Source organism: Ochrobactrum sp. XJ1, from assembly GCF_024701725.1.
Classification (GTDB): Bacteria; Pseudomonadota; Alphaproteobacteria; order Rhizobiales; family Rhizobiaceae; genus Brucella; species Brucella anthropi.
Genome location: NZ_VDGD01000001.1, coordinates 459,283 through 516,953, shown reverse-complemented (window position 1 = coordinate 516,953; position 57,671 = coordinate 459,283). Strand labels below are relative to the sequence as shown.

The window sequence follows — 57,671 nt, the reverse complement described above, 5'->3', positions numbered from 1 at the left end:
CGCACCCGAAAATTTTTTCGTGCTTTTCGGGATGCGCTCAACAGGACCACTCAATGCAGACTGTGCTCAGCATTGCCGTTGATGCCCTCGCCTATGGCATGGTGCTTTTCGTCATTTCCATCGGCCTTTCGGTCACCATGGGCTTGATGCGCGTCGTCAATCTCGCTCACGGCGCATTTGCAATGATCGGCGGCTATTTTGCATCCTATGCTGCCCAGCAGCTTGGCCTCAATTACGGCTTTGCGATCATCATCGCCGTCGTCGGCACGATGTTAATCGCCGTTCCCGTGGAGAGATTGCTCTATCGGCGCATTTATGGAGCGCCTGAACTGACACAGGTGCTGATGACCATCGGCATCACCTTCTGCATCATCGGTCTCACCAACTATATATTCGGACCAACACTGAAGACCATTCCTTTGCCTGAAATGTTGCGTGGATCGGTCGATCTCGGCTTTCGGGCAATTGCCAAGCATCGCATCTTTGCAATCGGGTGCGGCTTCGCGGTGGCCCTTGGTCTTTGGTACATCATCGAACGCACTGCATTCGGCGTGAAACTGCGCGCTGCTGTCGACAATGCCAACATGGCGGCTGCGCTCGGTGTCAGAACCGAAATCGTTTACGCCATCAGCTTTGCGCTTGCCATTGGGCTCGCAGCTTTCGGCGGTGTTGTCGGCGCCGAACTTCTACCTGTCGAACCCTACTATGCACTCCGCTACATGGTGACATTTCTGGTCGTCGTCTCTGTCGGTGGCGCAGGCTCCATACCCGGAGCGCTGATTGCCTGCCTCCTGCTCGGAGCAATCGATACAACCGGGCGTTATCTGGCACCGGAATATGGCGAGTTCTTCTTCTATCTGGCAGTGATCGTCATTGTGACGCTGTTCCCGCGTGGTCTTGCAGGAAGGCTGGCCAAAAAATGACCGATATGACGCAAGCTCTCTCTCAACACCGTCACTCCTATGCGGGTCTTGTCGGCGTAGCAGCAATTATCGCTGCCAGTATTTGCGGCTGGTTTTTGTTCCCCGATAATCTGGCACTGCTGACACGCATCATTGCCATTGCCTTGCTCGTATTGTCACTCGATCTGGTGATGGGCTATTGCGGTATAGCAACGCTCGGCCATGCTGCTTTGTTTGGCGCTGGTGCCTATGGTGCCGGCATCGCCGCTGCCCATTTCGGTATTACCGACCCGATCCTGATGACACTTATCGGTCTTGTTGCAGGAGCTATCACCGGGCTTGTTTCCGGAGCCGTTATTCTGCGCGCGCACGGGCTCGCTCAACTCGTTCTATCGATTGCCGTTGTCCATCTGTTCCACGAAGTTGCAAACAAGGCATCAAGCTGGACCGGCGGCAGTGACGGACTAAGCGGCATTTCACCCGATCCGATCTTTGGCATGTTCGAGTTCGATCTCTACGGACACACGGTCTATGTCTATGCCGTATTCCTGCTGCTCGTTTCCTTCATCGTCCTACGTTATGTTGTTCGTTCACCCTTCGGTATGCTTTGCCGAGGTGTGAAAGAAGACCCGATCCGCATTCATGCCATGGGTGCTTCGGTGCAGTCAGCACAGCTTCGCATGTATGTCATTTCAGGTGCTGTTGCGGGCATCGGTGGCGCGCTGAATGCCATTTCAACGCAGGTCGTCGGGCTCGACAGTCTCAGTTTTACCATGTCGGCGGAAGCTTTGGTAATGCTGGTTCTCGGTGGCACGGGATCGCTGTTCGGCGGACTAGTTGGTACGGTTGTCTTCATGTGGTTCGAAGACCTCGTCTCTGCTGCGAACCCCTTCCACTGGCTTACAATGGTTGGGGCTCTGCTGATCGCCGTCGTGCTATTCGCGCCGCGTGGCCTCTATGGAACCGTCGCCTATTACTTTGAAAAGAAGGCGCGCCGCAAATGAGCACCGTGTTTGAAGTAACGAAACTGCGCAAGAATTTCGGCGGTCTGGCAGTGACAAACGATGTTTCGCTCAACATGGTGAAAGGCGACCGCGTCGCTCTCATTGGTCCCAACGGAGCAGGCAAGACCACTTTCGTCAATCTGGTTACAGGCAACCTCGCGGCAACTTCTGGCACCGTGGCATTGGATGGAGAGAACGTCTCCCGGCTCAACGCCATGCAGCGCGTCAGGCGCGGACTGGTGCGTTCATTTCAGGTGACCCGTCTCTTCTTCGACATGACACCCGAAGAACACGTGGCTCTTGCTGTTTTGCAACGCGAAGGCAAGACAGGACGTATTCTCGGAAACTATCGCAAAATGCCTGAAGTCATGGATGAAGTGCGCGATATTCTCGATGCGCTCGGACTTCTGCATCTCGGGCAGTTGCGGGTGAGCGAGATCGCATATGGCCAACAGCGGCTTCTGGAGATTGCCCTTGCATTGGCGCTTCGACCCAAAGTTCTGCTGCTTGATGAACCAGCTGCAGGTGTTCCACAGAGCGACACAGGCCGCATCGAGGAAGCGCTCGACCGACTACCGGCCGATCTGGCAGTACTCATGATCGAGCACGATATGGACCTCGTTTTTCGCTTCGCAAAACGCGTAGTCGTGCTGGCTGCAGGAACTGTAATTTTTGACGGATTGCCGGAAGATGTCGTGCAGGATACCCGCGTCCGCGAAGCCTATCTCGGGAGCTATGCGCAATGAGTGCCGCCTCGCTTGAAATTCGCAATCTCTCCTCCGGTTACGGCCCCACGCGCATCATCGAGAATGTATCGTTCAAAGCAGAACCGGGATCGCGACTTGCCATTCTGGGCCGCAATGGTGTCGGCAAGACCAGCCTCTTTGCTACTATCGCAGGGCAAACCCGCCGTTATGGCGGTGAAATTCTGCTGAATGGGAAGAATATCGCCACGCTTCCATCAGCCGCGCGCGCAATTGCCGGTCTCGGTTATGTGCCGCAAACTCGTGATGTTTTTCCGACCCTCACCGTCGAAGAAAATCTCTTCGTTGGCCTCAAAAACCGACCAAAGAATGCGCTTGAAGAAGCCTATGCGATGTTTCCGCGTCTTAAGGAACGACGCAGCAATCTTGGGTCGCAGCTTTCCGGGGGAGAACAACAGATGCTTTCCACCGCGCGCAGCATTCTCGGGCGACCGACAGTGCTGCTGCTCGATGAGCCGCTGGAAGGGCTTGCTCCTGTCATCTGTGAAGAGCTGATGGCTGCTTTCTCGACACTTGCACAGAAGGGAGACATGACGATTCTGCTTGTCGAACAGCGCATCCAGAGTGCGCTCGATTTTGCCGATCACATCATCATACTGGAACGTGGGCGCATTGCATGGTCTGGCACGTCAGCAGAACTCGCCGAAAACCAGCAGACTGTCGAAGAACTACTCGGTGTCGGTGGCTTGCATTGATCAGTTCCCGACAAATGCAAACTTGTCGACGTCCACAAGGCCGCGGTCAGTGATCTTGAGATGCGGGATCACAGGCAAGGCGATGAAGGCCAGTTGCAAGAATGGCTCCTCCAGAACGGAACCCAGTTCTTCCGCTGCGTGACGCAGCACACGAAGCTGGTCGCGGACAGTTTCATATGGTTCGGCGCTCATCAATCCGGCAATGGGCAAAGGCATTTCAGCCAACACCTTGCCATCTCGCACGACAACGAAACCACCTTCAATTTCGCCCAATCGGTTGGCAGCTGCAGCAATATCTTCGTCTGACGTGCCAACCACACAGATATTATGGCTGTCATGACTGACGGTTGACGCGATTGCACCTGATTTCAAGCCGAAACCGTGCACAAAGCCGGTCGCAATATTTCCATTTTTGCCGTGACGTTCGACAACGGCGATCTTGACTACATCTTTTTCGAAATCGGGCTCAACGCCGTTCGGGCCAACCTTCAGATCGAATTCGAGGCTTTCCGTTATGATCTTGCCCGGAATTATACCGATTGCACGCGTCTTGCCGCTGTTGGAATGAGAGCGGAAACTGGACGCGCTGACTTTCGATGCCTTGACGCTATTGCGCCCGACAGGAGCAACGATCTTACGAGAGGCAAACAAATCCTCTGAAATCACTCTGCCCGCCGACAACACGATTTCAGCGTGACAACCTTCGAGGCTATCCACCACAACGAGGTCGGCGCGCTGACCCGGCGCAACCAGACCCCGGTCGAAAAGACCGAAAGCACGTGCTGCGGAAATGCTCGCGGCCCGGTAGATTGCAATCGGCTCCACGCCGCCTGCAATCGCCGTGCGGATAAGGTAGTCGAGGTGGCCCTGATCGGCGATATCAAGCGGATTGCGATCATCAGTGCATAACGCCAGGAACTGCGCATGACGTTCGGTAATGATCGGCATAAGCGCTTTCAGATCCTTGGAAACAGACCCTTCACGCACCAATACATGCATACCTTTACGCATCTTCTCCAGCGCTTCTTCCGCACTTGTCGCCTCGTGTTCGGTGCGAATACCTGCGGAAATATAGCCGTTCAGGTCGAGCCCGCGCAGAAGCGGCGCATGACCATCAATATGGCGTCCCTGAAACGCCTTGAGCTTCGCTATGCATTCGGGGTCTTTCGCCAGAACACCTGGAAAGTTCATGAACTCCGCAAGACCAATCACCTTGGGGTGGTCAGCAAAAGGCAACAGATCATCGATCAGAAGCTCGGCGCCAGACGTTTCCATATGGGTCGCGGGCACACAGCTCGAAAGCTGCACGCGGATATCCATGACGGTTTCCAACGCGCTATCGAGGAAAAACTTTATGCCTTCAGCACCCAGCACATTCGCAATCTCGTGCGGGTCGCAAATGACCGTGGTAACGCCCTGTGGCAATACACACCGGTCGAACTCATGCGGCGTTACGTGGGAGGATTCTATGTGAAGATGCGTATCGATAAATCCCGGCACGACGATCCGTCCGGAAATGTCGATTTCATGCTTGCCCCGATAGTTGCCGAATGTTCCAACAACCCGATCACCGCAGATTGCGATGTCACTTTCAACAAGTTCACCGGTTACGAGATCGAAGAAACGGCCACCCTTCAGCACGATGTCGGCAGGTTCCCGACCTGCGCCCTGATCGATCATCCGTTCCAGCATCACGTCACCTCACATTCGGAATCAATTGTCGAAAGTTACCACAATGCAAGACGCGGCGGTAAGGTCACCCTTCCGCCGCGTCCATAACCCACGAATGTCCAGATTACCGGACGTATTCGATCATTCTGGCTCGGCTGAGAACGAGCTCGACCCGATTGTCATCAAGCTTATGCAGACAGACGCGCTTGGTCCAAGGGCCATCATGCAACGTAAACAGCGCGCGCCCCTGACCGAGGTCTTCCAACGGCATGGCTCGGCGTGCCGGGCCTATACCCATGATGAGGTGACCATCCTTGATATCGAAACTGGCGCCATAGGGCGATGCCTGCCAGTGGCCGTCGAGTTCCCGGTACACAGGTTTCGGTGTCACCGGCTTCAACCGGCGAGATACGTAACCAATCTCACCTTCCAGTTCCGTACCCGTCCAGCGGAGTTCAACCGGCGAAGACGGCGACAGGGATGAGAACCAGCCATCGCCGATATCGTAAAGCGTGTCTTCGGAATCAAGCCAGTTGGCTATACCGTTGCGCATTTCCAGCCAGAACGGTCCACTCTCCGTCACATAAAGCCCGTCGGGGATCGTGCAATTGGTTTCTGGCAACGACAATCCGTTGAGAGCGGCCATGCAATCTCGCGCCATCTTATAGGTGTTGGCGTCTTCACGATTTGAAACAACAATCATGCCGGTTTTCGCGGCTGGATCGAGCAGAAAATAGCTCTTGTAGCCGGGATGCGAACCACCGTGCCCGACAAACCGCTTGCCATCCACTTCATTCCACCGCAGTCCGAGGCCGTAAGCGGTTACGCGCCCGTCAGAGAGACGACGGTCAGCTGACAGTTTATCGAGCAAACCTTTGAACACGCCCTCGCCATTAACAAGTGCTTGTGCCCATTTGGTAAGCGCCATGCCACTGCCAGTCAGGCTGCCAGAAGCCGAAATGTGCAGGCCAGCAGAGCTGAGCTGCCATTTTTCGTCAGACTTCCAGTAACCGGGAACCAAGCCCGCGACCGGATCATTCCAGACGTCCGGCGCCTCCATGAAAATATCGAGAAGCTGCGCAATATCCGATTTAACGAAATCATTGAAGCGAAACCCTTTTCGCTCCAGTGCAGCTTCCACCAGACGATAACCGGTGTTGGAATACGAAATTTCCGAACCCGCTTCGAAATTGAGCCGATTGAGAGAAGCAAGGTAGTCCAGAAGCTGACCCGCTTCCGTTTCTGTATAAACAGACAGCCCCAGAAGTGTGAGGCATTCTCGCGTATCGGGCAGACCACCAGTCATGTCGAGTGCACGCCCCACGGTGACATCGGCCAGTGGACTTTGCAACTCCGGCAGATGGTCGCCGAGCCGATCCTCGAGGTCGATGATATCGCTGTGCTTGAGAACCATCGCACAAAACGCATGTTTCGTGACTGATGCGTAGCGAACAACTGTATTCGCCGTGAACGGCACCCCCGTAGACAGGTTTTCAAGCCCGCTCGCATAGGCAAATTTCACTCCATCTGGGCCGAAACCGATGATGACGCCACCCGGCTCATCCTTGGCCCAGGTTCTCGACAAGACTTTCGCGGCAAGCGAAGCCGCATTCCAGTCAGCATGCGTTGACATGAAAACTCCGTCAGGCAGGTTCTTCCAGATTGACGCTTAGCGCGCGCAATTCTGTGGTATGCGGATGTGTCGTTCGCCCGGCGCGCAAATCATCGGCGCTAAGCTGTTCCACCATCTCGCCGTGTTGCATCACCCCCACCTGCGGGCAGAGATGCGCGATCACAGCGAGATTGTGGCTCACCAGCACATAAGTGAGATTCTTTTCAGCGCGCAAGTCCGCGAGAAGATTGAGAATTTCAGCCTGTACCGAGACATCAAGCGCCGATGTCGGTTCGTCCAGTAGCAAAACTTCCGGTTCGGCGATCAGGGCTCGCGCGATTGCCACGCGCTGGCGTTGTCCGCCCGAAAGCTGGTGCGGAAAACGGAACCGCGCAGCTTTGGGCAACGCGACTTCGTCAAGAACCTTTTCAATACGCTTGTCGATATCGCCGATACCGTGAACCAGCAGAAGCTCGCTCAGGATACGGTCGATGGTCTGGCGTGGATGCAGTGAGCCAAAGGGATCCTGAAACACCATCTGCACCTGACGGAAGAAGGCGGGTGCGCGCTTTGGGGCAACGTCCTTCCCGTCGAAAGCGATGCGGCCACTCCATTGTTCGTTGAGACCCGCCATTGCGCGCAGAATAGTGGATTTACCCGAGCCGCTTTCACCAACAATTCCAAAGCTCCCGCCCTTCTCGACATTGAAGGACACACCCTTGACGACTTCATGCTCGTTGAAGCTGATACGAAGTTGATCAATGACTATCATGAGTTCAGCCAGCTTTCTTCGCGATTAAGAACCGGCAATCGATCACGAGGATGCATGAGCGATGGAATGCAATTGAGAAGCCCCTTCGTATAAGGATGCTCAGCACTCACAAGTTCGGCAGCTTTCAATTCTTCCATGACACGCCCCATATACATGACCATGACACGGTCGCAGAAATGCGACACGAGTGGAAGATCGTGGCTAATGAGGAGAAGTCCCATTCCGCGCTTGGAAACCAGATCGTCGATCAGGCGAAGAATTTCCGCCTGAACAGTAGCGTCGAGCGCGGATGTCGGCTCGTCAGCAATGAGCAGTTCGGGATCGGGCGCCAGCATCATGGCGATCATGACACGCTGGCCCATACCGCCCGAAACTTCATGCGGGTAGAGCTTTGCCACGTCACGCGGATTGCGGATCATAACCTGATCGAGAAGATCAACCGCAGCATCCATTGCCTGACGTTTGCTACCGCCTTTGTGGGTACGCCACGCTTCAGCTACCTGCACGCCAATGGTCTTGACCGGGTTAAGCGAATATTTGGGATCCTGAAGAATAAAGCCCGCTCGCTTGCCGCGTATCTGACGCATGCCACGTTCAGTGGCTGACAGAATGTCGATGCCATCGAATGAAAGCCTATCCGCTTTCACCTCAGCGATTGGCGGCAACAGTTTCATGAGGGCCCGCGCGGTCAAGGACTTGCCCGAGCCGCTTTCGCCGACAATGCCCAGTTTTTCACGACCGAGCTGAAGCGAAATCCCGCGAACAGCGTCAAAACGGCTGGTACGCGTTTCAAAGCTGATCTGCAGATTTTTGATATCAACCAGCATCTGTTCTCTCAATTCTGCTTCGGATCGAGCACGTCACGCAGACCATCGCCGAGGAAATTGAAGGCGAGCGATACAAGGAAGATCGCGATGCCGGGGATGGTGGCAACCCACCATTGTTCGAAAATGAAGCGCTTAGCAGTGGCGATCATCGCACCCCATTCGGGCGATGGCGGCTGTGCACCCATTCCGAGGAAGCCAAGGCTTGCTGCGGTGATGATGATCGAGCTCATGTCGAGCGTAATGCGCACAATGACGCTCGGCACACAAAGCGGCATGATGTGACGCAAAATGATGCGGAATGGCGATGCACCGGTCAGCTTGGCGGCTGCAATGAAATCGCTCTTGCGCAAAGTCATGGTTTCCGCGCGCGCCAGACGCGCATAGGGTGGCCACGCAGTCAATGCGATTGCAAGCACGGCACTTTCAACACCTGGCTTCAGCGCAGCCACGAAGGCCAGCGCCAGGATCAGCCGAGGAAACGCAAGAAAGACATCAGTGACGCGCATCAACGCAGTGTCAACAATCCCGCCGAAATAGCCGGCAATACAACCGATAAAGAGCCCGATCGGCGCAACGAGAACGACAACAGCGATAACCATTCCAAGGGTTACGCGGCCACCGTAAAGAATGCGCGACAGGATATCGCGGCCTAGCTCATCAGTCCCGAACAAATGCGCGGCAGTGGGAGCAGATAGACGGTTGCCTAGATCTTGAACACTCGGATCATATGGCGTCAGCAATGGTGCGGCCAACGACAGAACGACGAAAGCGACAATGATAAAGAGACCAATCATCGCGAGCGGATTGGCCCGAAGGTTCACCCAAATGCGGTAGCGCCTGCCCCAGTTAGCCTGAGAACGAGAAGCAGGCGAGTCATCTAGCGCCCAGTTATGAAAATTGGCAAAAATCATCGGACACGCGGATCCAGAACTTTATAGAGAATATCGGCGAGCAGATTGAGTCCGACATAGATGATACCGATGAGCAACGTAGCGCCCACCACCGGATTCATATCGGCATTCATCAGCGACACGGTCAGATACTGCCCCAAACCCGGCCAGCTGAAGACCGTCTCGGTCACGACAGCACCTTCCAGCAGACCTGCATAGGTGAGCGCTAGAACTGTCACGAGCTGCACGGCAACGGTCGGGAAAGCATGTTTCCAGATGACCGAGGTCAGCGACAAGCCTTTCGCACGTGCCGTAATCACGAACTCACCCTTGAGCGCGTCAAGCATGAAAGCGCGGGTCATACGCGTGATATACGCCATGCTGAAGTAGGCGAGGATCAGAACCGGCTGAATCATGTGATAGACGGCATCCCGGAACGCGTCCCAGTCGCCCTCAATAAGAGTATCGATCGTGAGCAAGCCGGTAACATGCGGGATCATGCCCTCATAAATGATGTCCTGTCGTCCCGGACCGGGCGCTATATCGAGCGTTGCATAGAAGACGAGAAGCGATATCAGAGCCAGCATGAAAACGGGAACAGAGTGCCCTGCAAGACAGATCACGCGGATCGTCTGGTCGACGATGGAACCCTGCCGGACAGCAGCCCACACCCCCAGCGGAATACCGATAAGAGCAGCAACAAGAAGCGCAGCCGTTGCCAGTTCCAATGTCGCGGGAAAATAACGGGCGATATCCTGTGTCACCGGATTACGGGTCAGAATAGAGTTGCCGAAATCGCCGTGCAGGACCTGCCCGACATAATGCACGAACTGGATTACAAGTGGCTGATCGAGCCCCATCTCCGCGCGGACGCGCTGGATAACAGCCTCTGGCGCATTGTCGCCCACCGCAGCAATAACAGGATCAACCGGCATGACGCGGCCGATCATGAAGGTAATGACCATAAGCCCGAACAGCGTGATTAACACGCTGCTCAGGATACCGGTCAGGTTCTTGAGGCTTTTCTTCACGCCTTGGCGATCCCTGCATAGGAATGAGAATCGGACAAGACGCCGAGACGCATTCCGGTAACATCCTTGCGGCAGGCGGCTGTGGTAACAGTCTGAAGCATCACGATAAACGGACTATCGTTCATGAATTCGCGCTGCAGATTCTCATAGAGTTCGATGCGCTTTGCTGAATCGCGTTCATCGCGGGCTGCAATCGACTTCTTCGCGAAATCCTCGTTCTGATAGGACGAGCGCCAAGCGAAAGGCTTGGTAGCCGCATTATCCGAATTATCCGGATTGTTACAGAAGACGTCGGCATTGGTGTTCGGATCGAAGTAGTCTGAGCCCCAAGCGGTCAGCGCAATTTCGTGCTCGCGAGCACGCATTTTGGTGAGAACCTGACGGTTCTCGGCGGCCAGAAGTTCGACCTTGATTCCAATTTCGGCGAGGTTCGCCTGAATGGCCTGTGCGATATCCGGCCAAGGCTGAGCAGAATAATGATCCATCTTGATGGTAAAACCATCGGCAAGACCAGCTTCCTGCATCAGGCCCTTCGCCTTTTCCAAATCCTTCTGGAACGGTGTTTCGTTAACTGCACCGGGGAAACCTTCCGGGATGATGGTCTGGTGCACCTTGTGCGTCAGCGGAACGATATTCTTCTGGATGCCCTGATAGTCGACGGCCCACTTGATCGCTTGCCAGAGCTTCGGATTAGTGAGCTTTTCAATCTTCTGATTGAGAGACATCAGGCCAATGCCCGCGATTGCCTTGGTGACGAGCTCGAAATCACCATTGCCCTGAAGAACACGCAACTGCTCGGACGTCAGATTGCGGGCAATATCGACATCACCCTTCTGAAGCATCAAGAGCTGCGAAGACGGGTCCGCGACGTGACGCAGAAGGATGCGCTTCACATTGCCCTTGTATGCGCCATGTGGATTAACGTTCAGGATGATGCTTTCGCTCGGCTTCCAGGAAACGAGAACCCATTCGCCCGAACCGGCGCTGTTCTTCTGAAGCCAGCCGTTACCGAGATCGTCACCGGATGCATTTTCCAGAACGGTCTTCTTTTCCACAATGCTGGCAACGCTTGCCGACAGGCAATACAGCAGGAACGGCAGCGATGTCGACTGCTCGACCGTCAGAGACAATGTCGACGGATCGGTCGCTACGATGTTCTTTTCTGCATTCTCTGGCGTGAAACCGAACTGGCCAATGATGAAAGCCGGGCCCTTGTTCATCTTGATCGCACGCTGCAGCGAGAAAGCAGCATCTTCAGCCGTGATCTGCGCGCCGCTTGCAAATTTTGCATTCGGATCGATCTTGAAGATGAAGACCTTCCCATCAGCGTCGGCTTCCCAGGAAACAGCAACGCCGCCTTCCACCTGGTCCGGATTGGAAAGGCTTGGATGTACCAGACGCTGGTACATGTTGTTGCAGACTTCGCTGCCGACAGCTTCGAAGCTCTCATGCGGATCAAGACTGGTCATATTGTCGAGCTGCTGGGCCACAACCAGAATATCCTGACGCCCGGCTCCAATGGCAGGCAAAATGCTCGCATAGGACAGGAAAGGAACGGCAGCCGCACCTGCCAGAAAACCGCGTCTTGAAATCATTGAGAGCTCCTCTTGCAACGCTTTCTGAATGGCTCCCTGACATCGGGCGCTTATCGACAGCGTTCTATCTCTGGATATATTTTTCCAGCTTCCCGCTATCACGTCAGCGGAGGCAGGGGCCAATGCAGAATTTTGCATTCCCTATGCAGAGTTTGCATGAGGGCAAACTAAAGAAGAGCTTCTGCAAGAAAGAATCGCCCTTCATGCAGGGCCGTCATATCAAGTGACCGAAATCGCATTTGCAATTCTTCTCGCTTGGGTCCATCACCCCTCTCAAATACCAAACTTGATTTTGAAAAGGCTTCCCCATGGCGACAGAACAGAAGATACCCGTTTTCGATGGTCACAACGATGTGCTGTTGCGCCTGTGGTCATCGCATGCTTCCTCGCCTGAAAAGCGTTTTCTTGAAGGAGAAAATGTCGGCCATATCGACCTTCCACGTGCGCAGAAGGGTGGGCTCGGCGGCGGCTTGTGCGCAGTATATGTGCCCTCGCCTTCACGAGAACTCGACACTAATGGCAATCTGGCGACGCCGAGCCAGACCGATGCGATGAAGGCAACGCTCGCCATGTCGGCAATTCTTCTGAAAATCGAACGGGCGTCAGAAGGCAAGGTCCGTATTTGCAAAACTGCAGCCGATATTCGTGATGCCTTTGCCAACGGCATTTTTGCTTCTGTCTATCATATCGAAGGTGTGGAGGCTTTCAGCGAAGACCTTGATGCCCTTTATGTATTGCATGAGGCAGGCCTCAGAACGCTTGGGCCTGTCTGGAGCCGTCCGAATATTTTTGCCCATGGCATCCCGTTCCGGTTTCCGGCGTCACCTGACATCGGCCCGGGCCTCACTGATCATGGCAAAGCGCTCATTCGCGCCTGCAATGAACTCAAAGTCATGGTCGACCTTTCCCACATGAACGAGAAAGGCTTCTGGGACATAGCGGCAATTTCCGCTGCGCCGCTCGTGGCTTCGCATTCAAATGCGCACGCGCTTTGCCAGCAAAGCCGCAACCTGACCGACAAGCAGCTGGATGCCGTTCGCGATACTGGCGGTCTCGTCGGGCTTAACTTTGGCGTTTCATTCCTGCGTGAAGATGGAAAACGCGATCCGAATACGGATCTGAGCGAACTCGTTCGCCATGCTGATTACATTGTCAATCGCATCGGGATCGACCATCTGGCGCTGGGTTCCGATTTTGACGGCACCACGATTTCTTCCACGCTTCGCGATGTCGGTGATCTCCAGCTCGTCATAGACGCCTTCCGCAAGCACGGTTATGACGATGCTTCCATCGTCAAACTGGCTCATGGAAACTGGATCAATGTGCTTGAGCGGACATGGGGTGCTTAAGGGAAAAATAGAAACGATCTCACCCTCGTAGGGTGAGATCGAAAACATGATGGTGGATATGCCCGTCGAACATTTCCAGAAGCCCCTTCGTTGCCTCTCGGCTTTCATATCGCACACGTGAAGCAAGCGCTTTGGCCAATGCTTCCCTACTGTCATACTTGGTCCACAGCACCATCGGATAGGCTGGCGCACCTTCGTCGCGTTCGACAGCATAAAGAACTCGGACTTCCCTGATGCCCGGAAATTCAAGCCACATCGGCATAAGAATATCCGCGACATAAGCTTTGAACGCATCCTCGCGCCCAGCATGGATAGCGCCTTCAAAAAAGGCCTGCCTGACAATCATGGGAATAACTCAGTTTACTTTGGTGGGTGGGACATCGCCGGAAAAATAAGCGGCAAGATTGGCGAGTACGAGCTCACCCATTCCGACACGTGTTTCAACCGTTGCGCTGCCTTGATGCGGCATCAGCACGGTGTTTGGTGCGGACAGAAAATCCTCCCTGATCGTCGGTTCGTTGACGAAAACATCAAGACCGGCGCCGGCTATAGTTCCGTTATTCAAAGCAGCCAGAAGCGCATCTTCGTCGACGACGCTGCCGCGGGCCACATTGACCAAATACCCCCTGCTTCCAAGCGCTGCTAGCACATCCGCGTTCACAATATTCGCCGTCGACGGATTAGCCGCGACGCACACTGCGAGTACGTCGCTCTGCTGCGCTAGTTCCACGGGCGTCGCATGGGCAATCCAGTTTGTGCCCGCGACAGGAGAGCGGTTCCAATAGTGCACTTCCATGCCGAATGCTTCTGCACGTCGTGCAAACGACTTTCCTATCTGGCCAAGGCCCAGGACGCCAACCCGCTTCCCCTTGGGACTAACGCCAAGAGGAAATGCTTCACGGCGCTCCCATTTGCCTTCCCGCACGAATTGGTCACCCTGAACAACATGGCGCATAACCGCCAGCATGAGAGCAATGCCTGTGTCGGCAACATCATCGGTCAAAACGCCAGGCGTGGTGCTGACATGCACATCGCGATCCCGCGCAAAAGCAAGATCGACCTTGTCCGTCCCAACACCGTTGATGGCGATGAGGCCAAGCGATGGCAGACGCTCCATCCAATCATTGGAAAGCCCCGTTCCGCCACCAGTAACAACAGCACGAATGGTGCCAAGTGCCGCGTCAATCGCCGTCGTGTCTTCCGGCTTGTATAGACGAAGAACCTTGTAAGCTGCGTCCAATCGCTCTTCGATCAACGGCATCATCGGCTCGATAAGCAGAACTTCGTTCGTCACTTCAAACTCCATTACTAAACTACTAGAGGCGCTCAGGAAATCTGACCGATAAATGCCTTCGTGCGCTCATGCTTCGGATTGCCGAAAAATTCCTCCGGCTCCGCCATTTCAAGAATTTGTCCTTGATCCATGAAGATAACGCGATCTGCCACCTGCCGCGCGAAACCCATTTCATGGGTAACGCAGAGCATGGTCATGCCTTCCTTGGCGAGATCGATCATGGTGTCCAGAACTTCCTTGACCATTTCAGGATCGAGTGCAGAAGTCGGCTCATCAAAAAGCATGATCTTGGGATTCATGCATAGCGCACGGGCAATCGCCACACGCTGTTGCTGGCCACCCGACAGCTGGGCCGGATATTTATCCGCCTGTTCAGGAATGCGGACACGCTCGAGGTATTTGCGCGCTGTCTTCTCAGCTTCAGTTTTCGAAACACCGCGCACTTTCATCGGAGCCAGAGTACAGTTCTCAAGAACCGTCATATGCGGAAACAAGTTGAACTGCTGGAAAACCATGCCGGTTTCCTGCCGGACGATATCCACATTCTTTCCACCTGCCGTCAGATCGTGGCCGTCTACAATGATGCGGCCTTTCTGAATGGTCTCCAGCTGATTGATACAACGGATGAGGGTCGACTTCCCCGAGCCAGACGGGCCGCAAATAACAATGCGTTCACCGCGAGCGACATTCAGATCAATATCTCTGAGAGCATGATAAGTGCCGTACCACTTGTTTACTCCCTGCATGAGCACTGCAGGATCTGAAGCATCCTGCGGCAACCGGTTCGCTTTTCCCTGAGCCATCTGGTTCATGTCGAGAAACTCACTTTCGTGGACTGGATCGTCATGCCCGTCGGATGGACGGGCATGACGGAATTCGAGAGCTTACTTTGCCTGAGAGACAAAATCCGGTAGTGGCGCACCGAGCCACTTTTCATGAATCTTGTTCAGTTCACCGTCGCTCTTCGCCTTTTCGATGAACTTGTTGACGAATTCGAGCATTTCCGTCGCCCCCTTGCGAACAGCGATACCCTGTACTTGCTGGCTGAGCTGGATTTTCTGATCGTAGCGGCCCGGAGCAGCTTTTTCGATTTCGGCAGCCACTACATTGGAGAGCCCGATCAACTCAACCTGTCCCGAAAGCAGGGCTTGCACTGCGCTCGCATCATCATCGAAACGACGGATGTTGGCGTCCTGCGGCGCTACCTTGGTTACTGCCGTGTCCTGTGTCGAAGCACGAGCGACACCGATCGATTTGCCAGAAAGATCCTCCGGCTTTGTAACAACGGTGTCCTTCGGTCCGAATACGCCAATCGAAATACCAGCATAAGGCTGCGAGAAATCAACGCTCTTTGCCCGTTCCTCGGTGATGCCCAGCGAGGCAACCAGAACGTCCACCTGTCCGCTCTGCAGATAAGGAATACGGTTTGGACCGGTGACTGGCACGATCTGTGCGTCGACGCCCAGCTCCTTCGCCAGCAACTTTGCGACATCGGCGTCATACCCGTCCGGTTCATTGCTGGTGTTCATGATGCCAAATGGCGGAAAGTCGACCAGCATACCGATCTTGATTTTTCCAGCGGACTTGATGTCGTCAACGGTCTGAGCGAATGCAGCAGGTGCCAACGCCGTTGCAAGGGCACCCGCACCAATCAGGGCCATTGCCAAACGTCTGGTAATAGTCATGTTTATCCCTTCCCTATTAAGTACCAGTCTCCTCACCGGCACCGTTTCGTTATTTTCAACGCATTTCCTGACGCCATGTCGGTTTACATTCGGTCGAAAATGCTGATCGTTCCCCCTAAGCCCCCAATTACCGAGCTGTAGCGCGAGAAAACCTCGTTTCCATGCGGCGTGCCAAAATCGATAGCGGCCAGCATAGGACAAAATAGACAGCCGCTACCGTGCCAAACACCATGAACGGGCTGAACGTCGCGTTGTTGATGATCTGTCCCTGTCGCGTCAGTTCTGTAAATCCGATGATCGCGGCAAGCGAAGTGCCTTTGATGAGCTGCACGAGAAAGCCCACTGTCGGCGCAACCGAAATGCGTGCGGCTTGTGGCAGGATCACATAGCGCATGCGATTGTAGTAGCGCAGCCCCAATGCCGTCGCCGCTTCACGTTGGCCGGGGGGCACTGCATCAATACAGCCGCGCCAAATCTCCCCGAGAAAAGCGCTTGCATGCAATGTCAGCGCAATCGTCGCAGCAATCCAGGGGTTGATACCCAGACCGAAAATATTAAGGCCGAAGAACACCAGGAAGAGCTGCATCAGAAGCGGTGTACCCTGAAACAGTCTGATAAAGCCGAGTGCGATGTAACGTGGGGCGCGAGCGTCCGAAACACGCATCAGCGCGACAAGCAGCCCTCCGATGCCACCGCCGACAAAGGCAATAGCCGAAAGAGCAATGGTCCACTGCGCTGCATAGACGATAATGAGAAATTCGTTCCAGCCGAAAGGTCTGATCATGGCCCGCTCCTATCGGCTCAACGGGTATTTAAAAGCCACCTTCTCGATCACTGAAAAAATGGCCGAGAAACCGATGGACATGACGAGATACATGAGCGTGATAACAATATAGACCTCAAAACTCGCGAAGGTCGCCGACTGTAGATCGTTACCCGCCGCTGCAAGTTCGTTTGCGGAAATTACGGAGACCACACTCGAAGTCAGCATCAGATAGATAAATTGGCTGGTGAGTGACGGATAAACCGTCCGCAAAGCTGGTTTCATGATCACATAACGGAACACTTGCAGCTTTGAGAGACCGAGTGCGGTTCCTGCTTCCACCTGACCTTTATGAATGGATTCAATGCCGGCACGAATAATCTCGGTACCGTAAGCGCCGAAGTTCACCACCAGCGCAAGAAGCGCTGCACTGTTGGGCGACAATCGCAAACCAGCAGAAGGCAATCCAAAGAAGATGAAGAAAATCTGCACCAGAAACGGCGTGTTGCGGATAATTTCGATATAGGCATCAATGATTAAGCGTACTGGCTTTGGTCCAGACGTCTTCCCAAGCGCGCAGACTATCGAAACAATCAGGCCGAGCACCATCGCCGCGCAAGACAATTCAATTGTCTGCCACGCGCCGACAAGCAACTTATCCATCGCCGCGAAAACAGGCGCGAAGTTGAAATTATACAATGCTGAACCTCCCGGTACGCAATTGTGCCGATTTCTCCTCCCGGCATCAATAATTTAGATCGATCTAAATGCGTTTTGCCTCATACGTCAATCATTAATTGGGATTAGATAGCAGAGGCTCTCACCGGTCCACAGGACTGTCGAACTCGCAAATATGTTTCACTGATGATCCGCTGCGCCTGTTTTTCCGGGTTTGCCAAACGGGAAAGAAGCAATCCAGCGGCATTCTCACCAACTGTAACAGGTCGGGTTGACACGGAACTCAACCGGGGGCGGGTCGCTTCAGCATCGCTTACATCGTCGAAGCCGATCAACGAAAAATCCCCACCAACCATTCTCCCGCAATCATAAAGCCCTGCCGAAAGGCCTAGCGCAATCACGTCATTGAAGCAGATTGCAGCTGTCGGCTCCCGGCCGTCCTGAAAGAGAAGCGGAGCCGCTTTAGCGATATCCGGCATCGTCTGCGGAAAGCGGACAATCATCTCAGGATCGAGCCCTTGTTGTTGCATTGCCTCGCGAAAACCTTCGACACGTTCGCGGTAAGCGGAATGAATCGGCCCGTGCACAGCGAATGCGATTGTCCTGTGCCCAAGTGTAGCCAGATGATTGACCGCCTGCCGCATACCACCCGCGTAATCAACGCCTGCGTAATCGACACGATCGGTGACATGACGCAACACCTGCACAATAGGCAAGCCCCAGTCGGCAAGCTGCTCGACGAACTCCGGTGCTGTTTCCGCTGTTGGCGAAACGATCACGCCATCAACACCATGCTCACGCATACGCTGCATAAGGGTACTCTGATTGGTGAAGTTCTCGTGACTATTGGCGAGAAGAACGACCAGCCCTGCTTCACCCACAACACTGTCTATTCCTGAAAGCAATTCGCCGTAAAACGGGTTGCCAAGGGTGGGCACGATGACGCCAACCGTATTAGATCTCTCTACCCGGAGGCTAGCAGCCCCCATATTGTAGACATAGCCCAACTCCTGAAGGGCTTTTTCTACTTTTTCGCGCGTTACTGTTCCCACCAACGGGCTTTTGCGGATGACAAGGGAAGCCGTCGCGCGCGATACGTTGGCATGGCGTGCCACATCCAGCAGCGTAACGCGGCTTTTCCTGCGATCGTCACTCGGCATAACTTCACCTGTCAGCAAGTTGGGCAATGTCCGATCCGGTTGAAGACAAAACTCAATAAAACCGCCGGTCAGATTCGAAAGGCATATATCAGTTCAGTCTTGCACATTGGTCAATCCGTTGAACGGTGAACCAGCAGTCATCATGCGGAAATGGCATTACGTGGCGTTCCCAACCCATTAATTATACACATGTTCTCCCCACGATTATCACTTGCCTTTCGTTTTTTTTCATTTGGATCGCTATCGTTTTCGGATTTATTCTGCCATTGGAAGAATCGAAGGTTGATCCTTTGGCAAAAATTGCATTCATATAGGTGCAATGAAAATATTGCAGATGTCGGAACTTTGAGACCATCACCAAGGAACTCAAATGTTCACGCAATCTCACACTCGAGGAGGAAACATGCTTATCCGTCTGATCACGACTTCGGCGCTGACAAGCGCCCTCGCCCTCACCATCAGTTCTCAGGCATTTGCCCAGACGGAGCTGGCATGGTGGCACGGCATGACCGGTGCCAACAACGAAATGGTCAATGAACTCTCGAAGGAGTTCAACGAAATCCAGAGCGAATACAAGATTGTTCCTGTCTACAAGGGAACTTATCCCGAAACGCTGAATGCCGGCATTGCCGCGTTCCGTTCCAAGCAGCCCCCCGCGATCCTTCAGGTCTTCGACGCCGGTAGTGGCGTTATGATGGCAGCCGAAGGCGCAATGGTTCCAGCTGCCGAAGTTCTGGAAAAGGGTGGCTTCAAATTCGACAAGTCGCAGTATCTGCCTGGCATCGTCGCTTACTATTCGAAGCCAGACGGCACCATGTTGTCCTTTCCGTACAACTCCTCGTCACCAATCCTCTATTACAATAAGGATGCCTTCAAGAAGGCTGGTCTCGACGAAAACAATCCGCCGAAAACCTGGCCTGAAGTTTTCGAAGCTGCCAAGAAGATCAAATCCAGCGGTGCGGCACCGTGCGGTTTCACTTCCACATGGCTGACCTGGATTCAGACCGAAAACTTCGCGGCTTGGAACAACGTTCCTTATGGCACGAATGAAAACGGTCTCGGCGGCACCGATGTGAAGCTCGAAATCAACTCACCGCTTTACATTCAGCACTTCCAGTCGATTGCCGATCTCGCGAACGACGGTACGTTCCGCTACGGCGGCCGCACATCGGAAGCCAAGCAGCTTTTCACCTCTGGTGAGTGCGCAATGCTGACCGAATCCTCCGGCGGCCTCGGCGATGTTGTTAAGTCGGGTATCAATTACGGCATCGGCCAGCTGCCTTACTACGAAGGTCACGGTCCGCAGAATACGATCCCTGGCGGTGCATCTCTGTGGGTCTTCGCAGGCCTTAGCGACGAACAATACAAGGGCGTCGCAGAATTCTTCAACTTCCTCTCGCAAACCAAAATTCAGGTCAAGCTGCACGAAAAATCCGGCTATCTGCCTGTAACACTGGCGGCATACGAGGAAACCAAGAAGTCGGATTTCTATGAAAAGAATCCGGGCCGCGAAACGCCTATCCTGCAGATGATGGGCAAGGCACCGACCGAAAATTCGAAGGGCGTGCGTCTCGTCAACTTGCCGCAGGTGCGCGATATTCTGAACGAAGAGTTCGAAGCAATGCTCGGCGGCAAGCAGGATGCGAAAACTGCACTTGAAAACGCTGTCAAACGCGCCAACGACGCGATAGCCGCAGCTCAATAATTGATCACATAAACACAACGCCGCCTGCCCTTGTGGTGGGCGGCCTTGTCACCCACGAGGAAGCTCCCCGTGCAGAAAGTTACCTTTCCAAATAAAATCTTGCCCTACTTCCTGCTGGCCCCGCAGATCGTTCTGACTGTGGTGTTTTTCTTCTGGCCAGCCAGTCAGGCAATTTATCAGTCTTTCATGCGCGAAGACGCATTCGGGCTGAAGTCTACTTTTGTAGGCCTTGCGAACTTCACAACCGTTCTGGCCGACCCGAACTATCTACATTCATTCAGAGTAACGATTGTCTTTAATGTTCTGACCGCGCTGCTTGCCATGGGCGCAGCATTGTTGCTTGCAACGGCGGCAGATCGCGTCATTCGTGGCAAGACATTTTATCGTACGCTCCTGATCTGGCCTTATGCCGTAGCTCCAGCCGTAGCCGGCATGTTGTGGCTCTTCATGTTCAATCCTGCAATGGGTACTTTTGCATATATTCTGCGCCGTAATGGCATTGCATGGGATCCGCTGCTTGACGGCAATCAGGCTATGGGCCTCGTCGTCGTTGCCGCGGCCTGGAAGCAGATTTCCTATAATTTCCTGTTCTTTGTCGCAGGCTTACAAGCAATTCCTAAATCGTTGATCGAAGCAGCAGCCATTGATGGCGCGCGCGGCGCGCGGCGATTCTGGTCTATCGTATTTCCACTTCTTGCACCGACCTCCTTCTTCTTGCTGGTCGTGAATACGGTTTACGCCTTCTTCGACACGTTCGGCATCATCCATGCCGTGACCGGCGGCGGGCCTGCCAAAGCCACCGAAACGCTGGTCTACAAGGTTTACAACGATGGCTTCGTCAATCTGAATCTGGGTTCTTCCTCGGCACAGTCAGTTATTTTGATGGCAATCGTGATTGCCTTGACAGCGTTCCAGTTCCGCTTCGTTGAGAAGCGCGTGCATTATTCGTGAGTGAGGCGACAATGATAGAAAAACGCCCAATCTCCAGCCTGATCGGCCATCTGATCCTGATCCTAGGCATCATTATTGTTGCCTTTCCGATCTACTACACCTTCGTCGCTTCAACGATGACGTCAACGCAGATCATTCGCCCGCCAATCTCGCTGTTGCCCGGCGACCATTTCGTCGAAAACTACGGCGAAGCCATCTTTGGCGGTGTGGAGCGTGTTGTTGGTGTAAGTCTTGAACGACTTCTCTGGAACTCGTTCGTGGTCGCAATGGCAATCGCCGTCGGCAAGATCATCATTTCGTTCATGTCGGCTTTCGCGATTGTGTTTTTCCGCTTTCCAATGCGCATGTTCTTCTTCTGGATGATCTTCATAACGTTGATGCTGCCTGTGGAGGTTCGTATCCTGCCGACCTACAAGGTGATCGTGGATCTCGGCATGATCGATACCTATGCCGGGCTTACGCTGCCATTGATGGCATCCGCGACAGCGACATTCCTGTTCCGTCAGTTCTTCCTTACCATTCCGGGTGAACTGGTTGAAGCAGCACGTATCGATAATGCCGGACCATTCCGTTTCATGCGGGATATCCTGCTCCCCCTTTCGAAGACGAATATTGCAGCGCTTTTCGTCATTCTCTTCATTTACGGATGGACCCAGTATCTCTGGCCACTACTCGTTACCAATGATGCCAAGATGAACACGATCATCATCGGCCTGCGCCGCATGGTCGATTGGGCTGACGCATCCACACCGTGGAACTACGTCATGGTAACAGCCATTCTGGCCATCATTCCACCGATCCTCGTTGTGGTGTTGATGCAGCGTTGGTTCGTCAAAGGTCTCGTTGAAACGGAAAAGTAATGAGCAAAATCGTTCTTGATAACGTCCGCAAGAGCTATGGCGGCAATGTAGAAGTCATCAAAGGCGTATCGCTGGAGATTCACGACGGTGAATTTGTGGTGCTGGTAGGCCCTTCTGGCTGCGGTAAATCCACTCTCCTGCGCATGATAGCGGGTCTCGAAGGTATTACATCCGGCACAATCTCCATTGGCGATCGCGTGGTCAACGAAGTAGAACCCGCAGAACGCGATATTGCCATGGTGTTTCAGAACTATGCGCTCTATCCGCATATGACGGTGCGCGAGAACCTCGCCTATGGTCTCAAGAACCGCAAGACACCAAAGGACGAAATCGAGCGCCGCATCGCCAAGGCTGCGAAAGCGCTGGAAATCGAACCTTTTCTTGAGCGCAAACCACGCCAGCTTTCTGGTGGTCAGCGCCAGCGTGTCGCCATGGGGCGCGCCATTGTGCGCGAACCGGCAGCTTTCCTCTTTGATGAACCGTTGTCCAATCTGGACGCGAAACTGCGCGTGCAGATGCGTGTCGAGATCAAGCGCCTACAGCGCTCGCTTGGCACCACCAGCGTTTACGTGACACACGACCAGATGGAGGCCATGACCATGGCTGATCGTCTTGTCGTGCTGAATGCCGGCCATATCGAACAGGTTGGCACGCCGATCGAGCTTTACGAAAAACCTGCCTCCACCTTCGTCGCGACATTTATCGGTTCCCCATCAATGAACCTGCTGCAAAGCACAGAAAGCACCGGTTGGGCGACAGGCAGCGCGGTACAAAAACCTGACGGGAGTTTCACCATCGGTGTTCGCCCAGAGGATATCCGTATTCTGGAGGATGGCGAGCCGGACGCTGACGGATTTAATGCAACCATTCGTATTGAAGCTGTCGAACTCGTCGGCGCAGAAAGCTACATCCACGCTGCGTTGCCAGATGGCAAGCCGCTTATCTTCCGCGTTGCCGGACGGTCGGCACATAACATTGATGAGACTGTCAGAGTTGGCGCTTCCTCTGGAAACGTGCATGTTTTCAACAATGATGGCCAGCGTGTAAATGATTGACATGAAACGGGTTGCGCCCTTCAACGGAGCGCAACCCGCTATAATAATCGATTTCTGTTTTAGAATTTATCGGTTACAGAGAAGTGGAATATTTTTCCGCCTGTGAGGAAATCCCGATAGATGACGCACCAGCAGATACTCTCCTTCGCGGTAATCATACTCATGATGGGGGCGTTTATCTGGGGCAAGTTCCGTTATGATGTGGTCGCACTTTGTGCACTTCTCCTGGCAATAGTAGTTGGGGTCGTACCCTTCGATCACGCATTTTCGGGTTTCAGCGACGACATCGTTATCATCGTTGGCAGTGCGTTGGTGGTCAGTGCAGGTGTCGCACGTTCCGGCCTTATGCAGGCGGCGGTACAGCGTTTCCTGCCAGAAATGAACAGTGTGCGGCTCCAACTTGCAGTGCTGGTGGCAGTCGTCACTGTTCTCTCAGCTTTTGTTAAAAACGTCGGCGCACTGGCAATCATGATACCGGTTGCTTTTCAATTCGCACGTCGTTCCAATGTTTCTCCATCGACCTTTCTCATGCCTATGGCCTTCGGCGCGTTGCTCGGTGGTTTGATGACCCAGGTGGGCACTTCACCCAACATCGTTGTTTCTCGCATTCGCGGCGAAATGGTCGGTGAACCCTTCACCATGTTCGATTTTACGCCTGTCGGCGCTGTACTGTCAGTGGTAGGACTCATCTATCTGGTACTTTTCTACTGGCTTGTTCCACAGCGCACTCGCGAAAACGTATCGCTGGATGAGGCAATCAAGATCAAGAATTATGCTTCCGAAGCACGTATCACCAAGACTTCGACGATGACCGGCAAGCGCGTGACCGATCTCATCAAGGCAGCTGAAGGTGAAGCGATGGTGACTTCCATCATACGCAACGACCAACGATTGACGCCACTTCCCGATACGATCCTGAACGAAGGCGATGTTGTCCTTCTTGAAGGTGATCCCAAGGCGCTCGATGCTGTCATAAGTGCCGGAAAACTTACCTTGTCCGAGAACCGTAATCCGTCCGAGACAAGCGGTTCCACCGACATCGAGGTTGTGGAAGCTGTTATCGGCAAGAATTCGCGCCTTATCGGCCTAACTGCCCAGAGACTTGCCCTTTTTGCACGCTACGACCTGAACCTCCTGGCGGTCAGCCGGCCAGGCGAACGTATTACTGAGCGGCTCAGTGAAGTCATCCTCCGTTTCGGTGACGTGGTCGTACTGCAAGGCAGACAAGCAAATCTGTCCACCTTCCTGCCGGAGTTCGAATTGCTGCCGCTTGCCCGCCGCAAGCTTATGCTTGGCAGCGTTCGGCGCGGGTTGATCCCGCTCGCCATTCTGATCGCTGCCATCGGGGCAACCGCGTTAAGCCTTGTACCAGTGGCGGTGGCTTTCTTTGCCGCCGCTGTCGCCATGCTGCTGTTCAAGGTGATACCTCTCAACGAGGTCTATGACGAAATCGACGGTCCAATTCTGGTGATGCTTGCGGCACTCATCCCGGTTTCGGATGCGCTGCGAACAACCGGCGGCACGGACCTCATCGCAGAAGGGCTCGCCACAATCGGCCATCAGTTACCGCCAGCAGGTGCGTTGGCGCTCATTCTTGTAGCAGCGATGATGGTGACACCATTTCTTAACAATGCTGCGACGGTGCTCGTCATGGCTCCCATCGCCACAAGTTTTGCTTCCGGACTTGGTTTCAAGCCGGAGGCCTTTTTGATGGCGGTTGCGATCGGCGCAGGGTGTGACTTCCTCACGCCAATCGGCCATCAATGCAATACGCTGGTCATGGGGCCAGGTGGTTATAAATTCAGCGATTATCCACGTCTGGGATTACCGCTATCAATCATTATAGCGATTGTAACAGTCCCAACACTAATGTTCTTCTGGCCCTTGAAATAGTCCTAGAACTGAACTGAGCGTATCCATTCGAGACTGTCGGAAACAATTTTTTCCACGGTCTCGGCGATATCTGCGCGGAAGACCAGCGGTTCTCCAACAGGGCTTTCGAGCGTAGCGATCTGGCTTTCCAGCATAGTGACCGGCATAAAATGGCCTGTGCGATGCCCCATATGTTCGTGCAACACTTCAAAACTGCCATCCAGAAAGACAAACAGCACCGGTGTACCAGCAGCAGAGCGGAGACGATCACGATAGCTCTTCTTCAGTGCGGAACAGGAAACAACGATTCCGTCGGTCGAAGCCGCAAGACGTTCACCGATTTTGTCGAGCCAAGGCCAACGATCCTCATCCTGCAAGGGGATGCCTGCTGACATCTTATCGACATTGGACTTCGGATGAAGAGAGTCGCCCTCAAGAAACGGGAGCGCCAGTTCATCGGCAATCTTCTCGCCTACGGTTGATTTTCCGGAACCCGAAACACCCATAACGATAATACGCAGCATCAATTCCTCATACACTCGCGGTCATGCCGCCATCGACGTGCAAAACCTGTCCATTGACGAAAGAGGAGGCATCGCTGCTCAGGAATACCGCAGCGCCGACCAACTCTTCCACGTCACCCCAACGGCCCGCCGGCGTTCTTTTCTCCAGCCATGTCGTAAATTCGGGGTTATCAACCAATGCCTGATTCAGCGGCGTCTTGAAATAGCCGGGAGCAACCGCATTGATCTGCAAGCCATGTCGGGCCCAATCGGTGGCCATGCCGCGCGTCAGGTTACGGATCGCTCCCTTTGTTGCCGTGTAAGGTGCAATGGAAGGTCGCGCCAGTTCACTTTGAACCGAAGCAATGTTGATTATCTTGCCGTGTCCTCGCGGGATCATATGGCGCGCAGCTGCCTGCCCAGCATAAAATGCGCTGGAAATGTTGGTTTCCAGAAGCTGCTGCCACTTCTCGATCGGAAAATCTTCAAGCGGCGCGCGATATTGCATCCCGGCATTATTGACCAGAATATCGAGCGCACCGATTTCCTCTTCAATCGCATCAATAGCTGCACGAACTTCTTCAGCAACCGTCACATCGAACACCGACGCAAAGACCGTATGGCCCTCGTCTTCCAGTAGCGTAACGGCCTTATTCACTTTGTTCTGATCACGGCCATTGATGATTACCGTTGCTCCATGTTCTGCAAGCCCACGAGCCAATGCAAAGCCGATGCCCTGGCTTGAGCCGGTAATCAGGGCTATGCGCCCTTCCAGACTGAATAGTTCGAAAGAAGGAGCCATCAGAAAGTTTCCAATTTGAGACCGACGCGGCTTGCCGCCTGCACAATGTGTTGACGCATCACTTCGCGCGCTCGCAACGGATCACGTGAATGAATCGCATCCCTGATTGCGGTGTGTTCATTGATTGTAATCTCGACAATCTGCTCTAGTACTGCCCGCGCACGCGCCGCATTGATTGCCTGATTGATGCGTTCGGCAATGAAACCCAAAACCAGCGGAAAATATTCGTTATGCGTTGCGGAAGCGAGCGCACGGTGAAATGCCAGATCAGCGGCAATACCGGTATCCGTCCATTTTTTCGAACCGCTCATCTCTGCGAGTGCTTCATTCAGTTGCATCATGTCATGTTCATCATGATGCACCGCAGCAAGCCCCGCCGCTTCTATCTCCAACGCCATTCGCAACTGGAACAGGCTGCGGAAACTGTCACGATTGGCAAGTGTTTCAGGTTCTATGCGGAGAGCATGTCGCCTGTCGGGTTCCGTTACGAACGCACCTACACCCTGTCGGGTTTCAACCAGGCCCTCGTTACGCAACTGGGCAATCGCTTCACGCACAACCGACCGGCTGACACCGAAGCTTTGTGCAAGATTATGTTCTGTCGGCAACTTTTGTCCCGGCAGAAGACTACCTTCACTGATCTGCCGCGTAATTTCCGAAGCAATACGTCCCGGAAGCTGCTCATTACGCCTGATTTCGCCAAACAAATTGATGAAGTCTCCCTGATTGCCCGTGCAAGTGGTGTGTCGTCAGCCTTTTGAAGAGTCAAGAGAAAGCTGGCAGCCCGGATTCATGATATTGTCCGGATCGATGACTTGCTTGATACCTTCAAGCAGTTTTCGCCGTGCAGGGTCAATGCGCTTCTCGAAATCTTCCCTTTTGAGGCGACCAATGCCGTGCTCTGCACTGATGCTGCCTGCATAACGATCCAGAACAGCATTGATCGTTTCTTTTGCAAGCGTGATCTTCATGTCTTTCGTCGCTACATCGAGATTGCTTTCTGGAATGACATTGAGATGCACATTGCCGTCGCCAACATGCCCATAAGAAACGGCGAGACAATCTGGAAGGACCTTGGCCAGTTCCCTTTCTGCTTCTCCGACGAATGATGCCAGCTTTGAAAGCGGGACCGAGATATCGGTACGCAGGTGCTTGCCGCGCAGCGCCTGTCCTTCGTTCATCGCTTCACGAAATGTCCAGAGATTTTGACCTTGCGCACGAGAGGACGCGATTGTCCCGTCAAGAACGAGGCCATCTTCCATCGCGCCCGCGAGAAACTGTTCCATCAAGGATAGTATGTCGACCAGCCCTGAACCCGAGACCTCCATCAAAACATAGGCCGGGTATTGTCCAAGTGGCATGGCAAGCTCCGGCATCGCCTCTTGCGCCAAGGTAAAAGCCACTGGCGGCATAAATTCAAAAGCGGACATCAAATCACAGCACTGCACACGCGCGCGCCGATAAAGGGCAATCACGTCATCCAGCGAATTGAGCCCCAGCAGGGCAGTTTCCACCTTGTCCGGCAAGGGCATAAGTTTTATTGCCACACCGGTCACTACTCCCAAAATGCCTTCTGCCCCGATAAATAGCTGTTTCAGATCAATCCCACGATTGTCTTTCCTCAGCGTCGAAAGGCCATTGAATATTGTGCCGTCTGGCAGCACGACCTCCAGCCCCAGGACCAGCTCACGGGTCATGCCATAACGCAACACGTTGATGCCTCCGGCATTGGTGCTGACATTTCCCCCGATGCGACAGCTTCCCTGTGCACCAAGTGCTAATGGAAAAAACATCCCTTCGGCTGCCAGTTTGTCTTTCAGTTCGGAGAGAATGCAACCGGCATCCACAACCGCCGAAAAATCATCCGGATCAATCTTCCGAATGTGATTCATCCGCTCAAGACTTAGAATGACGAGATTGTCGCGCCCATCCGGTACGCCGCCTTGCACCAAACCGGTATTTCCGCCTTGCGGAATGATAGACAATCCCAGTGAATAGCAGGTTTTAACCGCGGCAGAAACGTCCGCTGTCGAGCGTGGTCGGATCACGGCAACTGCCGTATTCTCCACATCTCCCGGCCAGTCGCGACAATAGCCAAGCATGTCGTTTTTCCCGGTCATAACCAGATCGACGCCCAAAAGAGCAACGAGATCAGCCTGCTTGTTTCCAGTCATGTCCCCCGAACCATACATGATATCCTCTTGGCTTTACCGATATGCAATGCGCTGTCGCGGATGTACGACAGTTTTTAAGATGCGGCAGGCTTTTCCGTTTCATTCCTGTGGCAAGACGGAGAAAACTGTTTTCAACGCCTACATATAAGGTTATCAGACAACCCTACAACACAAATCTGGTGGGAGACTGGAGAAGTGTCGTAATGGTAGCCAACGCCACGTTTTCGAGTAGGGTCGGCTGCGAGGCAAGGAGGAGCCTTCTAGATGCATATTGCAATCATCGGCGCTGCCGGCATGGTCGGGCGCAAACTAACGCAGCGCCTTTCAAACGACGGCCATCTCGGGGAAACTCCAGTTGAAAAACTGACACTTATCGATATCGTTGCAGCGGAACCTCCTAAAGGCTTTGCAGGATCGGTCGATACTCTGGCAGCAGATATATCCACCATGGAAACCGCTCAGAAGATCGTGTCAGGACGCCCTGACGTCATCTTCCACCTCGCGGCAATCGTGTCCGGTGAAGCAGAACTAGATTTCGATAAGGGGTATCGAATCAATCTGGATGGCACCCGCCATCTGTTCGATGCGATCAGGCGTGCACACATTGCTGACGGCTATAAGCCTCGCGTGGTTTTCACATCGTCCATTGCCGTTTTTGGTGCTCCGCTCCCCTACCCGATCCCTGATGAATTTCACACGACCCCGTTGACGAGCTACGGCACGCAGAAGGCTATCAGCGAACTTCTGTTGTCAGACTACACCCGGCGCGGTTTCTTCGACGGCATCGGCATTCGCCTGCCAACGATCTGCATACGCCCCGGCAAACCGAACAAGGCTGCATCCGGCTTTTTCTCCAATATCCTGCGTGAGCCACTCTCCGGGCAAGAAGCAATCTTGCCTGTTCCTGAAGATGTCCGGCATTGGCATGCTTCGCCGCGCTCAGCCGTCGGCTTTCTAATCCATGGAGCCACCATCGATACGGAAGCAGTTGGAGCACGTCGCAATCTTTCCATGCCGGGTCTCAGTGCGACTGTAGGCGAGCAGATTGAAGCATTACGTCGCGTTGCGGGGGAAAAGGCGGTAGGTCTGATCCGCCATGAGCCAGACGAAATGATCATGCGTATGGTTGCAGGCTGGGCTCCCGGTTTTGAAGCAAAACGCGCCCAGGCTCTTGGCTTCACCGCAGAAACATCCTTTGATGAGATCATTCGCGTTCACATCGAAGATGAAATGGGAGGCCAACGTTGACACGCAAGATCGCTTTTCTTGGAACCGGCCTGATGGGCGCACCAATGGCCAGTCGGCTTCTGGATGCAGGCTTTGATGTAACCGTCTGGAACCGGAACAGCGCCAAGGCTGCCCCTCTTGCTGAAAAAGGCGCCAAACTTGCTCAGTCTGCCGCTGAGGCAGCAGAGACCGCGGAATTAGTCATCACGATGTTGACCGATGGCCCGGCAGTACGCGACGTCCTTTTCGATCAAGGAGCCGCAGCAGCCTTGAAAAAAGGCAGTGCAGTCATTGACATGAGTTCAATTTCACCAGGCTTCGCACGCGAACATACCAAGCATCTAAAGGCAATTGACATCAATCACATCGATGCCCCGGTTTCCGGTGGCGTAGTGGGTGCCCAGGAAGGCACGCTTGCCATCATGGCCGGAGGAGATGAAGCGATCATCGCAGGCCTTGCCGATGTGTTCAAACCAATGGGACGCCTCACCCGCGTCGGCCCGTCAGGTGCCGGTCAACTCGCAAAACTTGCAAATCAGCAGATTGTCGCCGTAACTATCGGAGCAATCGCTGAAGCAATGGTTCTGGTTGAAAAAGGTGGTGGGTCGCGGGCAGCATTCCGCGACGCTATCCGCGGTGGTTTCTGTGAAAGCCGCATTCTCGAACTGCACGGCAAACGGATGATTGACCGAAGTTTTGAACCAGGCGGCACATCGCGCATCCAGCTCAAAGATCTCAATTCGATCCTCAAGACTGCGAGCGACCTATCGTTGAGCTTGCCATTGACCGAGACCGTACGCGAAGCCTTCGCAGCTTTCGTGGACGAAGGCGGTGGTGAGAAGGATCACAGCGCCCTGCTCCTTCATCTTGAAAAGCTCAATGAAGGTCAGAAAAGCTAGTTTGCAGGCAATCGAGCTGCATTGGGAGGTGCAATGAAGATCACCGCAATCGAAACCATCCGTATCGCCGAACGGCCAAACCTGTTGTGGGTGGAAGTTCATACGGACGAAGGAATTACCGGACTCGGTGAGACCTTTTTCATGTCCGAGACCGTCGAGGCCTATCTCCACGAATATGTTGCGCCGCGCGTTGTCGGTCGCGATCCTTTGCAGATTGATCTGCTGGCATCTGACCTTGTGGGTTATCTCGGTTTCCGTTCAACCGGCGCGGAAGTGCGCGGCAACTCCGCTTTCGATATTGCCCTGTGGGATCTATACGGCAAAGCTACCAACCTCCCGATTGCTCAACTTCTCGGCGGCTTCAGCCGTCAGTCCATCCGAACCTATAATACCTGCGCCGGAACTGAATACATCAAGAAGGCTACCGGCCAGCAATCCGCCAATTATGGTCTGGCGGGTGCTGGCGCTAATTGTGACGATCTTAATGGCTTCCTGCACCGCGCAGACGAGCTTGCGCTCTCGTTGCTGGACGAGGGCATAACGGCGATGAAAATCTGGCCATTCGACATGGCGGCAGAAAAGACACGCGGGCAGTATATCTCTCAACCTGATCTAAAGGCGGCATTACAGCCTTTCGAGAAAATCCGTGCAGCCGTCGGTGACCGCATGGATATCATGGTTGAATTTCATTCAATGTGGCAGCTCTTACCCGCCATGCAGATCGCCCGCGAACTCGCGCCTTTCAAGACCTTCTGGCACGAAGACCCGATCAAGATGGATAGTCTTGGCAGTCTCAAGCGCTATGCGGAAGCAAGCATAGCGCCGATCTGTGCCTCTGAAACACTGGGGAGTCGCTGGGCGTTCCGTGATCTTCTCGAAACGGGTGTAGCTGGCGTCGTCATGCTCGATTTGAGCTGGTGTGGCGGCATTTCAGAAGCCCGCAAAATTGCCGCCATGGCGGAAGCTTGGCATCTGCCGGTCGCGCCACATGATTGTACAGGACCAGTCGTTCTGTGTGCTTCAACACACCTGTCACTGAATGCACCGAATGCCCTCATTCAGGAAAGCGTCCGCGCATTCTACAAGACCTGGTATCGCGATCTGGTCACGGCCCTGCCCGAAGTGAAGAACGGGATGATCACGGTTCCACCCGGTGCGGGACTTGGCATGGAACTTCACCCAGAAATGGACAAGGCCTATACCGTCAGCCGAAGGAAAACAGATCGATCTAATTTTTGATGTTGGCTCGGCCTAAAGTCTGGACACAGCCCCAGACTGCTAATAACAATAACGCTCTTGTTGTCAGACATCCTGACAACATATGACCTATGGGAAAGGTCATGAAATGGGAGGATATCTGTGCAAGACAAGCGTGAAGTGAAAGCAACGGCGATTTTGCCCGAGGACAGCCATTCTGCGATCTTGATCGGTCGCGTATGGTCGAAAGCCGAAAACGGCCCTTGTCCAGTACTGGTAAAAGACGGTTATGTGCACGATATATCCAGCTTGTCCGCTACAGTTTCGGGTCTTCTGGAGCACAACTCACTGTTACGCGAGTTAGATGGCACAGAAAACTTCACCAATCTTGGCTCTCTGGACGATTTTCTTTCCGGTGATTGTGGAGAGTTGCTTGCTCCCATCGATCTGCAATCGATTAAAGCAGCCGGTGTCACCTTTGCTGACAGCATGCTTGAACGCGTGATCGAAGAACAGGCAAAAGGCGACCCCTCCCGCGCCCGTGAAATTCGCGAACGTCTGGCCCCTGTCATTGGCGACAATTTGAGAGGCGTCGCAGCTGGTTCCGAAAAGGCGGCGGAGGTTAAAGCGCTCCTTCAAGAAATGGGGCTCTGGTCACAATATCTGGAAGTGGGTATTGGCCCTGATGCAGAGATTTTCACCAAGTCCCAGCCGATGTCCGCCGTTGGATGCGGCACAACTGTCGGTATTCTACCGATTTCACAATGGAATAATCCTGAACCGGAAGTGGTTCTGGTCGTCGCTTCTGATGGACGCATTGTTGGAGCAACTCTGGGCAACGACGTCAATCTCAGGGACGTCGAAGGGCGTTCGGCTCTTTTGCTCGGCAAAGCCAAGGATAACAATGCGTCTTGCGCTATCGGCCCATTCATTCGCCTGTTCGATGGCGAATTCACCATGGACGTGTTGCGCAAGCTCAAGCTGTCGCTGACTGTTCACGGAGCTGACGGTTTCGAGATGACCGGCGAAAGCCCTATGGAAGCGATTAGTCGCGATCCTGAAAATCTTGCATCGCAGATGATGAACCGCAATCATCAATACCCAGACGGCGCCGTGTTGTTCCTCGGCACGATGTTCGCACCTGTCAAGGACCGTCGCGGTGTCGGACAAGGTTTCACACATGAAGTCGGCGATCGTGTGGAGATATCAACCCCCAAGCTCGGTCGCCTCGTCAATTGGGTCGACCGGACCGACAAATGTCCCGAATGGACATTCGGCATAAGGGCGCTGATCCGAAACCTGCAAGCGCGCAATCTGCTCGATAAAATTTGAGGACGGATATATGACGAAAGCCATAGACTTCTTCTACAAGATGCTTGGCGCAATTCTCGTCTTCCTCCTCGCCGGCATGGCCATTATGGTCTTCGTCAACGTGATTTTGCGCTACGCCGCAAATTCCGGATTGACCGTATCGGAAGAACTTGCGCGTTATTTCTTCGTCTGGGTATCGTTTCTCGGAGCCGTTCTTACTTTTCGCGAGAACAGCCATTTGGGCATCGAGACGCTCGTTGCCCGCTTCGGACGGCAGGGCCGCATTACCTGCATGGCGATCAGCTATCTGATCGTCGCACTGTGTTCGGGAATTTTCTTCTGGGGCACATGGAAACAATTCGACATCAACGCCAGCATGGTTGCACCCGTCACCGGGCTCTCGATGATCTGGGTTTACGGCGTCGGACTATTCACCGGCGGCGCAATGTTCATCATTGCGGCCGAGCGTTTCCTGCGCGCTGTCACCGGTCGTCTGACCGATGAGGAAATTGCCACCTTTGCGGGCGAACATTCGCTCGATCATCTGATGGAGTAAACGACATGACGCTTGTAGTATTTGTCGGCTCACTCCTCAGCGCTATGGCCATTGGTGTTCCGATCGCCTTCTCGCTTATGTTCTGCGGTGTCATTCTCATGTTGTACATGGGGATGTTCAACACGCAGATCATAGCGCAGAACATGATTGCTGGTGTTGACTCCTTCACCCTTCTGGCAATTCCGTTCTTCATTCTGGCTGGTGAACTAATGAATTCGGGCGGCTTGTCCCGTCGCATCATTGATTTCGCCATAGCTTGCGTTGGCCATATTCGAGGTGGTCTCGGTGTCGTTGCCATTCTTGCGGCCATCATTATGGCCAGCGTATCGGGTTCAGCTGCTGCAGATACTGCAGCGCTTGCCACGATCCTCGTCCCCATGATGGCGAAAGCGGGCTATAATATCCCGCGCTCTGCCGGACTGATGGCTGCCGGCGGCATTATCGCACCTGTTATCCCGCCATCTATGGCTATGATCGTATTCGGCGTTGCCGCCAATGTATCCATAACGCAGCTTTTCATGGCAGGCATTGTACCAGGTCTGATGATGGGTATCGCCCTGCTCTTCACGTGGCAGATCGTCGTCAGAAAAGACAACCTCAAAGTGCTTCCCAAGCAATCCGGCAAAGATCGGCTGCAAGCAACCGGACGCGCACTGTGGGCGCTGGGCATGCCAGTCATCATTCTAGGTGGCATACGTATGGGCGTCATGACACCGACGGAAGCAGCCGTGGTAGCCGCAGCCTACGCCCTCTTTGTCGGTATGTTCATCTACCGCGAGCTGCGGTTTGTCGATCTTTACGGCGTCTTCCTGCGAGCAGCCAAGACAACATCCATCATCATGTTTCTCGTCGCCTCGGCGCTGGTTTCGTCATGGCTGATAACGGCCGCAAATATTCCCGCAGAAATCAGTGGCTATATTGCACCGTTAATCGACAGCCCAAAACTGTTGATGTTTGCGATCATGATCCTGGTGCTGATTGTTGGAACGGCATTGGATCTCACGCCGACAATTCTCATCCTGACGCCAGTTCTGATGCCCATCGTGAAGCAGGCGGGTATTGATCCGGCTTATTTCGGTGTCCTGTTCATCATGAATAACAGTATCGGGCTTATCACGCCCCCAGTGGGCGTCGTGCTGAATGTCGTGAGCGGCGTCTCAAAGGTTCCGCTAGGAAAAGTGGTCGCAGGCGTAAATCCGTTCCTGATTTCGCAGGTGATCGTATTGTTGCTGCTGGTTCTGTTTCCAAGCCTCGTATTGGTACCCATGAACTGGCTTCATTAGGTTTAACATCAACTCTGGGAGGAGAGTTCAATGAGAAAACTGATTATGCTGGCAACGACCGCCCTTGTGGCGGGAGCGCTAACCGTTCCTGCATTTGCAGAGTTTCAGGATCGCAATATTCGCGTTTCGAACGGCATTAACGAGGATCATCCCGTCGGCAATGGCATCAAGGCAATGAATGAATGTCTTGCTGAAAAGTCCGGCGGCAAGATGAAGATAACTGCGTTCTGGGGCGGTGCACTCGGAGGTGATTTGCAGGCCACACAGGCACTGCGTTCCGGTGTGCAGGAAGGCGTCGTCACGTCGTCATCGCCGCTCGTTGGCATCGTTCCTGCACTTGGCGTCTTCGATCTGCCATTTCTCTTCGCAAATGATAAAGAAGCAGACGCCGTCGTCGATGGCCCCTTCGGCAAGATGATGGACGAAAAGCTTGCTGCTGTTGGCCTCGTCAATCTGGCCTATTGGGAAAATGGCTTCCGAAATCTTTCGAACTCAAAACATCCCGTCAACAAGTGGGAAGATTTCAGCGGCATGAAAGTCCGCGTGATGCAGAACAACATCTTCCTCGACACATTCCAGAACTTTGGTGCCAACGCTACTCCGATGGCTTTCGGTGAAATTTTCTCAGCGCTGGAAACAAAGGCTATCGATGCACAGGAAAACCCTTACGTCACAATCGATACGTCCAAGTTCTACGAAGTGCAGAAATACGTAACGGAAACGAAACATGCCTATACACCGTTTCTGTTCCTTTACTCCAAGCCGATCTTCGACACGTACTCACCGGAAGAACAGGCCGCCTTGCGTGAGTGTGCCGTAGTCGGTCGCGACGTTGAACGCAAAGTCATTCGCGAACTGAACCAGAAGTCGCTCGAGAAGATCAAGGAAGCGGGCCTGGAAGTAAACACACTGTCACCGGAAGAGCATGCTCGCATGCTTGAGAAGTCCCAGCCGATCTATGCCAAATATAAGTCCCAGATCGGCGATGACATTATCGACGCAGTGCAAAAGCAGCTTGGTGAAATCCGCAAATAGTAAAAGCCTGAACCAAAAGAACAGGCCGCGCTCTTTGCGCGGCCTGTTTCATTTCATTCAGGCTGCTTTCAGGCGGTTGTTGACGCGTTCAGCCAACTTGCGAGCACGTACAAGACTGTCGGCTTGTTCGGTACTGAAACGATCTTCTCCGATTTCCATGATCAGGAATGTATCGGGCAAAAAAGTCAGTTCGTCGAAAATTTCTTCCCACGGAATATCACCCCAGCCGATCGGCAGGTGCAGATCGCCGATACCGAGTGCTGTTGCCTCGGCAGGATGATAAAACTTGGTCATCGTATAAGGACGGCCAAAACTATCGTGAACGTGCAGATGTCCGGTCACAGGAGCCATAGCGCGAATTTGCGGACGCCAGTCAATCCCCAGACGTGTGCATTCAATATAGGCATGGCTGAAATCGATCAGACCGCAAACGGAAGAATGATTGACCGCAACTACTGTTTCGGCAACCTGAGCCGGTGTCTGGCGATATTCAGCATCGCTCATCGCGAAAATATTCTCCAGCGCGATCCGGACGCCATAAGTTTTCGCAAGCTCCGCCATTTCGGCGAGCGCGTCCCGTTCCATCTTGTCGAGGTCGGGAATACGAGAAAGTGCAGGCATCGGAGCATGGCCGGAGTGATGAACCAGAACTTCCGCTCCGACACGGTCACAGAGTTCCAGCATCGCCCGAACAACCGCCTTTTGATAATCCAGATGCTCTCGATCCATGAAGTTGGAAACAATCTGTCCGTGAACGCTGTAGCGCATGTCGAACTGTCTGGTGATATCGATGAGACGATCCACGCGATGCGGAATGAGACGACCGCCTGAGATTATTTCCTCGCCATATAGCGACAGTTCGACAGCTTCCGAACCGAGTTCGACGATATTGCGGATTGCGCCCTCAAGCGTGCTGAAATTACCGTCACCCGTAGGGGTGCAGAAGCCAATCGCTGATATTGTATGGTCAGAGGTCATGATGCTCGTCCTGTCAGACATGAAAAATGCGCGAGCCGAATATCCGGCATCGCGCATCCCCTCTGGCATGTGCCTATTTCAGGCGTATGACCATATGAAACGATTTCTCCTCAATTGAGAGGAATAGCGTTTCCATCTTTGCTCGCCTGATAAGTGCCGGACAATTCGTCATACTTGGCGAAAATAGCATCGAGCCTTTTGCCGAGACGATGGCGGTCAGCGTCTGGTAGCGACGCAACCATCTTCGGAATCGAATGACTGTGCCAGAAGGTATTATCGCGGTTATACCCACCCGGCTCCAGCGTGAAGACTTCCTTGAGAATCTTCAAGTCGTGAGGGATCGAGAAAGCATCTCGTGAATCCTCATGGCTGAACAGGTAGTAAAAATTGTCGAAACCGCTCCAGGTAATGGCCGAAAGGCACATGGAGCAAGGTTCATGAGTGGAAAGAAAGACCATGTCTTTCGTATCCGGACGTCCATTCTCCGGCATTTCGTAGAAACGCTTCAAAGTGTGCACTTCACCGTGCCAGAGCGGGTTTTCAGTCTCGTTGTTGGTTTCCGCAAGAACAAGGGATAGATCTGATTTGCGCAACAAAGCTGCGCCGAAAACCTTGTTGCCTTCCGCAACACCTCGTTCGGTCAGCGGAATGACATCCTGCTCAATAACGTCGATCAGTTTTTCAAGCAGTTTCAGTTCATCTGTTTGCACAGTTCTATTCCTCCCGATGTTGCAGAAAAGCGCCGGACCGTTTCGGTCCGACGCATCTATTGTTACTCCGCAAAGAATGCGAAGCGGATGACGAAGAGTGCAGCAACCAACCAGGTCGCAAGATGCACATCACGTGCCTTGCCGGTGAAGGCCTTGAGCACGACGTAGCTGATGAAACCGAAGGCGAGACCGTTTGCGATCGAATAGGTGAACGGGATAGCCAAAGCCGTCAGTGCAGCAGGCGCGGCTTCCGTTACATCGTGCCATTCGATCTCAGTCAGTTCACGCATCATCAAGCAAGCGACGTAGATCAGAGCCGGTGCCGTAGCATAGGCCGGAACCGAACCGGCGAGCGGCGAAATGAACAAGGCTGCAAGGAAAAGGAGTGCAACAACCAGAGCCGTCAGACCCGTGCGACCGCCAGCCTGAACGCCAGACGCGCTTTCAACATAAGCTGTCGTAGAAGACGTACCGAGAAGCGAGCCACCAAGGATTGCCGTGCTATCGGCAAAAAGGGCGCGTCCGAGACGGTTTGGTTTACCCGGTTCGATCAGACCACCACGCTTTGCCACGCCAATCAGCGTGCCAGTGGCGTCAAAAACTTCAACCAGTACGAAAACCAGAATGACGTGCAGAATGCCGGTATGCAGAGCGCCCATCACATCAAGCTGAAGGAACGTTGGCGCCAAGCTCGGAGGAGCCGAGAAAACGCCGCCGAACTGGCTGATACCGAGAGCAATCGATGCGACGGTGACGACAAGAATACCGATGAGGATCGCACCGCGAACTTTCAGGGCATCCAACACTGCAATGATGAAGAAACCGGCGATCGCCAGCAGCGGGCCAGCTTTCGTCAGATCCCCCAGACCGACCAAAGTTGCCTGGTTGCCAACAACCACCCCAGCGCTTTTGAGGCCGATCAGGGCCAGGAACATGCCGATACCCGCAGCAATTGCGCTACGTAGCGAATGCGGAATGCCTTCGACCAACCAGCGGCGTACACCCGTCACCGTCAAGATCAGGAAGATAATGCCGGAAATGAAAACGGCACCAAGCGCCTGCTGCCAGGAAAAGCCCATCGCCCCGACCACAGTGAAGGCGAAGAAGGCATTGAGCCCCATGCCGGGCGCCATGCCGATAGGCCAGTTCGCAACGAGCGCCATAATGATCGAGCCGAGAGCTGCCGCAAGGCAGGTGGCAACGAAAACAGCGTTTCGATCCATACCCGTAGTGGACAGAATGTCCGGGTTTACGAAGATGATGTAAGACATCGTCAGGAAGGTCGTCACGCCGGCAATGATTTCCGTTCTCGCCGTAGTGCCGTGTTCCTGTAATTTGAACAGCTTTTCGAGCATCGTCCCTCCAAGGCAAGCGCCCGTCAATTGGCGCCTCAGTTCGCGTTAATTCACGACGCGCAACTTGTTGCGCTTCGTAAAGAGCCGAGCTGAGGCAACCTATGCGATTGCCATAATGTTAGTTGCCGCTGCAGATTTGCAGTCGGACAAGTTCCCCATACACCCATCACGGACAAAAGCACAGTTCTGCCGCGTGAATGCCAGTTTGTTGACATGATTTAGTGTGGACTGAGATTTCATCACGCGCCAGTCACTCATTTGCCGGGAAATATTTGAAACAGATTCAAAAAAGACAATTTGCGAGAGGGGCGCGATTATTTCTAACTAACTGATTGAAATGGGCTTTGTAAGAGCAAAGCCGTGCCATACATGCCAAGAGCAAAAAAAGTATGTGCAATAAGATTGAGCAAACGTACATTACCCGCATTCGGCAATTTTGAAGCCGCCCAACCGATTCCCAAACCGGGTTGCAACAAAAACCACCCTGCCGATACTGTCAGTATACCGAAAATCCAAACCGGCAAAAAGACCGGGTCGGAAAACCATTCCGCACCACCATAAATGGCAAAGATGACACCGTAAAGAATACCGACCGCATAATGCCCAATCCAGCCAAGTGCTACTTCATGCTTATAGGGCTTGGCATCAGAAATATTATCGTGGAAAATTTGCCCGTGGCGGAGATGCCAGAACCAGCGACCGACCAGCCCCCAATTCGGGCGCCTCTGCCCTGGTATTGCGGCCAGTATCAGCGCCCACAAGTCCATTACGACGGTTGCGCCAATTCCAATCAAAATCCCGCGCCAGATAATATCCATACTGTATCTGCCTTTGCGTCATCGGGCGGCCAGATAAGCCTGACACCGCCCGATGCGCAAGAGCTAGATTGCGTGCACTCCTGCATTCCACGCAATACTGACTAGCAATAATTTAGAACAATAAACGCAACACCAACCGGCAATAGACATTGCTATGAAATATGAGGCGATGAAGTTTAGCAAACAAACCGCAGTTTAAAACGGAAACGCCGTATCTTCATCGCCTGCCCCCGCAAATACAAGCTGGCGGAAAATTGCGTTGGCGACAACAGCGATCTGTCCCAAAATGGTACGGATTATGTCTCATTAGCGATAAACAGCTGAATAATGAGCGGGCAAGAAACTAAAGCTGTAACGACTGGGAAAGCGGCATCGCGCAGTCAGAACCACAGACCTTCAGGTCAAGAAACTATTTAAGGGGCAACGCATAAAACAAAAGCGCCGGGACTGGAGACCGACGCTTTGTTACTTTATTCGATTTTCACTTATGGGGCGATCTTTCGAGAGAAACGCCATAAGCTATTACTTACCGAAAACGGCGCTGTGAATCTGCGAACGCGAAACACCGATATCGGCAAGAAGATGGTCGTCCATTGCACCGAGCTCACGGATAGCGCGGCGGCGGGACACGAACTGCTGTACTTTCTGACGAATGTTCATTTGCTTTCTCCTCGTTTGGATGATTATCAGATAGGCGTTTGCCCAAATTTCCACCACGGATATGATTGCAAATGAGGCATGCGTTTTTGCTTGAGCTCAAAACCTTGAAAAGGTCGAATTTACTTCTTTTCCAAGCAATGGCCCAATTATAGTCTTAAATGCGAATTTTCAGAAAAGCCTTTTGCCAATAAGCTTCTAATCGATTAAGGGAGCGGCAGGAACGAACTCCTCCCCCCGTTTCTTTCGGACATTGACATGCTTTACGGTATTTTTCTCGCGTTTGCGTCCTATGCGGCATTCGCTGTAAGCGACGCCTGCGTCAAGTTTCTTGATGGCACGCTGTCACCTTACGAAGTGGCATTCTTCGGCGCTGTACTTGGTCTGCTGGCTATTCCATTTACAAAGAAAGCTGACGATGTCTGGCGCGATATGTTTCGCACCACCAATATCAAAATGTGGCTATTGCGAACCGTAACGGCGGCTATGGGAACAATAGGAAGCGTTACGGCATTCACACATCTCTCTATGGCGGAAGCCTTCGCGCTCATTTTCCTTCTTCCAGCCTACGTGACTATACTTTCAGTAGTATTCTTGAAGGAACAGGTTGGCTGGCGGCGATGGTCAGCGGTTCTGATCGGCTTTATCGGCGTTCTGATTGTGCTCCGTCCCGGGTTCAGGGAGCTCTCGATCGGCCACCTAGGCGCACTGGCGGCTGGCATGGGCGGTGCGATGAGCATCATCATCTTCCGCGTCATGGGTAAACATGAAAAGCGCATATCGCTTTATACAAGCGGACTTGTCGGCCCGATCATCATCTGCGGGTTTTTGATGGTCCCGTCCTACGAGCCACCAAATACCGAGCAATGGGTTTATCTCGCAGGCTATGGCCTTCTCGCCGCGCTAGCCAATATCCTGCTGATGCTTGCAGCCCAACGTGCGCCAGCAAGTGCAATTGCGTCCCCACAGTATAGCCAGATGATATGGGCGATCCTTTTCGGATATTTTGTTTTCCACGATCACATAGATATGCCCATGCTGATCGGCATCGTTCTCATTACCATTTCCGGTCTCTTCACCTTTATCCGCGAAAGGCAACGCGGTGTCGAGGGGCCTCCGGCTGTCGTCACATCGGAACCAACTCCCGCGCTTGTTGAAGACAAGGCCGAACAATCTTGAAAGCGAACAGTGACAAGTTCGCGCTTGTCTCCGGCGTTGCCTGCTCCTACGATATAGGTAGCCTGTCCACGGTTGATGAAATAACGCTTCAAACAGAAGTGCTTAGGACGTTAACCTGATTCAACCATATCAAGACGCTTTGAGCATTTTTCCGATAACGATTTGTGTTTGACAGCGCTCTGACGCGGGCAGAAGCACGAGAAATATATTGTCAAAGGACTAGGGAAATGACCGATAAACGCGCGATGTGGACCTATTACAAGGGCGAATGGCGTGAAGGCGATGTTCGCATTCTCGGTGCAGCCTCACAAGCGACCTGGCTTGGTTCGCTGGTATTTGATGGTGCACGCCTCTTTGAAGGCGTAACACCAGACCTTGACCGCCATTCTGCCCGCGCCAATGATTCAGCTCGTGTTTTGGGATTAGAACCGACACTTTCCGCCAATGACATCGAGACGCTTGCGCGTGAGGGCCTGAAAAAGTTCACGCCTGGAACAGACGTTTATATCCGCCCCATGTACTGGGCAGAAGAAGGTGACGCCAGCGCAGTCGCTCCGCTCGCATCGTCAACGGATTTTGCACTCTGCCTTGAAGCGATCCCCATGGTCGAGCCGAAGGGTTTCACGGTCACCACGACATCGTTCCGTCGGCCATATCTGGAAGTCATGCCGGTCAATGCCAAGGCCGCCTGCCTTTATCCGAACAACGCGCGCATGCTGCGCGAGGCAAAGGCAAAAGGCTTTCACAATGCGCTGGTGACCGACGTGCTTGGCAACGTTGCGGAGACAGCAACCTCAAACGTCTTCATGGTACGTGGTGGCGAGGTTTTCACACCAGCGCCCAATGGTACATTCCTCAACGGCATTACTCGCCAGCGCGTAATCGGGCTTTTGCGCACAGCAGGCGTCACCGTCCATGAAACCACTTTGAAGATCGAAGATTTCCGCGAAGCGGATGAAATCTTCTCGACAGGCAATATGAGCAAAGTTGTGCCAATTGTCGGTTTTGATGATCGCAAACTTGAATATGGACCACTGACGAAGCGGGCGCGGGCGCTTTACTGGGAATGGGCCCACGCCTGACATCCAATCACAACATCTCTGGCCCAACGCCGGAGATGTTTTCTCCCCCCACCGCAAAGCTGCCCTATCACATGCTCGAACACACGCCTCTTTTTCTCACAATCGCAGTCATTGCGGCATTTCTTGTTGGGCTTTCGAAAGGTGGGTTGCCGTCCGTCGGTACGCTCGCGGTTCCTTTGATGGCGCTGGTCATATCGCCGGTCACCGCCGCCGCACTTTTGCTTCCGATCTATGTCATCAGCGACATGTTTGGCCTATATCTTTATCGCCATCACTTCTCGGCACGCAATCTTGCAATCCTGACCCCAGCAGCAATTCTCGGCGTTGGCGTTGGTTGGATGTTCAGCGCACATCTTTCTCCTACCTTCATCGGAATGCTGGTCGGCTTGGTCGGCATCCTTTTCTGCTTCAATGCTTGGTTCGGGGCGCGTTACCGCAAAAGCGCGCGAAAGGCGGATGTTCCTGGCGGCGTCTTTTGGGGCGTTCTCACAGGTCTGACCAGCTTTGTCTCTCATTCCGGGGCGCCACCGTTCCAGATGTACGTGCTGCCGCAGCATCTTCCAAAACTCGTCTTCGCCGGCACCTCGACTATTCTTTTTGCCATCGTCAACGCCGCAAAACTCGTTCCCTACTGGCAGTTGCAGCAGTTCTCCAATCTCGATACCTCGCTCGGCCTTTGGTTGGTCCCTGCCGCAGTCATCGGCACCTTCGTCGGTGCCAAACTAACCCGGATAATGCCCGACGGTCCGTTTTTCCTGCTCGTGCAGCTGACCTTGTTTGGACTTTCCATCAAGCTGATTGCCGACTGGATCGTGCCTTATTTCTTCGGTTGAATACACCCGACGACCGCTTGCAACACATCATCCCTTCAGTCACGATGCGCTCATCGAGCGCCTTTTGGGAGAGAGGAAGCGGGGATGGAGAATGCGGATGCAATCATCATCGGTGCCGGATTAGCTGGGCTTGTTGCCGCTCATGAGTTGGCTCTTGCGGGTCGCAAAGTCATTCTTCTCGAACAGGAAGGTGACAATTCCATTGGTGGACAAGCGTTCTGGTCACTCGGCGGATTATTTATGGTCGACAGCCCGGAACAGCGTCGCCTTGGCATCAAGGACAATATCGACCTCGCGCGGCAGGACTGGTTCGGATCGGCACAATTTGACCGGCCGGAAGATCGTTGGCCGAAACGCTGGGCCGAATCCTATCTGGAGTTTGCCGCAGGAGAAATGCGCTCATGGCTGCATGGTCTCGGCATGCGCTGGTTTCCTGTTGTTGGCTGGGCGGAGCGTGGCGGAGCAAAAGCCGATGGTCACGGCAATTCAGTGCCACGCTTTCATGTAACCTGGGGAACAGGACCTGCTGTCGTAGCACCATTTGAACGATCGCTCCGTGCAGCAATCAGCAAAGGGCTCATAACCCTAAAATGCCGTCATAGAGTCAATAGTATCGCCACTACCGGCGGGCGCGTCAGTGGTGTCTATGGAGAGGTGCTGGTGCCATCGACTGTCGAGCGCGGGCAATCTTCGTCACGCGACACCATTGGCGAATTTGCCTATTTTGCTGACTGTGTAATCGTCACATCTGGCGGCATAGGCGGTGACCCCGACAAGGTTCGAAGGGCATGGCCGCGCGACAGGCTCGGCATTCCCCCGAAAGAAATGGTATTGGGAGTACCAGCTCATGTTGATGGACGCGGCATAGATATTGCCGTGGCTGCGGGCGGGCATGTCATCAATGCTGATCGCATGTGGCACTATACGGAAGGCGTGCGAAACTGGAACCCGATCTGGCCGAACCATGGCATTCGCATTCTGCCGGGGCCTTCTTCCATTTGGTTCGACGCTAAGGGCAATCGTCTTCCCGCTCCCTATCTTCCTGGCTTCGACACTCTTGGCACGCTCAAACATATTCTTTCGACCGGCTACGACTATTCGTGGTTCATCCTGACCGAAAAAATCATCCGCAAAGAGTTCTCTCTGTCCGGATCGGAACAAAATCCGGACCTCACGGGCAAAAACTGGAAGCTTTTGCTTAAAAGTCGCCTCGGTAAAGCGCCACCGCCGCCGGTCCAAGCCTTTCTCGATAACGGAGCAGATTTCATCACAGCTGGAACACTGGATGAGCTCATTGCAAAAATGAACGGTTTGACGGGAGAGAAGCTTCTGAAGCCTGACCATATCCGTGATCAAATCGAAGCGCGAGATCGCGAGATCGTCAACCGCTACTCCAAGGATGCTCAGGTGATGGCGGTCCATAATGCCCGAGCCTATATCGGTGACCGTCTCACGCGCGCCGTGCCGCTGCATTCTCTGCTGGAACCCTCCAACGGTCCGCTTATTGCCGTCAAACTTCATATTCTGACACGCAAGACACTTGGCGGTTTACATACCGATATGGACGCCCAAGTTCTCAATGCGGCAGGAGAAAAGGTGCCCGGTCTATACGCTGCAGGCGAAGCTGCAGGCTTCGGCGGTGGCGGCTATCATGGGTACAATGCACTTGAAGGCACATTCCTCGGCGGCTGCATCTTTTCCGGACGAACGGCCGGTCGTGCAGCTGCCGCGGCAACATCGCTCTAGTGAAAGACAAGACGGCAACATCGGCCTTTATCGACCGCATTCCATATATGAGTTTTTTATTTTTTGAAGCAGCGCTCGCTCTCGAAACCCTATGCAATGCGGCAACATAATGTCCCTGTAAGAAACAGGGAGCCCTTTCGGGCAATTCAGGCATGACTATGGATTTCGCCGTCCTTGCAATCGGCATCGGCTTCTTCGCGCTGCTGTTCGGCTATCTGCGCATCTGCGAAAGGCTTTGAGGCGTCGCCATGATGATCGAATATGTCGCTGGCGCCTTGGTTGCAGCCTTTATAGCCGCTTATCTCCTTTACGCGCTCATACGACCGGAGCGGTTCTAGGCCGATCTCCGGCCAAGCCCGCGTAACCGGCAGCCTTTCAGGCCTCGGAAAAGACCATGACAATCAATGGATGGATTCAGATCCTCGTTTTTTGCGGGATCATCATTTTGCTCGTCAAACCGCTCGGCGGCTACATGACGCGCGTTTTCGGCGGTGAACGGACGCTCCTTTCACCTGTACTCGTTCCGGTCGAGCGGGGGCTTTACCGCCTCGCAGGCACAACCGAACGAGAAGAACAGCACTGGACAACCTATGCTGCTTCCCTGCTATTGTTCAATCTGGCCGGCTTTTTGCTGCTTTACATGCTGCAACGGTTTCAGGGCTCTCTGCCCTTCAACCCGATGGGTATGAGCGACGTCCCGGCGGACCTGGCCTTCAACACCACCGCCAGTTTTGTTACCAACACCAACTGGCAGAACTATGGTGGCGAAAGCACCATGTCCTACCTGACGCAAATGGCAGGACTGACGGTACAGAACTTCGTCTCGGCTGCTACTGGCGTTGCCATCGCCATTGCACTCATTCGTGCATTCTCGCGCAAATCCATGAAGACGCTCGGAAATTTCTGGGTCGATCTTACACGATGCACACTCTACCTCCTTTTGCCCTTGTGCATTATCCTCACGTTGGCTTTCGTCAGCCTCGGTGTGCCGCAAACAATTGGTGCTTATGCCGAAGCAACGACGCTGGAAGGCGCTAGACAGGTGATCGCGCTTGGGCCGGTTGCCTCGCAGCTCGCCATCAAGATGCTCGGCACCAATGGCGGCGGTTTCTTCAATGCCAATTCCGCGCATCCTTTTGAAAACCCGGATGCCATCTCCAACATGATCCAGATGGTTGCGATCTTCGCAATCGGCGCTTCGCTTACCAACGTCTTCGGGCGAATGGTCGGCAACGAACGTCAGGGTTGGGCAATCTTTGCTGCGATGGGCATATTGTTCGTCGCAGGCGTTGCAATCTGCTACTGGGCAGAAGCTGCTGGTAATCCCCTCATCCATGCACTCGGTGTTGATGGTGGCAACATGGAAGGCAAGGAGACACGTTTCGGCATCGCAATGTCCGCGCTCTTCGCCGTCGTTACCACCGCGGCATCATGCGGTGCCGTGATCGCCATGCATGACAGCATGATGGCACTGGGCGGAATGATCCCCATGATCAACATGATGCTGGGCGAGATCATCATCGGCGGCGTAGGTGCAGGCTTCTACGGTATCGTCCTGTTTGTTGTCGTTGCCATTTTCGTTGCCGGGCTGATGGTTGGACGCACGCCTGAATATCTGGGCAAGAAGATCGAAGCCAAGGAAGTGAAAATGGCGATGCTCGCCGTTCTCTGCCTTCCGTTATCAATTCTGGGTTTTACCGCCATAGCGTCCGTTATTCCAACAGGGCTGGCATCGATCGCCAATCCCGGACCACATGGTTTCTCGGAAATTCTCTATGCCTATACCTCCGGCACAGCGAATAATGGTTCGGCCTTCGGCGGCCTCTCCGGCAATACGCCGTGGTATAACATCACCATCGGGCTTGCCATGCTGATGGGCCGGTTTCTCGTGATCCTGCCTGCCATGGCGATCGCCGGTTCGCTTGTCGGCAAGAAAGCTGCACCGCAATCTGCAGGCACCTTCCCGACGACAGGGCCGCTTTTCGTGGGCTTGCTGATCGGTGTCATTCTTGTGGTTGGAGGCCTGATATTCTTCCCGGCGCTGGCGCTCGGCCCCATTGCCGAACACCTCGCAATGATCAAGGGGCAGATGTTTTGATGCTCAAACCCTCAAGCTGCATTCTCTCGATCCTTCTGGCAACGACCGCACTCCTTCTCGCGGTTCAGCTTGCCGGATTGATCTGAGCTTTCCGAACGGAAACGTAATTTTACTGGAGCCTCTGTTATGAGCCAGTCCAAATCCGCGAGCATTCTTGATGCCCGCATCCTTTTACCCGCCATCGGCGATGCCTTTCGTAAGCTCAACCCCAGGAGCCTTGCGCGCAATCCGGTGATGTTCGTGGTTGCCGTCGTTTCAGCGCTTACAACTTTGCTGCTGCTGAAGGACGTCGCTACCGGCAATCCCGATGTCGGCTTTTCATTCCAGATCGTCTTGTGGCTGTGGTTCACAGTTCTGTTTGCGAATTTTGCCGAAGCCGTCGCAGAAGGCCGAGGCAAGGCACAAGCAGACTCGCTGCGCCGGACACGAACGGAAACACAAGCTAAACTTCTAGACAGTCCCGAGGGACCAAACTGGAAAAGTGTGCCGGGAACGAGCTTGAAAGTTGGCGATATCGTTCTAGTGGAAGCCAATGACATCATCCCTTCAGACGGTGAAGTCATTGAAGGTGTCGCATCCGTCAATGAAGCCGCCATTACCGGCGAATCTGCGCCTGTCATCCGTGAATCTGGCGGCGACCGCTCTGCCGTTACAGGCGGAACACAAGTTCTGTCCGACTGGATCAAGGTGCGCATCACCGCCGCACAGGGTTCCACCTTCATCGACAAGATGATTAGTCTGGTGGAAGGTGCCGAACGCCAGAAGACACCCAACGAGATCGCACTCAACATTCTGCTTGCAGGCATGACGCTGATATTCGTGCTCGCCGTTGTTACGATCCCTAGCTTTGCGACTTATGCAGGCGGTTATATCCCCGTCACGGTGCTGGTTGCGCTCTTCGTCACCCTGATCCCGACGACAATCGGCGCCTTGCTTTCTGCCATTGGCATCGCAGGCATGGACCGCCTCGTACGCTTCAACGTGCTTGCCATGTCCGGTCGTGCGGTCGAGGCAGCGGGTGATGTGGACACGCTTCTGCTTGACAAGACCGGCACGATCACTCTTGGCAATCGTCAGGCGACCGCTTTTGTGCCAGTCAATGGCGTAACCGAGCAAGAGCTTGCCGATGCAGCGCAACTGGCCTCGCTTGCCGACGAAACGCCCGAAGGTCGTTCCATCGTCGTGCTGGCCAAGGAAAAATACGGTTTACGTGGGCGTGACATGCAAGGTCTTCACGCGCATTTTGTACCATTCACCGCGCAAAGCCGCATGAGCGGCGTCGATATTGAGGGTTCCGTCATTCGCAAAGGCGCTGTGGATGCTGTGCTTGCCTATGTGGGCCAGAATAGCCACGCCGATGAAAGAACACTGTCGGAACTACAGTCTATCGCTGACACAATCGCCAAGGCTGGCGGCACACCGCTTGCCGTCGCTAAAGATGGCCACCTTCTCGGTGTCGTGCACCTGAAGGACATCGTCAAAGGCGGCATCCGCGAGCGCTTTGCCGAATTGCGCCGGATGGGTATCCGCACTGTCATGATTACCGGCGACAACCCTATGACCGCAGCAGCCATCGCTGCCGAAGCAGGTGTGGATGACTTTCTTGCGCAGGCAACGCCAGAAAACAAGCTGTCGCTTATCCGAGAGGAACAGGCGAAGGGGAAACTTGTTGCAATGTGCGGAGACGGTACAAACGACGCCCCTGCCCTTGCTCAGGCGGATGTCGGCGTGGCCATGAATACCGGCACGGTTGCCGCGCGAGAAGCAGGCAATATGGTCGATCTTGATAGCGATCCCACCAAGCTCATTGAAATCGTTGAAATCGGCAAGCAATTGCTGATGACACGGGGAGCGTTGACGACCTTCTCCATCGCCAATGACATTGCAAAATATTTTGCGATCATTCCGGCTATGTTTCTGGCTTTCTATCCTCAGCTTGGCGCGCTCAATATCATGGGGCTCTCCACGCCGCAGAGCGCCATCCTGTCGGCCATCATCTTCAATGCCCTGATTATTGTGGCTCTGATCCCGCTTTCGCTGAAAGGTGTGACCTACAAGCCGGTCGGTGCAGGTGCGCTCCTCTCGCGCAATCTTCTGATCTACGGCCTAGGCGGCGTCATCGTGCCATTCATCGGCATCAAGGCCATCGATATGGCCATTACCGCCCTTGGCCTCGCATAAGGATTAACAAAAATGCTGAAACAACTTCGTCCAGCACTTGTCATGATCGTTTCGCTCACTGTCATAACCGGGTTGCTCTACCCGCTCGGCATGACCGGTATCGCCCAGGCAATCTTCCCCACTAATGCCACTGGCAGCCTGATCGAAAAGGACGGTACAATCATTGGTTCCGAGTTAATCGGACAGGGTTTTACCGGTGACCGCTATTTTCACGGTCGCCCATCTGCGGCAGGGCAAAACGGTTATGACGCCGCGAGTTCTGGCGGGTCCAATCTCGGCCCAACCAATCCAAAACTCATTGAACGAATTAAAGCTGACGTCACCGCCCTGTCACAAGATGAAGGTTCAGCACCACCACCGATTGACCTTGTGACAACATCCGCAAGCGGTCTCGATCCGCATATTTCACCGGAAGCAGCTTTCTATCAGGTGCCGCGTGTCGCAAAGGCGCGCGGGATCGATGAAGCCGCACTGCGAGAGATTGTTGAGCAACAAGTTGAAGCTCGTGAGCTCGGATTTCTTGGGGAACCGGTGGTCAATGTTCTGAAGCTGAACCTTGTTCTGGACAGGACCAGCACCAAGTAGAATAACTGGCGGCGGCATGATTTGCCGCCCTTCCTTTCAGGAGTTTTATTTGACATCGGACCCGCTTCGCTTCGGCGAGAACAGACCTTCTCCCGATGCTCTGCTTGAACAGGCGGAACGCGAAACGCGTGGCCGCCTGAAGATATTTCTCGGTGCCGCACCCGGTGTTGGTAAAACCTATGAAATGCTGATGTCCGGTCGCGCGCGTAGAGCTGATGGCATAGATGTCGTCATCGGCGTTGTGGAAACACATGGTCGAGTGGAAACCGAAGCGTTGACGGAAGGGCTTGAGATTATTCCGCGTGCGCAAGTGGCCTATCGCGGGCATCTCTTGGATGAAATGGATATCGATGCGGTGCTGGCCCGCAAACCACAACTGGTTCTTGTGGATGAACTGGCACACACGAATGCACCGGGCAGCAGACACCCCAAACGTTATCAGGATGTCGAGGAAATTCTGGCGCGCGGGATTGATGTCTATACGACGCTCAACATCCAGCATGTCGAAAGCCTAAATGATGTTGTGGCACAGATCACGCGTATCCGTGTGCGTGAAACAGTACCCGACAGCATCATTGACCGTGCCGACGACATTGAGCTTATCGATCTCACGCCGAATGATCTCATCAAACGTCTTAATGAAGGCAAGATTTACCTACCAAAGACCGCGAAACGAGCGATCCGCAATTACTTTTCTCCCGGGAATCTGACCGCGTTGCGTGAATTGGCGCTGCGCCGCACCGCCCAGCGTGTCGATGAGCAACTGCTCAGTCACATGCGCGCCCATGCCATTGAAGGGCCATGGGCCGCAGGCGACCGCATATTGGTTGCGGTCGATGAACGCCCCCGTAGTATATCGCTGGTTCGCTATGCGCGTCGGCTTGCGGATCGTCTTCGCGCACCTTGGGCGGCCATCCATATAGAAACGGCACGGTCTGCGGGGCTTACTGAAGAAGCAAAGGACAGGCTTGCAACGGCATTGAGGCTTGCCGAACAGCTCGGCGGGGAAACCATCATCATTCCCGGTCAATCCGTCGCCGAAGACATTGTTCGCTACGCTTCAACACACAACTTTACCCAGATCGTCGCCGGAAAATCGATAAAATCGCGCTGGCGTGAGATGATTGACGGCTCCATCGCACGAGAACTGGTGCGGCTCTCCGGCGCCATCGATATTCACATAACGGCAGGTGTCGACTATGAAAACGGGGAGGCCCCTCGTAAGGTAAAGACCGCCAATCAGAAGGCAACGCCCGACATCACGCCCTATCTGATCGGTATGGTGATGACAGGAATAGCGCTTGTCACCGGCTTGCTGCTCGACCAGTTTCTGGATGTGCGCAGCATAGCACTGGTGTTCGTTGTCGGCGTTCTTGGTGTTGCGGTCACCCTTGGTCTGTGGCCAGCGCTTTTCGCATCCGTACTTAGCGCTTTCGCCTATAATTTCTTCTTTCTTTCTCCCCTCTACACGCTTTCCATCGCCGATCCTGAAAGTGTTGTGGCGCTGGTTTTCTTCCTGTTCGTGAGTTTCATTGCCAGCAATCTGGCAAGCCGGGTCCAGCGGCAGGCTGCAGCGGCACGGCAACGTGCACGCATGACGGAAGATCTATATCTCTTCAGCAAAAAGCTGGCAGGGACTGGCTCGCTCGATGATGTGTTATGGGCCACCGCATTCCAGATCGCATCAATGCTCAAGGTGCGGGTCGTGATCCTTCTCCCTGAAGGAAACAGTATAACGGTCAGAGGTGGTTATCCGCCTGATGACACTCTGGATGACGCCGATATCGCTGCAGCACACTGGACCTGGGAACACGACCTTCCCGCTGGGCGTGGTGCCAATACTTTGCCGGGTGCCAAACGACTCTATCTGCCTCTCAAAACCGCCAGAACATCAGTTGGCGTCATCGGCCTCGACAATGATCGCATGGGACCTATCCTCACGCCTGAACAACAGCGTCTCTTCGAGGCTTTGGCCGATCAGGCCGCAATTGCCATCGAACGCGTTCAGCTTGTCGGTGATGTGGAGCGAGCAAAACTCGCCGCCGAAGCTGACAAATTGCGTTCGGCCCTGCTCACCTCAATCTCACACGATCTGAAGACCCCGCTGGCGGCAATTCTGGGCGCAGCCACGACCTTGCGCGACTATTCCGGCTCATTGCCAGATACAGACCGTTCCGATCTCGTTGCAACCGTGGTAGACCAATCAGAGCGCTTGAACCGCTTCATCGCAAACCTCCTCGATATGACGCGGATTGAAGCGGGAGCGATGAAGCCCAATCTGTCGCTTCACTACGTTGGTGATCTTGTCGGAGCAGCGCTCAATCGTGCAGCCAAGATTCTGGTTCATCATCAGGTCAACATTGCCGTTCCAGCTGATTTGCCTATGGTTCAGCTTGATGCCGTTCTGTTCGAGCAGGTCTTGTTCAATTTGTTCGACAATGCAGCGAAATATGCCCCCGAAAACACACCGATTACAATTAAGGCTCATGCTGCTCCGTCTCGTATAACACTGGAAATCAGTGATCGGGGTCCAGGTATTCCACCCGGTGATCTGGAGCGCGTGTTCGATACGTTCTATCGTGTGCGTAAAGGTGATCACGTGCAGGCCGGTACCGGATTGGGGCTTTCAATCGCTCGCGGTTTCATCGAAGCAATGGGGGGCTCTATTCGGGCCGGAAATCGGCATGGAGGCACCGGTGCCGTCTTTACAATCGCTTTGCCCGTCCCAGCTGATGAAATTGACAGGAACTCATGAACGATCCGAAACTGAAAATTCTTGTTGTCGACGATGAACCAGCCATCCGCAAACTGTTGCGGGTCGGACTGACGACGGAAGGCTACACCGTCGTCGAGGCCGTGAATGGTGGCGAAGCCGACGAGCGCATTACGACGGAAAAGCCCGATATCGTGGTACTTGATCTGGGCCTTCCTGACACTGATGGGCATGCGCTGCTTCAACGCTGGAGAGAAACCGGCGTGACCTTGCCTATTCTCGTCCTCTCAAGCCGAACCGACGAAGCGGGGATTGTTCGTGCACTTGAAGAAGGAGCCGATGATTATGTCCCGAAACCTTTCGGTATGAAGGAACTTGCCGCGCGTTTGCGTGTCGCGTTGCGGCACAGGTTGCAACAGCAGGGAGAAAAGCCACTTTTCCAGAGTGACGGCCTAACCGTCGATCTTGTGCGCCGTATTGTGAAACTCAATGGTGAAGAAATTAAACTGTCGCCGAAGGAATACGATATTCTCCGTCTTCTCGTGCAGCATGCCGGAAAAGTGCTGACGCACCATTTCATTCTCAGCCAGGTCTGGGGGCCGGCGGCTGATGTGCAATATCTTCGCATCTATGTCCGCCAGCTGAGACAGAAGATTGAAAAATCCCCGGATCAGCCGCATTATATCCTAACCGAAACAGGCGTCGGCTACAGGCTGCGCGAAGCTGATCCAGCTCCCTGAGGCAGCCGGAACCAAGGCTTTGCGAAAGCGTTGTTTGCCAAACAACCCAGAGAATTTCCAGTTTAAATTGAACTGCTGGAAATTCTCTATCTCTTTGTTTTTACGCATTATCCTACGCAAAACCACTTCGCACTTTTGCTGGAAATGCTCTAGGTAACGGAGGCAAGCGTGGTCGAGCTGGTCAACAATATCGACAATCTGGAGTTTATAATCGCCAAAGCCCGGGAGTATGACGTTCAGGTTCCCGCAACCGATGAAGAATCCGGGTCAAATGCCAGCGATGACAATGAAGTTGATATTCTCGACGCCTCACTGGCAAATCCCACCCGCAAGGAACTTTTTGCGGCTATCCGGTCCCTAAACATAGATGAGCGGCAGGAACTGCTCGCTTTGATGTGGGTTGGACGCGGCGATTTTAGTGCAGAAGAATGGGATGAAGCTCTTGCAACCGCGGCTGATCGCGACAATGGCCGTGAAGCCAAATATCTCATAGGCACACCGCTTCTCGGAGATTATCTGGAAGAAGGACTGGTTGCCCTGGGTTTTGATGTTGAAGCCTACGATAATGAATAAGAAAAATTGATGTTTCCATGCACCCTTCTGTTTTGACGCTGCCATGTCCCGGCATTAGTGTCGAAAGCAAATCGGGTTGGCTTATGCTGAACTCGAACATTCAGCGCGACGGAGGACAGCACGATGCTTCAGAAAAACCTCGACCAGAAAACAGACTTCTATATCGATGGAGCGTGGCGCGCTCCGATAGAAGCCAAGACCATTGAGGTCATCAACCCCGCCAACGAAAAGCCTTATGCCGTCATCTCTGCCGGTTCCGCAAAAGACATCGACCTGGCGGTCGCAGCCGCACGCAAGGCTTTTCTGTCCTGGAGCGAAACCCCGGCGGAAGAACGCATCGGTTACATCCGACGGTTAGTGGAAATTTACGAAACCCGTCTGGAGGAAATGGCCAAGGCAATTTCACTCGAAATGGGTGCACCGATTACACTTGCGCGGGAATCGCAGGCAGCGGCAGGCCTCTCGCATACCAAGGCTTTCATTGCGGCCTTTGAAAACTTCGAGTTCGAAGAGATCCTTTCTCCGAAACACCCGAACCAGACGGTCGTGCGCGAACCAATCGGTGTTTGCGGCCTCATTACGCCGTGGAACTGGCCGATGAACCAGATCGCGCTGAAAGTTATTCCAGCACTTGCGGTCGGCTGCACCGTCGTCCTGAAGCCGTCCGAGATTGCGCCGATGTCGGCCATGCTCTTTGCCGAATTTGTGGATCAGGCAGGTTTCCCGAAAGGCGTTTTCAATCTCGTCAATGGTGAAGGCACCGTTGTTGGCGAAGCCTTGTCGCAACACCCAGATGTCGACATGATGTCCTTCACCGGCTCGACCCGCGCCGGAACGGCAGTTTCGCGAGCAGCAGCAGCAACGGTAAAGCGCGTTTCGCTGGAGCTTGGTGGCAAATCGCCGAACATCGTTTTCGCCGACGCCGATCTTGAAAAGACTATGGCACGCAGCCTTGCGCATTGCTTCGAGAATACCGGACAGTCCTGTAATGCGCCGACGCGCATGCTCGTGGAGCGCTCAGTTTACGACAAGGCAGTAGACCTCGCGAAAAAGATAACAGAAGGCACGAAGGTCGGCGACCCGGCAAAGGAAGGCGATCACATCGGCCCGCTTTCCTCCTCAATCCAGTTCGAGAAAGTTCAACACCTGATCCAGAAGGGCATTGATGAAGGTGCACGGCTTGTTGCGGGTGGTACGGGACGTCCCGACGGGTTCACCGAAGGTGATTTCGTCAAGCCAACCGTCTTTGCCGATGTAAACAATGACATGACGATTGCTCGCGAAGAAATCTTCGGACCGGTGCTTGCAATGATCCCGTTTGATACCGAAGAAGAAGCCGTCGCCATTGCCAACGACACTCCATACGGGCTTGCAGCCTATATCCAGACCGGTAGTCCGGAACGCGCAAAACGCGTGGCTCACAAATTGCGCGCTGGCATGGTGCAGATCAACGGCACATCGCGTGCACCGGGAAGTCCGTTTGGCGGCTACAAGCAATCAGGCAATGGCCGCGAGGGCGGCAAATGGGGGCTGGAAGACTTCATGGAAGTAAAGCTGATCAGCGGTTGATCTTTATACTACGACAATAAAAAGCGCCGGTTAGCGGCGCTTTTTAGTTTTTTACTTGATACTCAAGCTTTCTCGATAACGCGAATGCGATGGTCCCCGCCTATATCGATGAATTGTGTCCGTGGCGGCACTTCATGAACATCGTGCGTGCCAAAGCTTTCGGGGTAGAATGCATAACCTTCCGGTGCTTGCGGTGGGCTTGTATCGTCGAGCAGCCGACCGCCCGTCAATTCCGTCATCGGATCGGGAATGGCCGAAATCAGTCTCCGTGTATAGGGATGCGTCGGGTTCGAGAATATCCGATCCCACGGTCCGCTCTCAACAATCTGCCCGAAATACATAACCGCCACACGGTCGCTCATATGCTCTACGACACTCAGATCATGGCTGATCATGATATAAGAGAGACCGAGCCGTTCTTTCAGTTCCAGCAGCAGATTGATGATCTGAGCCCGGATCGAAACATCGAGCGCCGAAACAGGCTCATCAAGCACGATAACTTTCGGATTGAGCAGCAGCGCGCGTGCTATGCCGATGCGCTGGCGTTGCCCACCCGAAAACTCGTGCGGAAAACGCTTTGCCTGCTCGGGCTTCAAACCGACAAGACGCAGAATTTCCTCGACGCGCCCATCGACTTCGCTGCGCGAGGTCACACCGTGAAGTCGCAAGGGCGCCGCCAGGGACGTATAGACTGTCTGGCGCGGATTGAGTGAAGCGAACGGATCTTGAAAGACCATCTGCGCCATCTTTGCTCGTTCCAGCCGCGACGGTTCGTCCTTTCCGGTGATCGGTCGTCCTTCAAAATAGATTTGCCCGCTCGTCGGCTTTTGCAAGCCGACGAGGGAGAGTGCAAGCGTAGATTTACCGCAACCGGACTCTCCAACAATCGAAAGACACTCGCCTTTGTTGAGGGTCAGGCTGAGATTGTTGACGGCACGCAGCAATTGCTTTGAGCGACTGAAAATGCCGCCGCTCACCGGGAAGTAAACGCAGACATCGTCGATGCGGACCAATGGTTCTGCTAGTTTGGCTGAATGCATGTCATTCATGATGGAAACACCTCACCACACCGGCATCTTCAAGTGGCGTCCAGCCCGGTTTTTGCGCACGGCAAATATCAGTCGCGCGCGTACAACGCGGCTCGAACCTGCAGCCCTTTGGAAAAGCGGAAATGGAGGGTACCACGCCTTCGATTTCCTGCAGCCGCAACTGACCTGCTTTTTGTCGTGAGCCGAGCTGCGGTAGAGAGGCCAGAAGACCATGCGCATAAGGATGAGCCGGGTGGTGGAACAGGCCTGCTGTTATGCGCTGCTCGACTAGATGCCCAGCATACATGACCCCCACGCGACGACACATTTTCGCGATGACACCAAGATCATGACTAATCATCAGGACAGAAGTTCCTCGTGCCGTGCAAAGCTCTTGCATCAGACGAAGAATTTCCGCCTGAACAGTCACATCAAGCGCGGTCGTGGGTTCGTCAGCGATCAGCAAATCTGGATCACACGCGAGTGCGATAGCGATCATTACACGCTGGCGCATACCGCCAGACATCTGATGTGGATAGTTCTTCACACGTTGCTCTGGCGCAGGAACTTGAACACTGGCGAGCGCTTCGATCGCTTTGCGCTCCGCCTCGTGCCAAGTAGCACCTTGGTGCAGCACGAACATTTCCGCGATCTGCCGCCCTACTGGCGACAACGGATTGAGAGCAGTCATCGGCTCCTGAAAG

General features: G+C 53.9%; 53 protein-coding genes and 1 pseudogene (1 of these 54 running past the window's edge). 29 read left to right on the top strand and 25 right to left on the bottom strand.

Going from position 1 to position 57,671, the window contains the following annotated elements:
- Positions 1-53 precede the first annotated feature (53 nt).
- The 4 genes from FG152_RS02455 to FG152_RS02440 are packed head-to-tail and all read left to right on the top strand — an operon-like array spanning position 54 to position 3,365.
- A complete protein-coding gene (locus FG152_RS02455) occupies positions 54-923 on the top strand; it encodes a branched-chain amino acid ABC transporter permease (RefSeq protein ID WP_010658918.1) in 870 nt (289 codons plus the stop codon).
- A complete protein-coding gene (locus tag FG152_RS02450) occupies positions 920-1,906 on the top strand; it encodes a branched-chain amino acid ABC transporter permease (RefSeq protein ID WP_010658919.1) in 987 nt (328 codons plus the stop codon). Before FG152_RS02455 ends, FG152_RS02450 begins: the two co-directional genes overlap by 4 nt.
- Positions 1,903-2,652: an ABC transporter ATP-binding protein gene (locus FG152_RS02445; protein WP_010658920.1), complete on the top strand. Its 750-nt coding sequence runs from the start codon at positions 1,903-1,905 to the stop codon at positions 2,650-2,652. Before FG152_RS02450 ends, FG152_RS02445 begins: the two co-directional genes overlap by 4 nt.
- Entirely contained in the window at positions 2,649-3,365 is a 717-nt protein-coding gene (locus tag FG152_RS02440) for an ABC transporter ATP-binding protein (RefSeq protein WP_010658921.1), read from the top strand. The genes FG152_RS02445 and FG152_RS02440 overlap by 4 nt, the downstream gene beginning before the upstream one ends.
- Here the strand turns inward: FG152_RS02440 and ade are convergent.
- The 7 genes and pseudogenes from ade to FG152_RS02405 form a co-directional block, all read right to left on the bottom strand.
- A pseudogene (ade, locus tag FG152_RS02435) lies at positions 3,366-5,106 on the bottom strand (adenine deaminase).
- Between the two features lie 54 nt (positions 5,107-5,160).
- On the bottom strand, positions 5,161-6,669 hold the full coding sequence (locus tag FG152_RS02430) for a serine hydrolase domain-containing protein (RefSeq protein WP_010658923.1): 1,509 nt from the start codon (positions 6,667-6,669) through the stop codon (positions 5,161-5,163).
- A gap of 10 nt (positions 6,670-6,679) precedes the next feature.
- The gene (locus FG152_RS02425; RefSeq protein WP_010658924.1) at positions 6,680-7,420 is read right to left on the bottom strand and encodes an ABC transporter ATP-binding protein; all 741 of its coding nucleotides are present in this window, start codon (positions 7,418-7,420) and stop codon (positions 6,680-6,682) included.
- Positions 7,417-8,247 carry an ABC transporter ATP-binding protein gene (locus FG152_RS02420; protein WP_498985174.1) on the bottom strand — a complete coding sequence of 277 codons (831 nt, stop codon included), beginning with the start codon at positions 8,245-8,247 and terminating at the stop codon, positions 7,417-7,419. Before FG152_RS02420 ends, FG152_RS02425 begins: the two co-directional genes overlap by 4 nt.
- 8 nt (positions 8,248-8,255) lie before the next feature.
- Positions 8,256-9,158, bottom strand: a complete 903-nt coding sequence (gene nikC, locus FG152_RS02415) for a nickel transporter permease (protein ID WP_010658926.1) — start codon at positions 9,156-9,158, stop codon at positions 8,256-8,258.
- On the bottom strand, positions 9,155-10,168 hold the full coding sequence (locus tag FG152_RS02410; RefSeq protein WP_010658927.1) for an ABC transporter permease: 1,014 nt from the start codon (positions 10,166-10,168) through the stop codon (positions 9,155-9,157). The genes nikC and FG152_RS02410 overlap by 4 nt, the downstream gene beginning before the upstream one ends.
- Positions 10,165-11,763, bottom strand: coding sequence for an ABC transporter substrate-binding protein (locus FG152_RS02405; RefSeq protein WP_498985170.1), 1,599 nt, complete (start codon positions 11,761-11,763; stop codon positions 10,165-10,167). Before FG152_RS02405 ends, FG152_RS02410 begins: the two co-directional genes overlap by 4 nt.
- Before the next feature lie 308 nt (positions 11,764-12,071).
- Between FG152_RS02405 and FG152_RS02400 the strand changes: the two genes are divergently transcribed.
- Positions 12,072-13,112 carry a dipeptidase gene (locus FG152_RS02400; protein ID WP_010658929.1) on the top strand — a complete coding sequence of 347 codons (1,041 nt, stop codon included), beginning with the start codon at positions 12,072-12,074 and terminating at the stop codon, positions 13,110-13,112.
- A 19-nt stretch (positions 13,113-13,131) separates the two neighbouring features.
- On the opposite strand, the gene FG152_RS02395 is transcribed toward FG152_RS02400, so the two are convergent.
- The 7 genes from FG152_RS02395 to FG152_RS02365 form a co-directional block, all read right to left on the bottom strand.
- Positions 13,132-13,458 (bottom strand): hypothetical protein, encoded by a 327-nt coding sequence (locus FG152_RS02395; protein WP_010658930.1) that lies wholly within the window; start codon positions 13,456-13,458, stop codon positions 13,132-13,134.
- A 9-nt stretch (positions 13,459-13,467) separates the two neighbouring features.
- Positions 13,468-14,418: a 2-hydroxyacid dehydrogenase gene (locus tag FG152_RS02390; protein ID WP_010658931.1), complete on the bottom strand. Its 951-nt coding sequence runs from the start codon at positions 14,416-14,418 to the stop codon at positions 13,468-13,470.
- 20 nt (positions 14,419-14,438) lie between these two features.
- A complete protein-coding gene (locus FG152_RS02385) occupies positions 14,439-15,218 on the bottom strand; it encodes an amino acid ABC transporter ATP-binding protein (protein WP_029375977.1) in 780 nt (259 codons plus the stop codon).
- Positions 15,219-15,290: 72 nt separating this feature from the next.
- On the bottom strand, positions 15,291-16,091 hold the full coding sequence (locus tag FG152_RS02380; protein WP_010658933.1) for a transporter substrate-binding domain-containing protein: 801 nt from the start codon (positions 16,089-16,091) through the stop codon (positions 15,291-15,293).
- A 127-nt stretch (positions 16,092-16,218) separates the two neighbouring features.
- Entirely contained in the window at positions 16,219-16,875 is a 657-nt protein-coding gene (locus FG152_RS02375) for an amino acid ABC transporter permease (RefSeq protein ID WP_010658934.1), read from the bottom strand.
- 9 nt (positions 16,876-16,884) lie between these two features.
- Positions 16,885-17,553 carry an amino acid ABC transporter permease gene (locus FG152_RS02370; protein WP_010658935.1) on the bottom strand — a complete coding sequence of 223 codons (669 nt, stop codon included), beginning with the start codon at positions 17,551-17,553 and terminating at the stop codon, positions 16,885-16,887.
- A gap of 104 nt (positions 17,554-17,657) precedes the next feature.
- The gene (locus tag FG152_RS02365) at positions 17,658-18,692 is read right to left on the bottom strand and encodes a LacI family DNA-binding transcriptional regulator (protein WP_029375978.1); all 1,035 of its coding nucleotides are present in this window, start codon (positions 18,690-18,692) and stop codon (positions 17,658-17,660) included.
- A gap of 403 nt (positions 18,693-19,095) precedes the next feature.
- Here FG152_RS02365 and ugpB point away from each other — a divergent pair, with 403 nt between their 5' ends.
- The 5 genes from ugpB (at position 19,096) to FG152_RS02340 (ending at position 25,156) form a co-directional block, all read left to right on the top strand.
- Entirely contained in the window at positions 19,096-20,397 is a 1,302-nt protein-coding gene (gene ugpB / locus FG152_RS02360; protein WP_010658937.1) for a sn-glycerol-3-phosphate ABC transporter substrate-binding protein UgpB, read from the top strand.
- 69 nt (positions 20,398-20,466) lie between these two features.
- Positions 20,467-21,348 carry a sn-glycerol-3-phosphate ABC transporter permease UgpA gene (ugpA, locus tag FG152_RS02355; RefSeq protein WP_010658938.1) on the top strand — a complete coding sequence of 294 codons (882 nt, stop codon included), beginning with the start codon at positions 20,467-20,469 and terminating at the stop codon, positions 21,346-21,348.
- Positions 21,349-21,359: 11 nt separating this feature from the next.
- Entirely contained in the window at positions 21,360-22,208 is an 849-nt protein-coding gene (gene ugpE, locus FG152_RS02350; RefSeq protein ID WP_010658939.1) for a sn-glycerol-3-phosphate ABC transporter permease UgpE, read from the top strand.
- Positions 22,208-23,263, top strand: a complete 1,056-nt coding sequence (locus FG152_RS02345) for a sn-glycerol-3-phosphate import ATP-binding protein UgpC (RefSeq protein ID WP_010658940.1) — start codon at positions 22,208-22,210, stop codon at positions 23,261-23,263. The genes ugpE and FG152_RS02345 overlap by 1 nt, the downstream gene beginning before the upstream one ends.
- Before the next feature lie 120 nt (positions 23,264-23,383).
- Entirely contained in the window at positions 23,384-25,156 is a 1,773-nt protein-coding gene (locus FG152_RS02340; protein WP_010658941.1) for an SLC13 family permease, read from the top strand.
- A gap of 2 nt (positions 25,157-25,158) precedes the next feature.
- Here FG152_RS02340 and FG152_RS02335 read toward each other — a convergent pair whose 3' ends face one another.
- Genes FG152_RS02335 through FG152_RS02320 form a run of 4 tightly spaced genes read right to left on the bottom strand, consistent with a single transcriptional unit; the run spans position 25,159 to position 28,632 of the window.
- Positions 25,159-25,659, bottom strand: a complete 501-nt coding sequence (locus tag FG152_RS02335; RefSeq protein ID WP_010658942.1) for a gluconokinase — start codon at positions 25,657-25,659, stop codon at positions 25,159-25,161.
- A 7-nt stretch (positions 25,660-25,666) separates the two neighbouring features.
- Positions 25,667-26,440, bottom strand: a complete 774-nt coding sequence (locus FG152_RS02330; protein WP_010658943.1) for an SDR family oxidoreductase — start codon at positions 26,438-26,440, stop codon at positions 25,667-25,669.
- Positions 26,440-27,147 carry a FadR/GntR family transcriptional regulator gene (locus FG152_RS02325; protein WP_010658944.1) on the bottom strand — a complete coding sequence of 236 codons (708 nt, stop codon included), beginning with the start codon at positions 27,145-27,147 and terminating at the stop codon, positions 26,440-26,442. The genes FG152_RS02330 and FG152_RS02325 overlap by 1 nt, the downstream gene beginning before the upstream one ends.
- A gap of 42 nt (positions 27,148-27,189) precedes the next feature.
- Positions 27,190-28,632, bottom strand: coding sequence for an FAD-binding oxidoreductase (locus FG152_RS02320; RefSeq protein ID WP_010658945.1), 1,443 nt, complete (start codon positions 28,630-28,632; stop codon positions 27,190-27,192).
- 246 nt (positions 28,633-28,878) lie between these two features.
- Here FG152_RS02320 and denD point away from each other — a divergent pair, with 246 nt between their 5' ends.
- The 7 genes from denD to FG152_RS02285 all read left to right on the top strand — a co-directional run bounded on the left by denD (position 28,879) and on the right by FG152_RS02285 (position 36,122).
- Positions 28,879-29,862 (top strand): D-erythronate dehydrogenase, encoded by a 984-nt coding sequence (gene denD, locus FG152_RS02315; protein WP_010658946.1) that lies wholly within the window; start codon positions 28,879-28,881, stop codon positions 29,860-29,862.
- Positions 29,859-30,740: an NAD(P)-dependent oxidoreductase gene (locus FG152_RS02310; RefSeq protein ID WP_010658947.1), complete on the top strand. Its 882-nt coding sequence runs from the start codon at positions 29,859-29,861 to the stop codon at positions 30,738-30,740. The genes denD and FG152_RS02310 overlap by 4 nt, the downstream gene beginning before the upstream one ends.
- 33 nt (positions 30,741-30,773) lie before the next feature.
- Complete coding sequence (locus tag FG152_RS02305; protein WP_010658948.1) at positions 30,774-31,979, top strand: mandelate racemase/muconate lactonizing enzyme family protein; 1,206 nt, start codon at positions 30,774-30,776, stop codon at positions 31,977-31,979.
- A 120-nt stretch (positions 31,980-32,099) separates the two neighbouring features.
- Complete coding sequence (locus FG152_RS02300; protein WP_010658949.1) at positions 32,100-33,269, top strand: fumarylacetoacetate hydrolase family protein; 1,170 nt, start codon at positions 32,100-32,102, stop codon at positions 33,267-33,269.
- A 10-nt stretch (positions 33,270-33,279) separates the two neighbouring features.
- The gene (locus tag FG152_RS02295) at positions 33,280-33,804 is read left to right on the top strand and encodes a TRAP transporter small permease (protein ID WP_010658950.1); all 525 of its coding nucleotides are present in this window, start codon (positions 33,280-33,282) and stop codon (positions 33,802-33,804) included.
- 5 nt (positions 33,805-33,809) lie between these two features.
- Entirely contained in the window at positions 33,810-35,087 is a 1,278-nt protein-coding gene (locus FG152_RS02290) for a TRAP transporter large permease (protein WP_010658951.1), read from the top strand.
- Between the two features lie 30 nt (positions 35,088-35,117).
- Entirely contained in the window at positions 35,118-36,122 is a 1,005-nt protein-coding gene (locus FG152_RS02285; RefSeq protein ID WP_010658952.1) for a TRAP transporter substrate-binding protein, read from the top strand.
- Between the two features lie 57 nt (positions 36,123-36,179).
- On the opposite strand, the gene FG152_RS02280 is transcribed toward FG152_RS02285, so the two are convergent.
- From FG152_RS02280 to FG152_RS02260, 5 genes are all read right to left on the bottom strand, one after another.
- The gene (locus FG152_RS02280; RefSeq protein ID WP_036563545.1) at positions 36,180-37,100 is read right to left on the bottom strand and encodes a sugar phosphate isomerase/epimerase family protein; all 921 of its coding nucleotides are present in this window, start codon (positions 37,098-37,100) and stop codon (positions 36,180-36,182) included.
- Positions 37,101-37,210: 110 nt separating this feature from the next.
- On the bottom strand, positions 37,211-37,810 hold the full coding sequence (locus FG152_RS02275) for a nucleoside deaminase (RefSeq protein ID WP_010658954.1): 600 nt from the start codon (positions 37,808-37,810) through the stop codon (positions 37,211-37,213).
- 62 nt (positions 37,811-37,872) lie between these two features.
- Entirely contained in the window at positions 37,873-39,165 is a 1,293-nt protein-coding gene (locus FG152_RS02270; protein WP_010658955.1) for an NCS2 family permease, read from the bottom strand.
- Positions 39,166-39,485: 320 nt separating this feature from the next.
- The gene (locus FG152_RS02265; RefSeq protein ID WP_036578490.1) at positions 39,486-39,983 is read right to left on the bottom strand and encodes a DUF2938 domain-containing protein; all 498 of its coding nucleotides are present in this window, start codon (positions 39,981-39,983) and stop codon (positions 39,486-39,488) included.
- A 522-nt stretch (positions 39,984-40,505) separates the two neighbouring features.
- Positions 40,506-40,643, bottom strand: a complete 138-nt coding sequence (locus FG152_RS02260) for a DUF1127 domain-containing protein (RefSeq protein ID WP_010658957.1) — start codon at positions 40,641-40,643, stop codon at positions 40,506-40,508.
- Between the two features lie 255 nt (positions 40,644-40,898).
- On the opposite strand from FG152_RS02260, the gene FG152_RS02255 reads away from it, so the two are divergent.
- The 12 genes from FG152_RS02255 (at position 40,899) to FG152_RS02200 (ending at position 55,939) form a co-directional block, all read left to right on the top strand.
- Positions 40,899-41,819 carry a DMT family transporter gene (locus FG152_RS02255; protein WP_010658958.1) on the top strand — a complete coding sequence of 307 codons (921 nt, stop codon included), beginning with the start codon at positions 40,899-40,901 and terminating at the stop codon, positions 41,817-41,819.
- Between the two features lie 227 nt (positions 41,820-42,046).
- A complete protein-coding gene (locus FG152_RS02250) occupies positions 42,047-42,901 on the top strand; it encodes a branched-chain amino acid aminotransferase (protein WP_029375981.1) in 855 nt (284 codons plus the stop codon).
- 71 nt (positions 42,902-42,972) lie between these two features.
- Positions 42,973-43,734, top strand: a complete 762-nt coding sequence (locus FG152_RS02245) for a sulfite exporter TauE/SafE family protein (RefSeq protein ID WP_010658960.1) — start codon at positions 42,973-42,975, stop codon at positions 43,732-43,734.
- Positions 43,735-43,818: 84 nt separating this feature from the next.
- Positions 43,819-45,480 carry an FAD-binding dehydrogenase gene (locus FG152_RS02240; RefSeq protein WP_010658961.1) on the top strand — a complete coding sequence of 554 codons (1,662 nt, stop codon included), beginning with the start codon at positions 43,819-43,821 and terminating at the stop codon, positions 45,478-45,480.
- 248 nt (positions 45,481-45,728) lie between these two features.
- Positions 45,729-45,818, top strand: coding sequence for a K(+)-transporting ATPase subunit F (gene kdpF / locus FG152_RS02235; protein WP_036578495.1), 90 nt, complete (start codon positions 45,729-45,731; stop codon positions 45,816-45,818).
- A 56-nt stretch (positions 45,819-45,874) separates the two neighbouring features.
- A complete protein-coding gene (gene kdpA / locus FG152_RS02230) occupies positions 45,875-47,578 on the top strand; it encodes a potassium-transporting ATPase subunit KdpA (RefSeq protein WP_010658962.1) in 1,704 nt (567 codons plus the stop codon).
- Positions 47,579-47,704: 126 nt separating this feature from the next.
- Positions 47,705-49,759 carry a potassium-transporting ATPase subunit KdpB gene (gene kdpB, locus FG152_RS02225; RefSeq protein ID WP_010658963.1) on the top strand — a complete coding sequence of 685 codons (2,055 nt, stop codon included), beginning with the start codon at positions 47,705-47,707 and terminating at the stop codon, positions 49,757-49,759.
- A 12-nt stretch (positions 49,760-49,771) separates the two neighbouring features.
- Positions 49,772-50,344, top strand: a complete 573-nt coding sequence (gene kdpC / locus FG152_RS02220) for a potassium-transporting ATPase subunit KdpC (protein ID WP_010658964.1) — start codon at positions 49,772-49,774, stop codon at positions 50,342-50,344.
- A gap of 49 nt (positions 50,345-50,393) precedes the next feature.
- Positions 50,394-53,099 carry a DUF4118 domain-containing protein gene (locus FG152_RS02215; RefSeq protein WP_498985152.1) on the top strand — a complete coding sequence of 902 codons (2,706 nt, stop codon included), beginning with the start codon at positions 50,394-50,396 and terminating at the stop codon, positions 53,097-53,099.
- Positions 53,096-53,797, top strand: a complete 702-nt coding sequence (locus FG152_RS02210) for a response regulator transcription factor (protein ID WP_010658966.1) — start codon at positions 53,096-53,098, stop codon at positions 53,795-53,797. Before FG152_RS02215 ends, FG152_RS02210 begins: the two co-directional genes overlap by 4 nt.
- Positions 53,798-53,965: 168 nt before the next feature.
- The gene (locus FG152_RS02205) at positions 53,966-54,370 is read left to right on the top strand and encodes a DUF3775 domain-containing protein (RefSeq protein ID WP_010658967.1); all 405 of its coding nucleotides are present in this window, start codon (positions 53,966-53,968) and stop codon (positions 54,368-54,370) included.
- A 123-nt stretch (positions 54,371-54,493) separates the two neighbouring features.
- Positions 54,494-55,939: an aldehyde dehydrogenase family protein gene (locus FG152_RS02200; protein WP_010658968.1), complete on the top strand. Its 1,446-nt coding sequence runs from the start codon at positions 54,494-54,496 to the stop codon at positions 55,937-55,939.
- A 62-nt stretch (positions 55,940-56,001) separates the two neighbouring features.
- Here FG152_RS02200 and FG152_RS02195 read toward each other — a convergent pair whose 3' ends face one another.
- Both FG152_RS02195 and FG152_RS02190 read right to left on the bottom strand, forming a co-directional pair.
- The gene (locus FG152_RS02195) at positions 56,002-56,988 is read right to left on the bottom strand and encodes an ABC transporter ATP-binding protein (RefSeq protein ID WP_010658969.1); all 987 of its coding nucleotides are present in this window, start codon (positions 56,986-56,988) and stop codon (positions 56,002-56,004) included.
- On the bottom strand, positions 56,981-57,671 hold the 3' portion of the coding sequence (locus FG152_RS02190; RefSeq protein ID WP_010658970.1) for an ABC transporter ATP-binding protein. It continues 290 nt past the right edge of the window; only the last 691 of its 981 coding nucleotides appear in the window; the start codon falls outside the window, past its right edge — the gene reads right to left on this strand; it ends in the stop codon at positions 56,981-56,983. Before FG152_RS02190 ends, FG152_RS02195 begins: the two co-directional genes overlap by 8 nt.

Coding starts and splice junctions, on each gene's coding strand:
- FG152_RS02455 (WP_010658918.1), top strand. CDS start 54: ATGCAGACTGTGCTCAGCATTGCCGTTGATGCCCTCGCCTATGGCATG.
- FG152_RS02450 (WP_010658919.1), top strand. CDS start 920: ATGACCGATATGACGCAAGCTCTCTCTCAACACCGTCACTCCTATGCG.
- FG152_RS02445 (WP_010658920.1), top strand. CDS start 1,903: ATGAGCACCGTGTTTGAAGTAACGAAACTGCGCAAGAATTTCGGCGGT.
- FG152_RS02440 (WP_010658921.1), top strand. CDS start 2,649: ATGAGTGCCGCCTCGCTTGAAATTCGCAATCTCTCCTCCGGTTACGGC.
- FG152_RS02430 (WP_010658923.1), bottom strand. CDS start 6,669: ATGTCAACGCATGCTGACTGGAATGCGGCTTCGCTTGCCGCGAAAGTC.
- FG152_RS02425 (WP_010658924.1), bottom strand. CDS start 7,420: ATGATAGTCATTGATCAACTTCGTATCAGCTTCAACGAGCATGAAGTC.
- FG152_RS02420 (WP_498985174.1), bottom strand. CDS start 8,247: ATGCTGGTTGATATCAAAAATCTGCAGATCAGCTTTGAAACGCGTACC.
- nikC (WP_010658926.1), bottom strand. CDS start 9,158: ATGATTTTTGCCAATTTTCATAACTGGGCGCTAGATGACTCGCCTGCT.
- FG152_RS02405 (WP_498985170.1), bottom strand. CDS start 11,763: ATGATTTCAAGACGCGGTTTTCTGGCAGGTGCGGCTGCCGTTCCTTTC.
- FG152_RS02400 (WP_010658929.1), top strand. CDS start 12,072: ATGGCGACAGAACAGAAGATACCCGTTTTCGATGGTCACAACGATGTG.
- FG152_RS02395 (WP_010658930.1), bottom strand. CDS start 13,458: ATGATTGTCAGGCAGGCCTTTTTTGAAGGCGCTATCCATGCTGGGCGC.
- FG152_RS02390 (WP_010658931.1), bottom strand. CDS start 14,418: ATGGAGTTTGAAGTGACGAACGAAGTTCTGCTTATCGAGCCGATGATG.
- FG152_RS02385 (WP_029375977.1), bottom strand. CDS start 15,218: ATGAACCAGATGGCTCAGGGAAAAGCGAACCGGTTGCCGCAGGATGCT.
- FG152_RS02380 (WP_010658933.1), bottom strand. CDS start 16,091: ATGACTATTACCAGACGTTTGGCAATGGCCCTGATTGGTGCGGGTGCC.
- FG152_RS02375 (WP_010658934.1), bottom strand. CDS start 16,875: ATGATCAGACCTTTCGGCTGGAACGAATTTCTCATTATCGTCTATGCA.
- FG152_RS02365 (WP_029375978.1), bottom strand. CDS start 18,692: ATGCCGAGTGACGATCGCAGGAAAAGCCGCGTTACGCTGCTGGATGTG.
- ugpB (WP_010658937.1), top strand. CDS start 19,096: ATGCTTATCCGTCTGATCACGACTTCGGCGCTGACAAGCGCCCTCGCC.
- ugpE (WP_010658939.1), top strand. CDS start 21,360: ATGATAGAAAAACGCCCAATCTCCAGCCTGATCGGCCATCTGATCCTG.
- FG152_RS02345 (WP_010658940.1), top strand. CDS start 22,208: ATGAGCAAAATCGTTCTTGATAACGTCCGCAAGAGCTATGGCGGCAAT.
- FG152_RS02340 (WP_010658941.1), top strand. CDS start 23,384: ATGACGCACCAGCAGATACTCTCCTTCGCGGTAATCATACTCATGATG.
- FG152_RS02335 (WP_010658942.1), bottom strand. CDS start 25,659: ATGCTGCGTATTATCGTTATGGGTGTTTCGGGTTCCGGAAAATCAACC.
- FG152_RS02330 (WP_010658943.1), bottom strand. CDS start 26,440: ATGGCTCCTTCTTTCGAACTATTCAGTCTGGAAGGGCGCATAGCCCTG.
- FG152_RS02320 (WP_010658945.1), bottom strand. CDS start 28,632: ATGTATGGTTCGGGGGACATGACTGGAAACAAGCAGGCTGATCTCGTT.
- denD (WP_010658946.1), top strand. CDS start 28,879: ATGCATATTGCAATCATCGGCGCTGCCGGCATGGTCGGGCGCAAACTA.
- FG152_RS02305 (WP_010658948.1), top strand. CDS start 30,774: ATGAAGATCACCGCAATCGAAACCATCCGTATCGCCGAACGGCCAAAC.
- FG152_RS02295 (WP_010658950.1), top strand. CDS start 33,280: ATGACGAAAGCCATAGACTTCTTCTACAAGATGCTTGGCGCAATTCTC.
- FG152_RS02290 (WP_010658951.1), top strand. CDS start 33,810: ATGACGCTTGTAGTATTTGTCGGCTCACTCCTCAGCGCTATGGCCATT.
- FG152_RS02285 (WP_010658952.1), top strand. CDS start 35,118: ATGAGAAAACTGATTATGCTGGCAACGACCGCCCTTGTGGCGGGAGCG.
- FG152_RS02280 (WP_036563545.1), bottom strand. CDS start 37,100: ATGACCTCTGACCATACAATATCAGCGATTGGCTTCTGCACCCCTACG.
- FG152_RS02270 (WP_010658955.1), bottom strand. CDS start 39,165: ATGCTCGAAAAGCTGTTCAAATTACAGGAACACGGCACTACGGCGAGA.
- FG152_RS02265 (WP_036578490.1), bottom strand. CDS start 39,983: ATGGATATTATCTGGCGCGGGATTTTGATTGGAATTGGCGCAACCGTC.
- FG152_RS02260 (WP_010658957.1), bottom strand. CDS start 40,643: ATGAACATTCGTCAGAAAGTACAGCAGTTCGTGTCCCGCCGCCGCGCT.
- FG152_RS02255 (WP_010658958.1), top strand. CDS start 40,899: ATGCTTTACGGTATTTTTCTCGCGTTTGCGTCCTATGCGGCATTCGCT.
- FG152_RS02250 (WP_029375981.1), top strand. CDS start 42,047: ATGACCGATAAACGCGCGATGTGGACCTATTACAAGGGCGAATGGCGT.
- FG152_RS02245 (WP_010658960.1), top strand. CDS start 42,973: ATGCTCGAACACACGCCTCTTTTTCTCACAATCGCAGTCATTGCGGCA.
- FG152_RS02240 (WP_010658961.1), top strand. CDS start 43,819: ATGGAGAATGCGGATGCAATCATCATCGGTGCCGGATTAGCTGGGCTT.
- kdpF (WP_036578495.1), top strand. CDS start 45,729: ATGATGATCGAATATGTCGCTGGCGCCTTGGTTGCAGCCTTTATAGCC.
- kdpA (WP_010658962.1), top strand. CDS start 45,875: ATGACAATCAATGGATGGATTCAGATCCTCGTTTTTTGCGGGATCATC.
- kdpB (WP_010658963.1), top strand. CDS start 47,705: ATGAGCCAGTCCAAATCCGCGAGCATTCTTGATGCCCGCATCCTTTTA.
- kdpC (WP_010658964.1), top strand. CDS start 49,772: ATGCTGAAACAACTTCGTCCAGCACTTGTCATGATCGTTTCGCTCACT.
- FG152_RS02210 (WP_010658966.1), top strand. CDS start 53,096: ATGAACGATCCGAAACTGAAAATTCTTGTTGTCGACGATGAACCAGCC.
- FG152_RS02200 (WP_010658968.1), top strand. CDS start 54,494: ATGCTTCAGAAAAACCTCGACCAGAAAACAGACTTCTATATCGATGGA.
- FG152_RS02195 (WP_010658969.1), bottom strand. CDS start 56,988: ATGAATGACATGCATTCAGCCAAACTAGCAGAACCATTGGTCCGCATC.